Source organism: Actinomycetes bacterium (genome assembly GCA_036510875.1).
In the GTDB taxonomy this organism is placed as follows: Bacteria; Actinomycetota; Actinomycetes; order Prado026; family Prado026; genus DATCDE01.
Window position 1 is genome coordinate 1 of the sequence record DATCDE010000299.1, and the last position, 47,779, is coordinate 47,779.

General features: G+C 72.7%; 50 protein-coding genes. 28 read left to right on the forward strand and 22 right to left on the reverse strand.

Features of this window, described 5'->3' with window-relative positions; genetic code table 11:
* The coding region (locus VIM19_17175) for a twin-arginine translocation signal domain-containing protein (GenBank protein HEY5186587.1) at positions 1–732 on the reverse strand (732 nt) is incomplete at its 3' end.
* A gap of 264 nt (positions 733–996) precedes the next feature.
* Here VIM19_17175 and VIM19_17180 point away from each other — a divergent pair.
* Complete coding sequence (locus VIM19_17180; protein ID HEY5186588.1) at positions 997–1,863, forward strand: hypothetical protein; 867 nt, start codon at positions 997–999, stop codon at positions 1,861–1,863.
* 115 nt (positions 1,864–1,978) lie between these two features.
* Here the strand turns inward: VIM19_17180 and VIM19_17185 are convergent, their stop codons facing one another.
* The 3 genes from VIM19_17185 to VIM19_17195 are packed head-to-tail and all read right to left on the reverse strand — an operon-like array spanning position 1,979 to position 3,817.
* Positions 1,979–2,860: a folate-binding protein gene (locus VIM19_17185; protein HEY5186589.1), complete on the reverse strand. Its 882-nt coding sequence runs from the start codon at positions 2,858–2,860 to the stop codon at positions 1,979–1,981.
* Positions 2,861–2,865: 5 nt separating this feature from the next.
* Positions 2,866–3,327, reverse strand: a complete 462-nt coding sequence (locus VIM19_17190) for a Fur family transcriptional regulator (protein ID HEY5186590.1) — start codon at positions 3,325–3,327, stop codon at positions 2,866–2,868.
* Between the two features lie 4 nt (positions 3,328–3,331).
* Positions 3,332–3,817 (reverse strand): FABP family protein, encoded by a 486-nt coding sequence (locus VIM19_17195; GenBank protein ID HEY5186591.1) that lies wholly within the window; start codon positions 3,815–3,817, stop codon positions 3,332–3,334.
* Between the two features lie 515 nt (positions 3,818–4,332).
* Between VIM19_17195 and VIM19_17200 the strand changes: the two genes are divergently transcribed.
* The 4 genes from VIM19_17200 to VIM19_17215 are packed head-to-tail and all read left to right on the forward strand — an operon-like array spanning position 4,333 to position 5,960.
* Positions 4,333–4,860: a hypothetical protein gene (locus tag VIM19_17200; GenBank protein ID HEY5186592.1), complete on the forward strand. Its 528-nt coding sequence runs from the start codon at positions 4,333–4,335 to the stop codon at positions 4,858–4,860.
* 6 nt (positions 4,861–4,866) lie between these two features.
* Positions 4,867–5,379, forward strand: coding sequence for a hypothetical protein (locus VIM19_17205; protein HEY5186593.1), 513 nt, complete (start codon positions 4,867–4,869; stop codon positions 5,377–5,379).
* Positions 5,324–5,803: a hypothetical protein gene (locus VIM19_17210; GenBank protein ID HEY5186594.1), complete on the forward strand. Its 480-nt coding sequence runs from the start codon at positions 5,324–5,326 to the stop codon at positions 5,801–5,803. The genes VIM19_17205 and VIM19_17210 overlap by 56 nt, the downstream gene beginning before the upstream one ends.
* 13 nt (positions 5,804–5,816) lie before the next feature.
* Entirely contained in the window at positions 5,817–5,960 is a 144-nt protein-coding gene (locus VIM19_17215) for a hypothetical protein (protein ID HEY5186595.1), read from the forward strand.
* A 70-nt stretch (positions 5,961–6,030) separates the two neighbouring features.
* On the opposite strand, the gene VIM19_17220 is transcribed toward VIM19_17215, so the two are convergent.
* Genes VIM19_17220 through VIM19_17230 form a run of 3 tightly spaced genes read right to left on the reverse strand, consistent with a single transcriptional unit; the run spans position 6,031 to position 7,768 of the window.
* A complete protein-coding gene (locus VIM19_17220; GenBank protein ID HEY5186596.1) occupies positions 6,031–6,738 on the reverse strand; it encodes a DUF2993 domain-containing protein in 708 nt (235 codons plus the stop codon).
* A 6-nt stretch (positions 6,739–6,744) separates the two neighbouring features.
* A complete protein-coding gene (locus tag VIM19_17225; protein HEY5186597.1) occupies positions 6,745–7,005 on the reverse strand; it encodes a MoaD/ThiS family protein in 261 nt (86 codons plus the stop codon).
* Positions 7,006–7,012: 7 nt separating this feature from the next.
* Positions 7,013–7,768 (reverse strand): alpha/beta fold hydrolase, encoded by a 756-nt coding sequence (locus tag VIM19_17230; GenBank protein HEY5186598.1) that lies wholly within the window; start codon positions 7,766–7,768, stop codon positions 7,013–7,015.
* Between the two features lie 251 nt (positions 7,769–8,019).
* Between VIM19_17230 and VIM19_17235 the strand changes: the two genes are divergently transcribed.
* The 5 genes from VIM19_17235 to VIM19_17255 all read left to right on the forward strand — a co-directional run bounded on the left by VIM19_17235 (position 8,020) and on the right by VIM19_17255 (position 14,480).
* Complete coding sequence (locus VIM19_17235; protein HEY5186599.1) at positions 8,020–8,730, forward strand: response regulator transcription factor; 711 nt, start codon at positions 8,020–8,022, stop codon at positions 8,728–8,730.
* The gene (mshD, locus tag VIM19_17240; protein ID HEY5186600.1) at positions 8,727–9,674 is read left to right on the forward strand and encodes a mycothiol synthase; all 948 of its coding nucleotides are present in this window, start codon (positions 8,727–8,729) and stop codon (positions 9,672–9,674) included. The genes VIM19_17235 and mshD overlap by 4 nt, the downstream gene beginning before the upstream one ends.
* Positions 9,675–9,754: 80 nt before the next feature.
* Complete coding sequence (locus tag VIM19_17245; protein HEY5186601.1) at positions 9,755–11,974, forward strand: RNA degradosome polyphosphate kinase; 2,220 nt, start codon at positions 9,755–9,757, stop codon at positions 11,972–11,974.
* Positions 11,971–13,539 (forward strand): CYTH and CHAD domain-containing protein, encoded by a 1,569-nt coding sequence (locus tag VIM19_17250; GenBank protein ID HEY5186602.1) that lies wholly within the window; start codon positions 11,971–11,973, stop codon positions 13,537–13,539. The genes VIM19_17245 and VIM19_17250 overlap by 4 nt, the downstream gene beginning before the upstream one ends.
* 14 nt (positions 13,540–13,553) lie before the next feature.
* The gene (locus VIM19_17255; protein HEY5186603.1) at positions 13,554–14,480 is read left to right on the forward strand and encodes an NUDIX hydrolase; all 927 of its coding nucleotides are present in this window, start codon (positions 13,554–13,556) and stop codon (positions 14,478–14,480) included.
* A gap of 154 nt (positions 14,481–14,634) precedes the next feature.
* Here the strand turns inward: VIM19_17255 and VIM19_17260 are convergent, their stop codons facing one another.
* Positions 14,635–14,811: a hypothetical protein gene (locus VIM19_17260; protein ID HEY5186604.1), complete on the reverse strand. Its 177-nt coding sequence runs from the start codon at positions 14,809–14,811 to the stop codon at positions 14,635–14,637.
* On the opposite strand from VIM19_17260, the gene pstS reads away from it, so the two are divergent.
* The 4 genes from pstS to pstB all read left to right on the forward strand — a co-directional run bounded on the left by pstS (position 14,810) and on the right by pstB (position 18,676).
* Entirely contained in the window at positions 14,810–15,733 is a 924-nt protein-coding gene (gene pstS / locus VIM19_17265) for a phosphate ABC transporter substrate-binding protein PstS (protein HEY5186605.1), read from the forward strand. The two genes, VIM19_17260 and pstS, sit on opposite strands and share 2 nt — an antisense overlap.
* A gap of 99 nt (positions 15,734–15,832) precedes the next feature.
* Entirely contained in the window at positions 15,833–16,819 is a 987-nt protein-coding gene (gene pstC, locus VIM19_17270; protein ID HEY5186606.1) for a phosphate ABC transporter permease subunit PstC, read from the forward strand.
* A 1-nt stretch (position 16,820) separates the two neighbouring features.
* A complete protein-coding gene (gene pstA, locus VIM19_17275) occupies positions 16,821–17,879 on the forward strand; it encodes a phosphate ABC transporter permease PstA (GenBank protein HEY5186607.1) in 1,059 nt (352 codons plus the stop codon).
* Positions 17,880–17,899: 20 nt separating this feature from the next.
* A complete protein-coding gene (gene pstB / locus VIM19_17280) occupies positions 17,900–18,676 on the forward strand; it encodes a phosphate ABC transporter ATP-binding protein PstB (GenBank protein ID HEY5186608.1) in 777 nt (258 codons plus the stop codon).
* On the opposite strand, the gene VIM19_17285 is transcribed toward pstB, so the two are convergent.
* Both VIM19_17285 and VIM19_17290 read right to left on the reverse strand, forming a co-directional pair.
* The gene (locus tag VIM19_17285; GenBank protein ID HEY5186609.1) at positions 18,657–18,812 is read right to left on the reverse strand and encodes a hypothetical protein; all 156 of its coding nucleotides are present in this window, start codon (positions 18,810–18,812) and stop codon (positions 18,657–18,659) included. The two genes, pstB and VIM19_17285, sit on opposite strands and share 20 nt — an antisense overlap.
* Before the next feature lie 100 nt (positions 18,813–18,912).
* Positions 18,913–19,203 (reverse strand): Dabb family protein, encoded by a 291-nt coding sequence (locus tag VIM19_17290; protein HEY5186610.1) that lies wholly within the window; start codon positions 19,201–19,203, stop codon positions 18,913–18,915.
* Between the two features lie 81 nt (positions 19,204–19,284).
* On the opposite strand from VIM19_17290, the gene VIM19_17295 reads away from it, so the two are divergent.
* Positions 19,285–19,527, forward strand: coding sequence for a hypothetical protein (locus VIM19_17295; GenBank protein ID HEY5186611.1), 243 nt, complete (start codon positions 19,285–19,287; stop codon positions 19,525–19,527).
* A 122-nt stretch (positions 19,528–19,649) separates the two neighbouring features.
* On the opposite strand, the gene VIM19_17300 is transcribed toward VIM19_17295, so the two are convergent.
* Entirely contained in the window at positions 19,650–20,432 is a 783-nt protein-coding gene (locus VIM19_17300) for an SDR family NAD(P)-dependent oxidoreductase (GenBank protein HEY5186612.1), read from the reverse strand.
* Between the two features lie 77 nt (positions 20,433–20,509).
* Between VIM19_17300 and VIM19_17305 the strand changes: the two genes are divergently transcribed.
* On the forward strand, positions 20,510–21,406 hold the full coding sequence (locus VIM19_17305) for an ABC transporter ATP-binding protein (protein ID HEY5186613.1): 897 nt from the start codon (positions 20,510–20,512) through the stop codon (positions 21,404–21,406).
* On the forward strand, positions 21,396–22,211 hold the full coding sequence (locus tag VIM19_17310; protein HEY5186614.1) for an ABC transporter permease subunit: 816 nt from the start codon (positions 21,396–21,398) through the stop codon (positions 22,209–22,211). The genes VIM19_17305 and VIM19_17310 overlap by 11 nt, the downstream gene beginning before the upstream one ends.
* A gap of 133 nt (positions 22,212–22,344) precedes the next feature.
* Here the strand turns inward: VIM19_17310 and VIM19_17315 are convergent, their stop codons facing one another.
* The 3 genes from VIM19_17315 to VIM19_17325 all read right to left on the reverse strand — a co-directional run bounded on the left by VIM19_17315 (position 22,345) and on the right by VIM19_17325 (position 25,786).
* Entirely contained in the window at positions 22,345–22,686 is a 342-nt protein-coding gene (locus VIM19_17315; GenBank protein ID HEY5186615.1) for a TraR/DksA C4-type zinc finger protein, read from the reverse strand.
* A 219-nt stretch (positions 22,687–22,905) separates the two neighbouring features.
* Positions 22,906–24,063, reverse strand: coding sequence for an FAD-binding oxidoreductase (locus VIM19_17320; protein HEY5186616.1), 1,158 nt, complete (start codon positions 24,061–24,063; stop codon positions 22,906–22,908).
* Between the two features lie 214 nt (positions 24,064–24,277).
* Positions 24,278–25,786, reverse strand: a complete 1,509-nt coding sequence (locus VIM19_17325; protein HEY5186617.1) for an aldehyde dehydrogenase family protein — start codon at positions 25,784–25,786, stop codon at positions 24,278–24,280.
* A 97-nt stretch (positions 25,787–25,883) separates the two neighbouring features.
* Between VIM19_17325 and VIM19_17330 the strand changes: the two genes are divergently transcribed.
* From VIM19_17330 to VIM19_17345, 4 genes are all read left to right on the forward strand, one after another.
* Positions 25,884–26,459 (forward strand): TetR/AcrR family transcriptional regulator, encoded by a 576-nt coding sequence (locus VIM19_17330; protein HEY5186618.1) that lies wholly within the window; start codon positions 25,884–25,886, stop codon positions 26,457–26,459.
* On the forward strand, positions 26,456–27,721 hold the full coding sequence (locus VIM19_17335) for an MFS transporter (protein ID HEY5186619.1): 1,266 nt from the start codon (positions 26,456–26,458) through the stop codon (positions 27,719–27,721). Before VIM19_17330 ends, VIM19_17335 begins: the two co-directional genes overlap by 4 nt.
* A gap of 66 nt (positions 27,722–27,787) precedes the next feature.
* Entirely contained in the window at positions 27,788–29,419 is a 1,632-nt protein-coding gene (locus tag VIM19_17340) for a thiamine pyrophosphate-binding protein (GenBank protein ID HEY5186620.1), read from the forward strand.
* A 30-nt stretch (positions 29,420–29,449) separates the two neighbouring features.
* Complete coding sequence (locus VIM19_17345) at positions 29,450–30,430, forward strand: EamA family transporter (GenBank protein ID HEY5186621.1); 981 nt, start codon at positions 29,450–29,452, stop codon at positions 30,428–30,430.
* Positions 30,431–30,726: 296 nt separating this feature from the next.
* Here the strand turns inward: VIM19_17345 and VIM19_17350 are convergent, their stop codons facing one another.
* Together VIM19_17350 and VIM19_17355 are read right to left on the reverse strand one after the other, a co-directional pair.
* Positions 30,727–31,365, reverse strand: coding sequence for a vitamin K epoxide reductase family protein (locus tag VIM19_17350; GenBank protein ID HEY5186622.1), 639 nt, complete (start codon positions 31,363–31,365; stop codon positions 30,727–30,729).
* A 473-nt stretch (positions 31,366–31,838) separates the two neighbouring features.
* Positions 31,839–32,072 (reverse strand): hypothetical protein, encoded by a 234-nt coding sequence (locus VIM19_17355; GenBank protein HEY5186623.1) that lies wholly within the window; start codon positions 32,070–32,072, stop codon positions 31,839–31,841.
* A 63-nt stretch (positions 32,073–32,135) separates the two neighbouring features.
* On the opposite strand from VIM19_17355, the gene VIM19_17360 reads away from it, so the two are divergent.
* From VIM19_17360 to VIM19_17370, 3 genes are all read left to right on the forward strand, one after another.
* On the forward strand, positions 32,136–32,780 hold the full coding sequence (locus tag VIM19_17360; GenBank protein HEY5186624.1) for a hypothetical protein: 645 nt from the start codon (positions 32,136–32,138) through the stop codon (positions 32,778–32,780).
* A 95-nt stretch (positions 32,781–32,875) separates the two neighbouring features.
* Positions 32,876–35,530: a glucosidase gene (locus VIM19_17365; protein ID HEY5186625.1), complete on the forward strand. Its 2,655-nt coding sequence runs from the start codon at positions 32,876–32,878 to the stop codon at positions 35,528–35,530.
* Between the two features lie 52 nt (positions 35,531–35,582).
* On the forward strand, positions 35,583–36,017 hold the full coding sequence (locus VIM19_17370; GenBank protein HEY5186626.1) for an SSI family serine proteinase inhibitor: 435 nt from the start codon (positions 35,583–35,585) through the stop codon (positions 36,015–36,017).
* Here VIM19_17370 and VIM19_17375 read toward each other — a convergent pair.
* Both VIM19_17375 and VIM19_17380 read right to left on the reverse strand, forming a co-directional pair.
* On the reverse strand, positions 35,998–38,046 hold the full coding sequence (locus VIM19_17375; GenBank protein HEY5186627.1) for an HAD-IC family P-type ATPase: 2,049 nt from the start codon (positions 38,044–38,046) through the stop codon (positions 35,998–36,000). The genes VIM19_17370 and VIM19_17375 overlap by 20 nt on opposite strands.
* Positions 37,983–38,594, reverse strand: coding sequence for a cation-transporting P-type ATPase (locus VIM19_17380; protein ID HEY5186628.1), 612 nt, complete (start codon positions 38,592–38,594; stop codon positions 37,983–37,985). Before VIM19_17380 ends, VIM19_17375 begins: the two co-directional genes overlap by 64 nt.
* Positions 38,595–38,676: 82 nt before the next feature.
* Here VIM19_17380 and VIM19_17385 point away from each other — a divergent pair, with 82 nt between their 5' ends.
* Positions 38,677–40,152 (forward strand): alpha-amylase, encoded by a 1,476-nt coding sequence (locus tag VIM19_17385; GenBank protein HEY5186629.1) that lies wholly within the window; start codon positions 38,677–38,679, stop codon positions 40,150–40,152.
* A 51-nt stretch (positions 40,153–40,203) separates the two neighbouring features.
* Here the strand turns inward: VIM19_17385 and VIM19_17390 are convergent, their stop codons facing one another.
* Both VIM19_17390 and adhE read right to left on the reverse strand, forming a co-directional pair.
* Positions 40,204–40,860, reverse strand: a complete 657-nt coding sequence (locus tag VIM19_17390) for a peroxiredoxin (GenBank protein HEY5186630.1) — start codon at positions 40,858–40,860, stop codon at positions 40,204–40,206.
* Positions 40,861–40,886: 26 nt separating this feature from the next.
* Positions 40,887–43,538, reverse strand: a complete 2,652-nt coding sequence (adhE, locus tag VIM19_17395) for a bifunctional acetaldehyde-CoA/alcohol dehydrogenase (protein ID HEY5186631.1) — start codon at positions 43,536–43,538, stop codon at positions 40,887–40,889.
* A 195-nt stretch (positions 43,539–43,733) separates the two neighbouring features.
* Between adhE and VIM19_17400 the strand changes: the two genes are divergently transcribed.
* Genes VIM19_17400 through VIM19_17410 form a run of 3 tightly spaced genes read left to right on the forward strand, consistent with a single transcriptional unit; the run spans position 43,734 to position 46,506 of the window.
* Positions 43,734–44,435 (forward strand): response regulator transcription factor, encoded by a 702-nt coding sequence (locus VIM19_17400; GenBank protein HEY5186632.1) that lies wholly within the window; start codon positions 43,734–43,736, stop codon positions 44,433–44,435.
* Positions 44,436–44,437: 2 nt separating this feature from the next.
* Positions 44,438–45,940, forward strand: a complete 1,503-nt coding sequence (locus VIM19_17405) for a HAMP domain-containing sensor histidine kinase (GenBank protein HEY5186633.1) — start codon at positions 44,438–44,440, stop codon at positions 45,938–45,940.
* 47 nt (positions 45,941–45,987) lie between these two features.
* Positions 45,988–46,506: a DUF5666 domain-containing protein gene (locus VIM19_17410; GenBank protein ID HEY5186634.1), complete on the forward strand. Its 519-nt coding sequence runs from the start codon at positions 45,988–45,990 to the stop codon at positions 46,504–46,506.
* A gap of 126 nt (positions 46,507–46,632) precedes the next feature.
* On the opposite strand, the gene VIM19_17415 is transcribed toward VIM19_17410, so the two are convergent.
* Positions 46,633–47,253 carry a hypothetical protein gene (locus tag VIM19_17415; protein HEY5186635.1) on the reverse strand — a complete coding sequence of 207 codons (621 nt, stop codon included), beginning with the start codon at positions 47,251–47,253 and terminating at the stop codon, positions 46,633–46,635.
* A gap of 45 nt (positions 47,254–47,298) precedes the next feature.
* On the reverse strand, positions 47,299–47,779 hold a 481-nt coding region (locus tag VIM19_17420), incomplete at its 5' end, for a C40 family peptidase (protein HEY5186636.1).

Here is a 47,779-nt window from a genome sequence, read left to right on the forward strand (position 1 = left end):
GGGGAACCCATACGTCGCGCTGGGCGCCCCGACGCCCGACTCCGGGTGCCAGTAGTACGGGTAGGACGGGTCCGCGGGCATCACGTCGTCCATGACGCCCTCGAACTTGGTGAGGTCGCCGGAGTCCGGCGTCACGTGCGCGCCGTCCAGCAGGTCGATGTACCAGCGCAGCTCGTTGTGCTGGCAGTTGTCGGTGTTGTCGCCGGTGACGACGGTGAACTGCAGCGGGCTGCCGGTGGCCGGGCCGCGGCGCACCTTGCGCAGCTGCCGCACCATCGCGTCACTGACCTGGGCGCTGAGCAGCTCCTGCGGCCGGTAGGCGCTGGTGAGATCGGACACTACGCCGCCGTAGACGTCGAAGTACTCGAAGCGCAGGGGCGACTGGACGTCCATCACGTGGATGTCGGTCAGCTGCGCGAACGAGGCCAGCACCTTCCGGTCGCGCAGCCGCCGCTCGGCTGCCGTGCTCATCGACAGGCCGGCCAGCTCGCCGCGCACGAGGTAGGGCTCGCCCTCGGCGGAGGTCAGTGGCGTGTACCCGCCGGCCCCCTGCGGCCCTCGCACGATGGTCCGGTCGAGGGTCGTGCCGTCGCCGTCCGGCCAGCCGCCGTGCCCGTTGTTGCCGCCATGGCCACCGTCGGCGGCCGCGGTGCCGGTGGTCAGCCCGCCCACCCCCGCGGCTCCGGCCGCCCCGATCGCGCCCTTGAGGAACGTTCTCCGCGTGAACTCCATGGCGCGCCTCCCGCGTCGGCGAATGCTCGCTAGCGAAGCACTGCGGGGCGCCGCTGTCGACCCTTTCGTCGCAGCCTTCGAGGGGAGGCTCAGTGCGGGTTATGGGCCGCCCGGACGCCGACAACGCGCACCGGCGCTCCACTCGCGGGGCGGGCTGCGCCGAACGGGTGAATCCAGCCGGTATCTGGCGCCAACGCGTAACCAAACCGGCGCGCCCAGCGATGTCCACTGCGTCCGACCCCTCACTTCCCGAAGGAGATCGCCGTGCTCGAACCCGACAGCCCCTGGCGCCGCATCGTCTGCCTCCGCTACGGCGCCAAGGCCGGAGTCGCGGCCGTCGTCGGCTCACTCGCCCTAGGCGGCGTCGCCGCCGCCGCAACCGGCACGATGCCCGGCCCGCTGCAGGACGTCGCCCACTTCCTCGGCGCGTCCAGCTCGGTCTCCACCGCGTCGGAGTCCAGCGAGCCGCACGCCACCGAGTCCAGCTCGCAGACGGCGGAGCCCAAGGAGTCGGAGTCGAGCGCGACCACCGGCACCACGACTCCGCCGACGACCGGCACCACGACGCCCACCACCGACGCGACGCTCGTCCCGACCACGGGGCCCGATCCGCTCGGCCCGGCCGCGTTCGGGCTGTGCCACGCGTTCGGCGACAAGCTGTGGGGCCACGAGGCGTCCGAGTCCGCGCCGCCCGCCCCGAGTGGGACGACGACCGGGACCTCCACGGGCACCACGACTGCGACCACGACCGGCACCACCACGACCGGCACCACCACGACCAGCGGGACGACGACCACGACCGGCCGCGAGGACCAGGACGGCCGCAAGGACGACAACCCGTCGGTCGCCTACGCGAACCTCAAGGCCGCCGCCCAGTCCAAGGGGCTGACCGTGGTCGAGTTCTGCCAGGTCGTGATCGAGAACCACGGCGTCCCCAGCGTCTGGCCGACCCCGGGCTCGACGGCGACGCCGGGCACCACGGCGACCGGCACGACCACCACCACTCCCACGACTCCGGTCACCGAGCCGGAGCAGGAGCACCACAACCGCACCGGCAACGGCAACGGGAACGGCAACGGCAACGGCAACGGTCACTCGGGTGACCGGTCGCACGGCCACGGCCGCGGCTGACCACTAGCCGCTGACCGCCAGCGCCTCCGCGAGTGGACGCTGGGGGAGCGTTAGGAGGGCCTCGAGGGGCCATAACGCTCTCCTGGAGTCCACTCGCGGAGGCGTTTGGCCGTGCTCAGTCCTGGGCGGCCGGGATCCCGCCGGCCAGCAGCGCCGCGTCGTCCGGCACCGAGTGCTTCACCAGCGCCAGCGCGATCGGGCCCAGCTCGTAGTGCCGCGCCGCCGTCCCCACGAAACCGACCGACCGCGAGTCAGCGCCCTCGGAGGCGATCGCCAGTGGGTCGCCGTGCTCGGGCAGCGAGGCGTCCGAGCCGTCGAGGTGCAGCAGCACCATCCGTCGCGGCGGGCGGCCGAGGTTGTGCACCCGGGCCACGGTCTCCTGACCGCGGTAGCAGCCCTTGTCCAGGTGGACGGCGACGTCGATCCAGCCGACCTCGGCCGGGATGGTGCGGTGGTCGGTCTCGAAACCCAGCCTGGGGATTCGGGCGGCGACGCGCAGCGCCTCCGCAGCCCACAGGCCTGCCACGCCGGGGGCGGAGTCGAGCACCGACTCGAGGTCGGGGCGGGGCACCAGCCGGTCGCCGTCCGCGCCGCGCACGACCGCCCAGTCGGCAGTCACGTCCGTGATGGTGACCTGCGACCAGAAGACCATCGTGGCGAGGTACTCGAGCAGGGCGTCCTGGCTACCGGGCTCGACGTGGGCCAGCACGGTCGTGCCGTCGTCCACCAGGGTGAGGTGGTGCTCGACGTGGCCGTTCGGTGACAGGATCAGCGCCTGGGTCCAGGTGCGCGGTGGCAGCGCGGTGAGGTGCTGCGAGGTCAGCGAGTGCAGCCAGGTGAGGCGGTCGGGACCGGAGACGGCGATGACCGGGCGGTGGCTGAGGTCGACGAGCGCGGCGCCCGTCTCGAGGGCGCGCTGCTCGGCGTAGGGGTCGCCGTAGTGCCAGGGCGCGCCGGCGTCCGGGCCGGACTCGACCGGGACCGCGGCCGCGCGCACGCCGCTCACTGGTGCGGCCCCGTGCGGGTAAGCGCTGCGGCCGCGCACTGGGCGCAGTGCCCGGTGATTGCCATGTGCTCCACGTCCGTGGTGAACGCGTAGCGCTGCGCTAACCTTCCCACCAGCTCGTCGGCCAGCGCGATGTCGGCCTCCTGGACCGCGCCGCAGACGGTGCAGACCAGATGGAGGTGGGCGTGGTCGTGCGCCGCATGGTAGGCCGGCGGGCCGGATCCGAGGTGGGCGTGGCGGACCAGGCCGACGTCCTCGAGGACCTCGAGCGTCCGGTAGACCGTGGACAGGTTGACCCCGCTGGCCGACTTCTGCACCTCGGCGCAGATCGCCTCGGGGGTGGCGTGGCCGAGCCGCTCGACCGCCTCGAGGACCAGCTGGCGCTGCGGGGTCAGCCGCAGTCCGCGCTCATGCAGCCGCGACTGCAACTCGTCGTCGTGGTCGTCGTCCGCGGGCACCCGGCTACTCGACCCGCTTGAGCCGCGCGGACAGGTGGGCCTGCAGCGGCTGTCCCATCGCGGCCATGTCGTAGGCCCACATCAGCTCGCCCTCGACCAGGCCGTACAGGCGGTGGCCGGCCGTGTACTCCTTGGCGGTGGCGGTGCGGACGACCACGTCGGTGGAAATCTCGACCTTCGCGCCGCCGATGTGCCCGATCCACAGCTCGGCGAAGCCGGTGGGGTGGGCCATGGTGACCTCGAGGGTGCCGTCCGGCTGGGGGCGCCAGTAGCCGGTCTCGGCGGCGCCGGGGCGCAGCTTGTTGCCGTCGTCGTCCAGGATCCAGCTGCGCGAGAAGTAGGCGAGGAACGGCTTGCCGACGTGGCCGAAGGTGACCTCCTGCCCGAACTGGAAGCTGTCGATCGTCGGGTAGCCGCCGACGCCAGCGCCCTCCCAGCGGCCGATCAGCCAGGCCAGCGCGACGAGCTCGGGCGGCAGGTCGGGGGTGATCTGCACGCCGGTCAGCCCGTCAGTCCTGGCCCTGGAACAGCTTGTAGACGACGTACACCGCGAACCACGTGATGAGCGCGGCGACGACGATCAGCAGCCCGGTGAAGAAGCCCTCCAACATGGCAACCACTCTAGCCACCCTCCCCCTGCTGCCGATGGAGGACCTTCACTGACTGTCTACGGAGCGCTTGGTGCGGTAATCGAACCGGTTGATCACTGAACGCAATCAACCGGAAACTGCTGCAGGACAAAGCGATCCGGGGGTATGGCCACCTGCGAGAGAAGGGTTAGCGTCGCGGCGAGGCGCCCCGGTATTCACCGACGAAGAGCGCCCCTGAGGGGACACTCGTGATCCGCGCTCGCCATGGCGGGGCTGTCGCTGTCGGCGCCGCCGTCCTGCTCGCCCTCGCCAGCGCCACCAGCGCCGGTGCGGCCATCGCCCCTCCGGGTACGGGAGGCTAGGAGTTCCCGAACACCCCGAGGCGGACGCCGTCAACCGCGACATCCCCAGCTCGATGAGCGCCGCGCAGGTGCCCTCGTCGCACGTGCCCCGGCCGACCTGCCTGTCGGTCGCCGGCTCCGACGCGACGTCGACCATCACCGGGCTCACCCTGAAGGGCCAGCGGACCGCCGACGACGGCAACCAGTTCTTCGTCGAGCCCCCCGACCAGGCCCTGTGTGTCGGTAGCGGCACCGTGGTCGAGGCGGTCAACGACGTCTTCCGCATCCACACCGCAACCGGCGCCTCCGATCCGATCTCGCTGACCAGGTTCTTCACCGGTGAGTCGCAGATCATCCGGGCGACCGAGACCACGCCGGTGACGTACGGACAGTTCCTCTCAGACCCGAACTGCCACTTCGACCCGGGCACCCACCGCTTCTTCATGACCATCCTGGAGAACGACCAGAACCCCGCGACCGGCGCGTTCGGGCCCCGCACGGCGACGTACATCGCCGTCAGCAAGTCGTCGACGCCGACCACCGACGCTGCGTCCTGGCACTTCTACACGATCGACACCACGAACGACGGCACCGCGGACTAGCCCGGCGTGGGCATCCTGCCGAGCTCGCCGGCGTCCTCGCAACTGTTGCCGAACCACCCCGGCTGCCCATGCCTGGGTGACCAGCCGCTGGTCGGTGCGGACCGGTACGGCTCCTACGTAACCACCAACGAGCTCAGCCTCGACGGCCCGGAGTTCACCGGTGCGCAGATCTACACGCTGCACAAGGCCGCCCTGGAGAACGGCACCTTCACGATGCAGGCCATCTACGGCAGTCCTATCGCCCTGGCCGAGGGTCCGGCGTACTCGCTTCAGCCGGCCACCTCACCGACCTCCAGTGACTGGTCCGCCGACAACAACGCAACCGCGTACTTCCTGTCGGCGCTGGACTTCAACGCCACCCTGGACAACCGGGTCGCCGAGTGGCGGCTGACGAACACGAAGTCCCTGGCGACCTCGACGCCGAACGTGACCCTGGAGACGCCGACCGGTCATCGTCTCCGAGGTGTACGGCCAGCCGCCGGCGGTGATGCAGAAGTCCGGCTCGACTCCGCTGGCTGACCTGCTCACGGAGCGCGAGAACCTGCTCAACTCCAACGACGATCGGATGAACCAGGTCATCCTGCAGGGCGGGACGCTGTGGGGCGCGGTCAACACGGTCGTGAAGACCAGCAACGGTCCTACGCAGACGGGGATCGCCTGGTTCTCGGTCGACGCCAAGAAGGGCACGATGTCCAACCAGGGCTACGTCGCGGTGAACAACCAGAGCGTGTTCTTCCCGTCCATCGCGATGAACTCCAGCGGCACCGGCGCCATGACGTTCTCGCCGTCCGGAACGGGCTACTACCCGTCCAGCGCCTACGTGCGCATCGGATCGGGTGGCACGACCGGCCCGGTCCGGATCACGGGCGGCGGAGCCGCACCGGCCGACGGGTTCACCGGGTACCAGGCCTTACGGTGGCAGCGGCGTCGAGCGCTGGGGTGACTACTCAGCGGCCGTGCCGGACTGTCGGACCGGTGACATCTGGGTCGCCGCGGAAGACATCCCCGGCACCTTCGGATGGGGCTTCCCGGACGGCAACTACCTGGCCAACTGGGGCACGACGATCACCAAGGTGAGCGTCGGCTCGTCGTTCCACTAGAAGTCAGCGGCAGGCCGGGGGCCGGGGTGCGCACACGTGCGCGCCCCGGCCCCTTCACACCGCAAAGGGGTCAGGAGGAGAAGGTGACGTTGGTGCCGGTGAGCATGAGCTCGAGGCCCGGCTCGGACGACGACACCGACGTCAGCCGGACCCCGCCCGGCAGCCCGGACACCGGCACCGTGAACGTCAGCAGCTCCAGCAGCTGAGCCGGCAGCAGCGAGCCCAGCGAGGCCCCACCGACGTCCACCGACACGGCTGACACCTTCACCCCGCCCTCGACGACCGCCACGGTGGCCAGCCCGGACAACGGCACGGCCAGCCCGAGCACCGTCACCGTCCGGCTGACCCGGACCTGGTCCGGCGACGGCCCCGCCGACAAGTCGACACCCGGCACCGGTGCGGCCGCGGCCAGGTCCGCCCAGTGCAGCAACGCGAGCCCTACGGCTGACTCCGCGGTCACCGACGACGAGCCCTCCAGCCGCACCTGGTGCAGCGTCGCCGTCATCGACGCCACCGGCACGGTCGCGGTGGGCACGTCCACCGCCGAGATCCGCACCTCGTCGTAGACACCCTTGAACGCCTGGGTGACGAACGGGAACCCGGCGATCGTCACCGACGGGCGGGACGACGTGTGAAGCGCCGACTGCAGCGCCGCACCCGCGCGCCACCCGGCCAGCGCCGCGGCGCCCCGGTCGGCCGCCACCACCAGCACCCCGAGCACCAGCAGGACGACGACGACCGTGCGGGCCACCGACCCGCCCGTGCGCGCCGATGCCATCGACGATCAGCCGCCCGCGAACGGCGGCAGCGCCTCGACCACCGACCCGGCCGGCGTCCGGACCTCGGTCTGCGGACGAACCCCGGCCGGCGCGCCGTCGACCAGGAACGAGCAGCGCGCCAGCACCCGGGCCAGCCGCTCGTCGCCGTCGCGCCGCGCGACCGCCTCCCGAACCACGTCGGCCAGCGTCGCGCAGCCGGCGAAGGACTCCTCGGCCACCCCGGCCGCCTCCTTCGCGGCGGCCCAGTACCGCAGCGTCACGCTCACCCGACCATCATCGCCCACCGACGGCCCCCGCTGCCCAGGCCCAGATCCGCGCGGTCAGCTCCGATGAGATCGCGTTCTCGGCGTGTCCGAACCCCGGCTCGACCCACAGCTGCGCGGTCGGCCCCGCAGCCGCCGCCAGCTGCTCGGCGTGGTCGAGCGGGAAGTACCGGTCATGGGTGCCATGGACGACGAGCAGCGGCACCGGCGCGATCGACCCGGCCAGCGCCCGGGGCTCGGCCGGCAGCGGGTCCCAGCCGTCCGCGGCGATCCGGGTGCGCAGCCCGACCCGGGCCGCCAGCCGCCCGGACGGCCGCTCCACCACCCGGTGCAGCATCCGCATGGCCGGCGTCCCCCGGTAGTACCAGCGGGCCGGGCCGCTCACCGACACCACGGCGTCCACCCCACGCAGCATCGCCGCGTGCCGTACCACGACCGAGCCGCCCATCGAGAACCCGAGGGTCACCACCCGGGCGTATCCCAGCAGCCGCGCCCACCTCACCGCGGCGTCCAGGTCGAGCACCTCGAGGTCCCCCACCGTCGAGGCGCCGCCGGAGCGTCCGTGCCCGCGGAAGTCCAGCGCCACCACCCCGGCGCCCGCACCGGTCAGGACGTCGGCCACCCGGAGCAGCCCCGGCGAGGTCGACGACCCGCTGAACCCGTGCGCCAGCACCACCGCCGTCGGGGGCGCCGACGACGCGGCACCGGGCGGCGCACCCGCCGGCGGCCAGTGCAGCGCGGACACCCGGATCCCGTCGGCGGCCACCAGCGTCCGCCGCTCGGCCGGCCGCCGTCCGCCCGCCGACCGCCGCCCGTGATCGCCGTCTAAGGCAGCAAGCCGCCCGAAACCGGCCCGATCCTCCCGGAAACGGCGATCATGGGACGAGGCAGCGACCCCGGACGACGACGAATCCACATCCGCTATCCTCTCCCCTAGGGATCCGGGCACCGTCGCCAGACGTTCCACCGGGTCCTTTGCCGTTTTCTGGGAGCAGGTCCAGCGAGAGGAGCCAGCCGGTGAGCCAGCTGCTGCTGCTGACCAGCACGATGCAGCCGTCGTCCGAGGTGCTGCCCGCGCTGGGGCTGCTCATGCACCAGGTCCGGATCGCCCCGGCCGAGGCCACCGCCCTCATCGACGCGCCGGTCTGCGACCTGCTGCTCGTCGACGGCCGCCGCGACCTGCCGCACATACGCGGGCTGTGCCGGCTGCTGCGCACCACCGGCGTCGACGTCCCCGTCGTGCTCGTGGTCACCGAGGGCGGGATGGTCGCCGTCAGCGAGGACTGGGGGATCGACGACGTCCTGCTGGAGACGGCCGGCCCGGCCGAGGTGGAGGCCCGGATCCGGCTGGCCATCGGCCGGCTGGCCGCGGCCCGCGACGGCGACTCCGACGCCCCCGCCGAGATCCGCGGTGGTGACGTCGCCATCGACGAGGGCGCGTACAGCGCGAAGGTGAAGGGTCGCACGCTCGACCTCACCTTCAAGGAGTTCGAGCTGCTGAAGTTCCTGGTCCAGCACCCGGGCCGGGTGTTCAGCCGGGCCCAGCTGCTGCAGGAGGTCTGGGGCTACGACTACTACGGCGGCACCCGAACGGTCGACGTCCACGTGCGCCGGCTGCGGGCCAAGCTCGGCCCCGAGCACGAGGCCCTGATCGGCACCGTGCGCAACGTCGGCTACCGCTTCGTGCTCCCGCCGCGCCCCGAGGACCGCAGCCCCGTCCTCGCGTGAGCGACCGCATCGACCCGGCCGACGCCCGCATCGAGGTGGTCGGTCGGCTCGACACCGCGGAGATCCGTCGGGTCGCGCTGCTGGTCGAGCGGGCCACCGAGGTGGACGGCGTGCGTCCCCTGTCCGAGCACGTCTCCCTGCACCTGCGGCACGGCGGCGACGCCCCAGGCCGCAACTTGCTGCTCTACCTGCCCGGCGACCGGCTGGCCGGCTACGCCCACCTCGACGTCACCGACGCCGTCGAGGGCTCCAGCGCCGAGCTGGTCGTCGACCCCGAGCTGCGCCGGCACGGGCTGGGCCGGCTGCTCGTCCAGCACCTGCGAGCCGAGTCCCCGGACGGCCGGCTGCGGCTGTGGTCGCACGGCACCCAGGCCGGGGCCGTCGCGCTGGCCGCCCGCCTCGGCTTCACCCACACCCGCTCGCTATGGCAGATGCGCCGCTCGCTGTTCGCCCGGCTGCCCCGGCCGCAGCTGCCGCAGCACCTCTCCGTCCGGACCTTCGTGCCGGGGGCGGACGACGACGCCTGGGTCGCGCTCAACCACGCGGCGTTCGCCGGTCACCCCGAGCAGGCCGACTGGATGCTGGCGGACCTGCACCTGCGGATGGCCGAGCCGTGGTTCGACCCGGCCGGGTTCTTCCTGGCCGCGGACGCCGACGGCCGGCTGGTCGGCTTCCACTGGACCAAGGTGCACGGCGGCACCGAGCACACCCACGACGGACACGGCCATGAGCCGATCGGCGAGGTGTATGTGGTCGGCGTCCACCCCTCGCAGCGCGGCGGCGGGCTGGGCCGCGCGCTCACCCTGATCGGGTTGCGGCACCTGCGCGGGCTCGGCCTGTCCGAGGCGATGCTCTACGTGGACGCGGACAACGCCGCCGCCATCGGCCTGTACACGGCCCTCGGCTTCACCCACTGGGACACCGACGTCCTGTTCCGCGCCTGACCCCGTCGACCTGTCAGGGACAGGACGGCGTATCCGTCGTCCTGACCCTGACACGTCGAAGGGAGTGACACCATGGGCAGATGGACGAGGACCCCGGGGTGAGCGCGCTGAGCGACATGTCCGAGATCGCCGAGATCGTGCGTGACGAGGCCCGCGACGACCTGCCCGACGGTTCGTTCGACACCGCCGAGGAGATCGCCGAGGCTGCCGCCGCCGGAGCGGCGCTCGGCATCCCCGATCTGCCCGAGAACCGGTTCTACGACCGCGAGCTGTCCTGGCTGGCGTTCAACCAGCGGGTGCTCGAGCTGGCCGAGGACCCGGACCTGCCGCTGCTCGAGCGGGCCAAGTTCCTGGCCATCTTCGGCAGCAACCTGGACGAGTTCTACATGGTCCGGGTGGCCGGTCTGAAGCGGCGGATCGCCACCGGCATCGCCGTCCGGGCGGCCAGCGGGGCGCTGCCCCGCGAGGTGCTCGAGACGATCCTGGCCGAGTCCCGGGCGCTGCAGGAGCGGCACGCGGCCTGCTTCCAGAACGACGTGCTGCCGGCGCTGGCCAAGGAGGGCATCGAGCTGCTGCGCTGGAACGAGCTCACCCCGGTCGAGCGGGAGGCGGCCAGCGGGTTCTTCCAGGACCGGGTGTTCCCGGTCCTCACCCCGCTCGCCGTCGACCCGGCGCACCCGTTCCCCTACATCTCCGGGCTGTCGCTCAACCTGGCCGTCGTCGTCCGCAACCCGCAGACCGGCACCGAGCACTTCGCCCGGGTGAAGGTCCCGCCGATCCTGCCGCGCCTGTCCCGGGTCGGCGAGCAGCGGTTCGTGCCGCTGGAGGACATCATGGCCGCGCACCTGGGCCAGCTGTTCCCCGGCATGGAGGTGCTGCAGCAGCACGCCTTCCGGGTCACCCGCAACGAGGACGTCGAGGTCGAGGAGGACGACGCCGAGAACCTGCTGGTGGCCATGGAGCGCGAGCTGATGCGCCGCCGGTTCGGCCCGCCGGTGCGGCTGGAGGTCGAGCGCACCATCGACCCGCACGTGCTCGACCTGCTGGTCCGCGAGCTGAGCATCACCCCCGGCGAGGTGTTCGCGCTGCCCGGACCGCTGGACCTCACCGGGCTGTGGGCGCTCATGGGCCTGGACCGGGCCGACCTGAAGGACACGCCGTTCCTGCCCCGCACCAACCGCGAGCTGGCCGAGGCCGAGTCGGCGTCCGAGGCGGACGTGTTCACCGCCGTCCGCGACCACGACGTCCTGCTGCACCACCCGTACGACTCGTTCTCCACCAGCGTGCAGTCGTTCCTCGAGCAGGCCGCCGTCGACCCGGACGTGTTGGCCATCAAGCAGACGCTGTACCGGACCAGCGCCGACTCCCCGATCGTCGACGCGCTCATCGACGCCGCCGAGGCCGGCAAGCAGGTCCTCGTGCTGGTCGAGATCAAGGCCCGGTTCGACGAGGGCGCCAACATCAAGCGGGCCCGCAAGCTGGAGCAGGCCGGCTGCCATGTCGTCTATGGCCTGGTCGGGCTGAAGACCCACTGCAAGCTGTCCATGGTGGTGCGCCAGGAGGGCGGTGGGATCGTCCGCTACACCCACATCGGCACCGGCAACTACCACCCCAAGACGGCCCGGCTGTACGAGGACATGGGCCTGCTCACCGCCGACCCGCAGGTCGGGGACGACGTCGGCAACCTGTTCAACGTGCTGTCCGGCTACTCGATGAACACCGACTACGAGCGGCTGCTGGTCGCCCCGCACTCCATCCGGGCCGGCCTGGTCGAGCGGATCGAGCGGGAGATCGAGCACCACCGGGCCGGCCGGCCGGCCCGCATCCGGTTCAAGGTCAACTCGATCGTCGACGAGCAGATCATCGACGCGCTGTACCGCGCCTCCCGGGTCGGTGTCCCGGTCGACGTCTGGGTCCGCGGCATCTGTGCGATCCGCGGCGGCGTGCCCGGGCTGTCCGAGAACGTCCGGGTGCGCAGCATCCTGGGCCGGTTCCTCGAGCACTCTCGGGTCTACTGGTTCGAGGGCGGCGGCAACCCCGAGGTCTGGATCGGCAGCGCCGACCTCATGCACCGCAACCTGGACCGCCGGGTCGAGGCGCTCGTGAAGCTGACCGCCCCGGCGCACGTGACCGAGATCGGCGCGCTGATCGACCTCGGCTTCGACGAGGGCACCGCCTCCTGGCACCAGGGCCCCGACGGCACCTTCGTCCGGCACAACAAGACGGACGACGGCACGCCGCTGCTGGACATCCAGGCCTTCCTCATCGACCTGCACCAGCGGCGCCGGAGCCTGGTGTGACCCCAGGGCCAGCCGACCCGCAGACCGTCCGCGAGGTGGAGCACAAGCTGCGGGTGCACGGTCTGTTCGAGCTGCCCGACCTCACCGCGGCCGGCTGCGGGGTGGCCCGGGTCGAGCCGCTGCCGCGGCTGCGGCTGACCGCCGCCTACTTCGACACCGCCGACCTGCGGCTGGCCCGGCACCACGTCACGCTGCGGCGCCGGGACGGCGGCCTCGACGACGGCTGGCACCTCAAGCTGCCGGTCGACGACGCGACGCCCGCGAAGTCCGCGAGCGACCCGGCCAGCAGGGACGAGCTGCAGCTGCCGCTGTCCGCAGCCCCCGCCGACGGCCCGCCGCCGCACGAGCTGCTCGAGCTGGTCCTCGGGCTGACCCGGACCGCCACGGTGGAGCCGGTGACCACGCTGCGCAACGAGCGCCGCCCCTCCCAGCTGTTCGACGCCGACGGGCTGCTGCTCGCCGAGCTCACCGACGACTCGGTCGCCGTGGTCGACGGGGGGCACGTGACCGCCCGGTTCCGCGAGCTGGAGATCGAGCGGCGTGCGGGCAGCCCGAAGGCCCTCGCCGCCGTCGTCGCCGCCCTCGAGGCGGCCGGGGCGGTCGCGGCCGGCGACGTCAGCAAGGCCGCCCGGGCGCTGGGCCCGGCCGCCGCCGCGCCGGCGGACGTGCCCGAGCCCGGCCCGGTCCGCCCCAAGGACCCGGCCGCCGATGCGGTGACCGCCCACCTGGCCCGGCACGTGCGCGCCTTCCAGGCCCAGGACCTGCGGGTCCGGCGCGGCCTGCCGGACTCCGTCCACCAGATGCGGGTCGCCGCCCGGCGGCTGCGCAGCGGGCTGAAGGTGTTCAGCCCGCTCGTCGAGGAGCACTGGGCGGACGCCCTGCGCAGCGAGCTGGCCTGGATCGCCGGTGTCCTCGGCGGGGTCCGCGACCGCGAGGTGCTGGAGGCCCGGCTGCTGGCGCACGCCGCCGAGCTGGGAGGGCCGGACGGCGAGGCCGCCGGCGGCGCGATCCGCCGGATCCTGGACGCCGAGGTCGGTCCGGCCCGGGCGGCCGTCGACGAGGCCATGGTCGCCAAGCGGTACCTCGCCCTGCTCGACGTCCTGGTCGACGCGGTGCACTTCCCCCGGCTGACCAAGGCCGCCCAGGCCAAGTCCAGCCAGGCGCTGCCCCCGCTGGTGCACCGCACCTGGCGGCGGCTGGCGAGTGACGTGCAGCAGCTGAGGCTGGACTCCCCCGACGTCGAGTGGCACGCGGCCCGGATCGCCGCGAAGAAGGCCCGCTACGCCACCGAGGCGCTCGTCCCCGTCTTCGGGGAGCCGGCCAAGACGCTGGCCAGGCAGCTGGAGTCGGTCACCGAGCTGCTCGGGGACCACCACGACGCGGTGATCGCCGCCGACACGCTGCGCCGGTTCGCCGGCACCCGCGGGATCAGCGGGCGGGCCGGGTTCGCGCTCGGCCGGCTGCACGACGTGGAGCGGGCGCACGCCGCCGAGCTGCTGGTCCAGTTCGAGCGGACCTGGCCGGAGGTGTCGCGCAAGCGCTACCGGGCGTGGCTCGAGCCCTGAGGCCGACCGTGGCGGTGACGACCGACGAGGGCAGCGGCCCCCCGCTGATCAGGGCGGCGGGGGCGCTGCTGTGGCGCCCCGGCCCGGACGGACCGCTGATCGCCGTCGTCCACCGGGTGCGGCAACAGGACTGGAGCCTGCCCAAGGGCAAGCTCGAGCACGCCGAGCACTGGCTGACGGCCGCCGTCCGGGAGGTGCGGGAGGAGACCGGGCAGCAGGTGGCCCTGGGCCGCCCGCTGATCACACTGACCTACCCGGTGCTGGGCGTGCCCAAGGTGGTGCGCTACTGGGCGGCCAAGGGCGGTCCGCACGAGTTCGCCCCCACCCACGAGGTGGACGCCGTCGACTGGCTGACCCCGGCCGAGGCGGCGGCCCGGCTCAGCTACCCGCACGACAACGACGTGGTCGCCGCGCTGCTGGCCGCCCCTGTGGACACGGTGCCGTTCGTGCTGCTGCGGCACGCCAAGGCCACCCCGCGCCGTGCCTGGCCGGCGGCGGACGACGAGCAGCGCCCGCTCGCCCAGCGGGGCGTGGGCGAGGCGGAGCGGCTGGTGCCGCTGCTGACGGCGTACGGGATCGAGCAGGTGCACTCCTCGGACTACCGCCGCTGCGCGGACACCGTGCGCCCGTTCGCAGCGGCCTGGGAGCTGCCGGTGTGGCCCGAGCCGCTGCTGTCCGAGCGCGGCTTCGCCGCGCAGCAGGCGGACGCGGTCGAGCGGGCCAGGGCGCTGCTGCGCGAGCCGCGGTCGATCGTGCTGTGCACCCACCGCCCGGTCCTCGCCGAGCTGCTGCCCCGGCTGTTCGGCGCCCGGCCGCCCAAGCAGCTGCGCCGGACCCTGGAGCCGGGCGCCTTCGTCGTGCTGCACCGCCGCCTCGACGACCTGGGGACGGACACCGACCCGCTGGCCACCGTGGTCGCACTGGAGCGGCACCGCCCGTAGCCGGTCTTCGACCGGCAGCCAGCGAAGCGGGACCGAGACCGCTCGTTCACCGGCCGTTCATCCAGGCCCGGGTATCCGGACACCTCGTGTCCCTAGCGTCCGCGACGACGGACATCGACGAATCGAAGGAGAAGCGCGCGGTGAAGATCAACCGCTACGGCCAACTGGCCAGCGTCGCGCTGGTGGGCACTCTTGCGCTCGCCGCCTGCGGCAGCAACAGCAATGCCGGCAGCACCTCGAGCGCCTCAGGGTCAGCCTCGGGCTCCGGCAGCATCAGCTGCGCGAGCGGCAAGCTGAAGGCGTCCGGGTCCACCGCCCAGGCGAACGCCATGACCGACTGGATCAACGCCTACCAGACGGCGTGCAGTGGCGCCACGATCGAATACCAGGGCGTCGGGTCCGGCGCCGGGGTCACGGACTTCATCAACAAGCAGACCGACTTCGCCGGTTCCGACTCCTCACTCAAGGTAGACAGCGAGCAGCCGAAGGCGGACGCCCGCTGCTCCGCCGGGCCGGCCATCAACATCCCGATGGTCGGTGGCGCGATCGCGCTCACCTACAACCTCCAGGGCGTGACCAAGCTGGCCCTCACGTCGCAGACGATTGCCGGCATCTTCGCCGGCAAGATCACCAAGTGGAACGACCCGGCGATCGCGGCAGCCAACGCCGGCGTCTCGCTGCCCAGCTCGGCGATCCTCTCCTTCCACCGGTCGGACGCGTCCGGGACGACCGACAACTTCACCAAGTTCCTCAAAGCGGCCGCGCCCGCCGTGTGGACCTTCCAGGGCGGCAAGTCCTGGACCGCCCCCGGCGGCCAGGGCGCCAAGGGTAACGACGGTGTCAGCACCGGCGTGAAGAGCACCCCGAACTCGATCGGCTACGTCGAGCTGTCCTACGCGCTGAACAACAACCTGCCGGTGGCGGCGGTGGACAATGGCGCCGGCCCGGTCGACCCGACCTCTGAGACGGCGTCCAAGGCGCTCGCGAGTGCCAAGGTCACGGGAACCGGCAACAACCTGCCTCTGAAGATCAACTACAACATCAAGGACGCCTCGGCCTACCCGATCGTCCTGGTGACCTACGAGATCACCTGCGAGAAGGGCCTCGACTCGGCTCAGGCGGCGCTGGTGAAGTCCTTCCTCACCTTCACCGCCTCGGACGCCGGTCAGAGCAAGCTGTCCACGACCGGCTACGTGCCGATGAGCGGCGACCTGCTCACCAAGGTCCGGGCATCGGTCGAGGCGATCAGCTGAACCCCAGGCCGCGGCCCCGCCGTTGGTACAACGGCGGGGCCGCGGCATCCTTAGCATGACTTCACGCGCACAGCCACGGCAGGAGCAGTCCCCGTGACCATGACCCCGACCGCCACGCAGCCGCCGCCCTCGCCCGTGTCGGCGTCCCCGATCCGAGGGCGGGCGAACCGCCGCGGTGACCGGATCTTCAGTGGCCTGTCCATGGCGGCCGGGATCCTCGTGCTGGCCATCATGGCCGGCATCGGTCTGTTCCTTCTCGTGAAGGCCGTTCCCGCACTTCGCGTCAACACCGCGAACTTCCTCACCAGTTCCGTGTGGCTGCCCGACAATACCCCCTCTCGTTTCGGGATCGCGGCGCTGGCCTTCGGCACCGTGATGTCCTCGCTCATCGCGATGGTGCTCGCCGTCCCGGTGGGCTACGGCATCGCGCTGGCCCTGGCCCACTACGCGGCGAAACGCATCGCCGTGATCCTTGCCTTCATCGTGGACCTGCTCGCCGCGGTGCCCTCGATCATCTTCGGGCTGTGGGGGCTGGCCTGGCTGATGCCCCGCACCTTCGGCCTGTTCGCCTGGCTCAACGACCACCTCGGCTGGATTCCGATCTTCAGGAACGACCTCGGTGTCTACACGCGGTGCCTGGCGCTGGCCGGCATCGTACTGGCAATCATGATCCTGCCGACGGTCTCAGCGATCAGCCGCGAGGTCTTCGTCCAGGTCCCGCCAGCCCACATCGAGGCCTCGCTCGCTCTCGGCGCCACCCGGTGGGAGATGGTCCGGATGGCGGTCATCCCGTTCAGCAAACCGGGGATGATCAGCGCGGCGATGCTTGGGCTCGGACGCGCGCTCGGCGAGACGATCGCCGTGGCCCTGGTGCTGTCCGCAACGTTCAACATCAACTGGCACCTGACCGAGCCCGGAGGCAACTCCTTCGCCGCGAACATCGCGCTGAAGTTCAACGAGGCCGGCCCTACCGGACAGGGTGCTCTCATCGCCGCCGGGCTCGTGCTGTTCGTCCTCACCCTCGCCGTCAACATCGTCGCGCGGCTGTTCATCGCCCGGCGAGCGGCATTCTCGGGGGCCAACTGACATGGCCTTGAGCACCGCCGGACCCACGTCCAGCCTCCACCAGACCCTCACCGGCGGAAAGCTGCCAGGCTGGGCGCCCTGGGTCTGCGCCGCCGGCTCGGTCCTTGCCGCCGTCGCGCTGATCGCCGTCCTTCCGGTGAACGGGCGAGCCCAGACGATCATCCTTGCCGTGCTGCTGTTCGTGGGCTCACAGACGGCGTGGAGCTTCGCGGTAGAGGGCCGACGGCATGCGGTGGACCGGCTGGTCACGACGCTGATCTACTCCGCGGGCGTCATCGCCCTGGTGCCGCTCGTAGCCATCCTGGCCACCGTGATCATCAAGGGACTGAAGGTCTTCTCCGGCTACTTCCTCCTGCACTCGATGCGCAACGTCAGCCCTCTGCATCCGGGCGGGGGCGTCTACCACGCGATCATCGGCACCCTGGAAGTGGTCGGGATCGCGGCCATCATCGGCATCCCGATCGGCGCGCTGGTCGCGATCTACCTGGTCGAGTACGGCGCCGGCAAGCGGCTGGCCTACTGGGTAACGTTCTTCGTCGACGTGATGACCGGCATCCCCTCGATCGTGGCTGGCCTGTTCGTCTACACCGGGCTGATCCTCACCCTCGGCTGGCAGCGGACCGGTTTCACCGGGGCGCTGTCCTTGACCATCTTGATGATCCCGGTCATGGTGCGCTCCACCGAGGAGATGCTCAAGCTGGTGCCGAACGAGTTGCGCGAGTCCGCGTACGCGCTCGGGGTGCCGAAGTACAAAACCATCCTGCGCGTCGTCGTCCCGACCGCGCTATCGGGGATCATCACCGGCGCCATGCTGGCGGTGGCCCGGATCACCGGCGAGACCGCGCCGCTGCTGCTCACCATGTTCATCTCGGCGTCGATCAACTTCAGCCCGTTCACGGACCCGCAGGCAACCCTGCCCACGTTCATCTGGGACCAGATCGCCCGCGGCACCCCAGCCTCGCTGGATCGTGCCTGGGCGGCCGCGCTCACCCTCATCTTGATCGTGGTGTTGCTCAACCTGATGGCCCGGCTGCTCGGCCGAGTCTACCGAGTCAAGTAGTCACCCTGGAGCTGCCGCGTATGGCCAAGCGGATCGACGTCTCAGACCTCGACATCTACTACGGCGATTTCAAGGCCGTCGAGGGTGTCTCACTGTCGGTGGAGCCGCGCTCCATCACCGCCTTCATCGGGCCGTCCGGCTGCGGCAAGTCCACCGTGCTGCGCACCTTGAACCGGATGCACGAGGTGCTCCCCGGGGCGCGAGCCGAGGGCAAGGTGCTGCTGGACGGCGAGGACATCTACGCCAGTGACGTCGACCCGGTCAACGTGCGCCGAACCATCGGCATGGTGTTCCAGAAGCCGAACCCGTTCCCCACCATGTCGATCTACGACAACGTGGTGGCCGGGCTGAAGCTGCAGGGCCGGCGGAAGAAGTCCGATCTCGACGACATCGTGGAGAAGTCACTGCGCGGCGCCAACCTGTGGGAGGAGGTCAAGGACCGGCTGCCCCGGCCCGGCAGCGGGCTGTCCGGCGGGCAGCAGCAACGGCTGTGCATCGCCCGGGCGATCGCCGTGGAGCCGGCCGTCCTGCTCATGGATGAGCCCTGCTCCGCGCTCGACCCGATCTCCACCTTGGCGATCGAAGACCTCATGCAGGAGCTCAAGGCGGACTACACGATCGTGGTCGTCACCCACAACATGCAGCAGGCCGCCCGAGTGAGCGACCACACTGGCTTCTTCAACATCGCCGCCACCGGTAAGCCCGGCAAGTTGATCGAGATGGACCAGACCGAGAAGATCTTCAGCAACCCCTCCGAGAAGGCCACCGAGGACTACATCACCGGCCGCTTCGGGTAGGGGCGAGGCCCAGGACGGCGTCGATCTCGGCGGTGGACATCGGGCCGTCGTGGCTGGACGCAGCGATGACCAGCTCGCCGTACAGCTCGATCTCGGCGAGCACCTCGGCGTCGTGCAAGCGGGTGTCCGGCGTCACCCCTCAAGACTAGGCGGAGACCGGCGCACAGGGCATGACCCGTCCGGGCGGTTCGGCCACCACCCGCCCGAGGCAGCCCGGCTGGCTCAACCGGATTGGCTCAGCCGGGCTGACCCTCCGCGTCCACCACGGCCCGGTCGGTCATCCGCTCCCGAAGGAACTCGGTGATCCGCAGGTGATCCGGGTCGGCGGCGTAGGTCCGGTAGTCCTCCCGGCTCGCGTGCGTGGTCACCAGGACCAGGTCCCAGGACTTGGGCGTGCGCTCGACGTCCAGCCCCACCCACAGCCCGTCCAGCCCTTGGACCTGCCCCGGCAGGGTCTCGAGCAGCCGCTTGGACTCCGACGCGTCGGCCGGGTCGTCGAACCGGAAGAGCACGGTGTGGGTGAACATGCGAGCCATTGTGGCAGGTCATCTGAACAAAAAGTCCGGTCCCCTCGCGGAGACGGGATCCCGCCGGTTACCGTGGCAAGCGTGACCGAGTCCGGGGTGACGGAGCGTTCGACGCTCGACCCTGGCCCGCGCCTGGTCGAGGCCGACAGCGCGGTCTCGGTCGAGGTCGAGGCCCGGGCCATCCACTCGGTCCACCTGGTCGAACACCATCAGTTCAGCGTGGCGGTCTGCGACACCTGCGGCTGGCGCAGCTTCGCCCGCCGGTCGCGCCCGCTGGCCCGCGACGAGGGCCGCGACCACGAGGTGCTGCACAACCCCCGCTGAGGTCCTCCCCGAGCGGCTCGCGACTCCTTGATCACCGTGAGCGGGAGGATCGCGCCCGTTCAGGGCGGCTTCCTCCCGCAACCAGCGATCTTGGACGGCGGTGTCGCCGCCGTGCGGGGCGCTCAGGGGGCGGCGGACCGGACCCGCTCGCGCACCTTGGCCTGGTTGGCCGCTCCCAGCCGGTGGAACAGCCCGGCCAGCCGCAGTGCCGGGCCCGGCACCGCCGCGATCAGCCGCACCTGGGCGCCCCGCCAGCGCGGCACCGCCCGGTACGGCTGCGGCCGCTCCAGCAGCCGCAGCCCCGCGGCGGCCACCTCCTGCGGCGTCACCAGCCGCATCCCGCTGAACGTCATCGCGATCGCCGGGTCGTCCAGCAGGGGCTCGATCATCGGGGTGAGCATGCCGTCCGGGCACAGCACCGACAGGTGGACGCCGGCCAGCCCGTGCCCGCGCAGCTCCGCCTGCAGGCCCAGCGTGTACGCCAGCACCGCGTGCTTGGTCGCCGCGTAGACGCACTCGCCCGGCACCGGCACCCACGACGCCAGCGACCCCACGTTGACCACGTGCCCGCGGCCGGCTGGGCCGCGGTCCCGCATGACCGAGACGGCCGCCCGGGTCCCGTTGATCACCCCGAGCAGGTTGACCTCCACGACCCGCCGGACGACGCCGTCCGGCTGGGTGGCGGCGTCGCCCGCGCCGAGCACGCCCGCGTTGTTGACCCACACGTCGGGGTCGATGTCGCGGGCCAACGCCCGGCAGGCGTCCGGGTCACGCACGTCGAGGACGACGTCGGCGCCCTCCAGGTCGGCGCCCACCACCCGGTAGCCGGCATCCCGCAACGCCGTCACGAAAGCCGAACCGAGACCGCCTGCCGCGCCGGTCACCACCGCCGTCCGCTGCGTCATCCCCCGGAGCCTACGGCGGCGCCCGGAGGGACCGACGGCCCTTCCTCGAACCGCTCCGGCGGCGCGACCGTAGATATATGACTGAGGTGATCCACACCCGGGGCCTGACCAAGTTCTACGGTCACCAACGCGGGATCGAGGACCTCGACCTGCAGGTCGAGCCGGGCGAGGTGTTCGGCTTCCTCGGCCCGAACGGTGCCGGCAAGACGACGACCATTCGGCTGCTGCTCGGGCTGATCCGGCCGACCCGAGGCGGTGCCGAGGTGCTCGGGCTGGACCTGCGCCGGCAGGGCGTCGAGATCCGCACGCGAGTCGGGTACCTGCCCGGCGACCTGGCGCTGTACGACCGGATGCGCGGCCACGACCTGCTGGAGTTCCTCGGCCGGATGCGCGGCGACGTCCCGGCGTCGGCGTACCGGTCCCTGGCCGAGCGGTTCGAGCTGGACCTGCAGCCGCGTGTGCGGGAGCTGTCCAAGGGCAACCGGCAGAAGCTGGGCGTCGTCCAGGCGTTCATGCACTCCCCCGACCTGCTGATCCTGGACGAGCCGACCAGCGGGCTGGACCCGTTGGTGCAGCTGGAGTTCCAGCGGCTGGTCCGCCAGACAGTGGTGCGCGGCTCGAGCGTGTTCCTGTCCTCCCACGTGCTCACCGAGGTCGAGCAGATGGCCGACCGGGCGGCCATCGTCGACCACGGTCGGCTGCTCGTGGTCGACAGCGTGGACGCGCTGCGAACCCGCGCCGCCCGCCGGGTCGAGCTGGACTTCGTGGTCGCCCCGCCGGCCGACCTCGCGACGGCGCCGGGGGTGCAGTCGGTCGAGGTCCGCGGCCCGACGGCGGTGTGCACGGTGCGCGGGCCGATCACCGGCCTGCTGAAGATGGCGGTGGACCACGGTGTCATCGACGTCCACACCCACGACCCGGATCTCGAGGACGCCTTCCTCGGCTTCGTCTCGGGAGGCAACGATGTCCACTAGCAGCCAGACGGTCGTGCTGACCGGACGCAGCGCCAGCGAACGGTGGCGCTCGGTGAGCGCGTGGGGCCTCGGCCTCGCGGCCATGGCCGCGATTGAGCTGGCGGTGTACCCGTCGATCGCCAAGTCCGGCGCGGCCATGCAGCAGTACGTCGACCAGTGGCCGGAGGCGTTCAAGCAGGCGTTCGGTCTGCAGGACTACGCGACCGGCGCGGGGTTCCTGAACGCCGAGATGTTCAGCATGATCGTGCCGCTCGGGCTGATCGCGGTGGCGCTGGGCGCCGCGGCCGCGGCCACCGCCGGTGAGGAGGAGCGCGGGACCTTGGACCTGCTGATGTCCCTGCCGGTGCGCCGCTGGAACGTGGTGCTGGCCAAGACGCTGGGGATGGTCATCGGGGTGGTCGTCGTCGGCGTTGTGCTGGTCGTGACGATCGTGATCGGCGCGCCCATGGTCGACCTCGAGGTGACGGCCGGGCACGTGACGGCGGCCACGCTGATGTGCGGGCTGCTCGGCCTGCTCTTCGGAGCAGTGGGCCTGCTGCTCGGGGCCCTCACCGGGCACCGGGCCGTGGCGCTGGGGGCCGGGATGGGGCTGGCCCTGGCCGCGTTCCTGCTCAACGTGCTGGCGCCGATGGCGGACTGGCTGACGCCGTGGCAGAAGCTGTCGCCGTTCTACTGGGCGCTGGACAACAAGCCGCTGGCCAGCGGCGTCGACTGGGCCGGGGCCGGGCTGATGCTCGGGCTGACCGCCATGCTGGTGGCGGCGGCCGCGGTGGCCTTCGAGCGCCGGGACATCAGCACCCGCTAGCCACCCCCTCCTGGGGGTCAGGCGCGCAGGATCCGGCGGGTCGGTCAGCGCCACCCGCGCGAATCGAGTCCGGTGAGCGCCATAGGCGCGGGCGAGCACAGTAACGCTCGCGGCGACTCCGCTCGCGGCGCAGTCAGGTGGGGCGGCTGGCGCAGGCCACGCACTGGACCGCCCACGGCAGCGCCTCGAGCCGGCCCTCCGGGATCGGCGCCCCGCAGGTGTCGCAGCGGCCGTAGCTGCCCTCGTCGAGCTTGGCCCTCGCCCGGCGGATCTCGGCCAGCAGCACCACCATCCGGCCGTGCGCGGCGACCAGCGCCAGCCGCTCGACCGCGATCGACGTCCCGTCGCCGACCCGCTTGCCGAAGCCGATGCCGCCGGTGTCCTCCGGCGGCGCCGACAGAGCGGCGACCTCGGCCTCGACCTCGGCCTGCTTGGCCGCGAGGACGGCGGCCACCCCGGTCTCACCGGTGCTCATCGCCCGACCGTAGCGCCCACCTCATCACGCCGTCCCAGCCTTGCCCACCTTGATCACCTTGATCACGTCGGGCGGTCAGCTCAAGCCGCCGGGGGGCAGGCCCCGACGAAGGACACTGATCCTGGACGGCGAGCAGCCCGACACCCGTCCCCGCCGTCCCTGAAGGGCGCACTTCCGCGGCCCCACGCACCGAAGGGACCCTTCATGCAGAAGGGGGGGTCACACCACGTTGTGCTCGGGGCGCTCCTCGGCTCGGCCGAACCGCTCGACGGACAGCGCCGTCACGTCCACCACGGGCGACCTGCTCAGGTACAGGTCCCGCACCACCTCGCCCACAGCCGGTGCCTGCAGGAACCCGTGCCCGGAGAACCCAGTCGCGTACAGGAACCGCCCGACCGACTCCACCGAGCCGACCAGCGCGTTGTGGTCCGGCGTCACCTCGTACAGCCCGGCCCAGCCGGTGCGCACGCCGGCGTCCAGCACCCGCGGCGCCCGCACCGCCGCGGCCGCCGCCAGCAGCTCGAGGAACCGCGGCGACCGGTGCTCGCCGAACCCCGCCGGCTCGTCCGGGTCGCTGATCCCCATGAGCAGCCCCGGTCCCTCCCGGTGGAAGTAGAACGACGACGCGAAGTCGACGGTCATCGGCATCGGCTGCTCCACCCACCCGGGCAGCCCGGCCACCGGTCCGGTCACGGCGATCTCACGCCGGTACGGCTCCACCGGCAGTGAGACGCCGGCCATCGCCGCGACCGGCCCCGACCACGCACCCGCCGCGCACACCACCGTGTCGGTCGCCACCACCCCGCGCGAGGTGCGCACCGCAACGACCTGCGACCCGCGGACGTCGATCCCGGTCACCTCGTGCCCGGTGAGCACGCTGGCCCCTAGCCGCCGGGCCGCGGTCGCGTAGCCGAGCACCACCGACTCGGGCGCGCAGTGGCCGTCGTCCGGCGAGTACGCCGCGGCCAGCAGGTCGGAGGTCTCGATGAGCGGCGACAGCTCCTGCGCCTCGGCGGGCGTGACCAGCCGGGACGGCACCCCGAGCCGGTTCTGCAGCGCCACCGACAGCTCGAACGTCGCGACGTCCTCCCGCCGGGACAGGCAGAACAGGTAGCCCACCCGGTGCAGGTCGATGGCCTGCCCGGGCCGCCGCTCGAAGGCCGCGAACGCGTCCAGTGACCGCTGCCCCAGCCGGACGTTCACCTCGTCGGAGAACTGCGCCCGGACGCCGCCGGCCGCCTTGGACGTCGACCCGCCGGCCAGCTCGCCCTTCTCCAGCAGGACGACGTCGCGCACCCCCGCCTCGGCCAGGTGGAACGCGATCGACGTGCCGATCACGCCCCCGCCCACGATGACGACGGAGGCACGATCGGGCAGGGCGGTGGTCACGCCCCGCACGCTAGCTGGTCGGGGACGGCGCCTGGCTCAGGGTGGCGGTTGCGGTGCTGCTGCCCGACGGCGACGCGGACGGGCTGGCCGTCGGGCTGGCGGTCGGACAGGTCACCGCCGGGTCGGTGGGTGCTGCAGTCGGGGACGACGTCGCCGTCGGGGCAACGGACCGGGGCGGACTGGGAGCACCGACGGCTGCAGGTCAGCCGAGCCGGAAGCCGGGGTCCCAGGGGAGCTCGGCGACGTCCATCTGCGCCTTCTGCAAACGGCCGCTCCAGTCCCAGTTGACCGCTTGCCAACGGGTGAACTGGTCGAGCACCCACACCCCCGACTGCCTGGAGCCGTTCCCGCTGCGGCCATTGCCGCCGAACGGGAGGTGCGCCTCCGCGCCGGACGTCGAGTTGTTGATACTCACCATGCCCGCGCCGATACGCGCCCGGAAAGCCCAGGCGGGTGACATCGCCGTCATGTAGATGGAGCTGGACAGCCCGTACCCGGTGCCGTTGCACAGCTCGATCGCCTCGTCGAGAGTGTCGAACACGCCGAGCCCGACGAGCGGACCGAACGTCTCGGTGTCGTACAGCGCGTCGCCCGGACGGACCCCCTCGACCACGGTGGGGTGCGCGTAGATGCCGGCGTCCGGGTCGCCGACGAAGCCGACCCGCGGGTTGTCCGAGGTGATCCGGCCGACGCCGGTGGAGCCGTGCACAGTGTGGTGCTCGGCGACCAGCTCGAGGTTGCGCAGGTGGTTGTCCAGGTAGCGCTGGCTGATCATCGGGCCGTAGAGGACGTCGCCGGTGGGCTCGCCGAGCACCGCGGACTCGGCGGCGGCCAGGAAGCGGCGCTTGAACTCCTCGTAGACCGGGCGCTGCACCCACACGGTGCCCAGCGAGGTGCAGCGCTGCCCCGCGGTGCCGAACCCGGAGAACAGTGCGCCCTCGACGGCCAGGTCGAGGTCGGCGTCGGCCATCACCACCATGGGGTTCTTGCCGCCCAGCTCGAGGCAGGGGCTCTGCAGGTGCCGACCGGCCAGCTCGCCGATGGCCCGGCCCACTGCGGTCGACCCAGTGAAGCCGATCTTGTCGACCAGCCCGGCGTCCAACGCCCGGGACAGCCCGGTGAACGTGGCCGGGCCGTCGGCCAGCACGGCGGAGAGCACGCCCTCGGGCACGCCGCCCGCCCGGAAGATCTCGGTGAACGCGGCCGCGATCGCCGGCGTGGCCTCGGCCGGCTTCCACACCACGGCGTTGCCGGCCAGCAGCGCGGGCACGAGGTACCAGGACGGAACGGCGAGCGGGAAGTTCGGCGCCGTGATGATGACCGCGACGCCGACCGGCATCCGGTAGGTCATCAGCTGCTTGTCCGGCATCTCGCTGGGCACGGTCTGCCCGTACATCCGGCGGCCCTCGCCGAGGAAGAAGTCGCAGGTGTCGACGACCTCCTGCACCTCGCCCAGCGCCTCGCCGTAGGGCTTGCCGATCTCCCGGGTGACGAGCGCGGCCAGCGCCTCCTTGTTGGCCTCGACCAGCCGGCCGACCTGGGCGATCACCCGGCCGCGGACGGGGGCCGGGATCGCGGCCCAGTCCGGCTGGGCGGCCTTGGCGGAGCGGGCGGCGGCGACGAGGTCGTCGGCGCTGGCGAGCACGACGTCGGCGACGACCTCGTCCAGGTGGGCGGGGTTGCGGGACACGAGGCGGTCGGTTCCAGTCACCCCCCCATGCTTGCAGTTGTCAGGGTGAGGACGACGTAGAGGTCGTCCGTGCCCTGACAAGTGGCCACAGGTGGAACATCTGTGTTCCAATAGGAACATGAGTGACGGCACCCGGCGAACCATCCTGGACACCGCGGCCGCCGTCCTCGGCAGGCACAGCGGCGCCTCGCTGGCCGACATCGCCACCGCCGCCGGTGTCGGGCGCACCACCGTGCACCGCTACTTCGCCACCCGGACCGACCTGCTGCACGCCCTCGCCCTGGACGCCCTCGAGCGGGTCGAGCAGGCCGTCACCGCGGCCCGGCCGAACGCCGACGAGCCGCTGGCCGTGATCGTCGAGCGGGTCGCCACCGGGCTGCTGCCGCTGGCCGACGAGATGCACTTCCTCGGCACCGGCGCGCAGGTGTGGGACCTGCCCGACCTGGTCGAGCGCTGGTACGACGTGAGCCGGCCGCTCGAGGACACCGTCCGGCGGGCCCAGCGCAGCGGCGAGGTGCGCCCCGACCTGCCGGTGGCCTGGGTGGTCGACCTGTTCGTGGCCGCGGTGTTCGCGGCCTCCGACGGCATCGCCGACGGCCGCCTCGCCCGCCGGGACGCCGTCCCGCTGGTGGTCGGCACCCTGCTGGACGGCGTCGGCACGAGCGCCGGCACCGCCGCCCGGAGCCGGTCGTGACCGACACCCTGCCGGCCGTGTCCGGCGCCCCCGCGTCCGGCGCCGAAGCGCCGACCGCCACCCGGCACTGGGCGCCGTTCCTGGCGCTGGAGACGGCGACCTTGCTCTCGGCCGTGGGCAACGGGATCACGCTGGTCGCGCTGCCCTGGCTGGTCCTCGACGTGACCGGCCGGGCCACCGCCGCCGGCCTGGTCAGTGGGGTGGCCGCCGTCCCGCTGCTGCTGGCCGCGCTGTTCTCCGGCACCGTGGTCGACCGGCTCGGCCGCCGCCCCACGGCCATCGCGTCCGACCTGCTCTCCGGGCTCGCCGTCGCCGCGATCCCGGTCGTCGCGGTGGTCGGCCGGCTGAGCCTGGGCTGGCTGCTGCTGCTCGCGGCGCTGGCCGCGCTGTTCCCGCCGTCCGGGGCGACCGCGCGGGCCGCCGTCCTCCCGGAGGCCGGCCGCGCGGCCCGGCTGCCGCTGGAGCGGGCCAACGCCGTCCACGAGGCGGTGTTCGGGGTGGCTTTCCTGGTCGCCCCGGCCGTCGGCGGTGTGCTCATCGCGCTCATCGGCGCGCAGGCCACGCTGTGGGTCCCGGCGGTCGGGTACGCCACCGCCGCGCTGGCCATGCTGCTGCTGCGGGTCGAGGGCGCGGGCCGCGGCCAGCACGCCCACGACCACGAGCCGGCCGGCTGGTGGACCGAGACCCGGGAGGGGCTGCGGTTCGTCTGGCGCGACCCGGCGCTGCGGGCCGTCGCCATCGTGTACACCGCGGTCATCGGGGTGTGGCTGCCGATCGAGGGCGTCGTGCTGCCGGTGCTGTTCCGGGACCAGGGGGAGCCCGCGCGGCTCGGCCTGGTGCTCATGGGGATGAGCGGCGGCGCGGTCGTGGGCGCCCTGCTGTACGGCTGGCGGGGGCACCGGGTGCCGCGCCGCACCGCCGTCCTCATCGCGCTGGTCGGCACCTCCCTGCCGGTGCTTGGCATGGCGCTGCAGCCACCGATCAGCGCGATGGTGGGGCTCGCCTTCGCCAGCGGCGTGCTCTACGGGCCGGTCAACCCGATCGCCAACGTCGTCATGATGGAGCGGTCGCCGAACCGGCTGCGCGGCCGGGTCGTGGGGGTGCTCACCTCGCTGGCGTACGCGGCCGGCCCGGTCGGGCTGCTGGCCACCGGTCCGCTGGTGGACCGCCTCGGCGTCGAGACGACCTTCGTGCTGCTGGCCGTCGCGCTGCTCGCCGTGTGCGTCGCCGCGTTCACACTCGATGGCCTGCGCCACCTCTGACCTGTCCGGGTGCGGACGACGTAGAGCCCGTCCTCACCCTGACAAGTCGTAGGGGAGACTCCTGCCATGAGCTCCGTCACGACGGCCGCCGCCGTGCTCGACGTCCTCGCCCAGGCCGGCGTCACCACCGCGTTCGGGCTGCCCGGCGTGCACAACCTGGCCCTGTGGCAGGCCCAGGACGACGGCCGCCCGCGCATCGTCGGCGTCCGGCACGAGCAGACCACCGGCTACGCCGCGGACGGGCTGGCCAGGGCCACCGGCGGGCTCGGCGTCGCGCTCACCACCACCGGACCGGGCGCCGCCAACGCGGTGGCCGCCTTCGGTGAGGCCGCGGCCTCCCAGTCCCCGCTGCTGCTCATCGCCTCCGACGTGCCGCAGCGGCTGCGCCGGCCCGGCGTCGTCCGCGGGCTGCTGCACGAGAGCCGCGACCAGGCCGCGCTGTTCGAGCCGCTGGCCAAGGCCGTCTACCGGCCGACCACCCCCATCGCCGCGGTCGAGGCGGTGGCCCGCGCCACCGCCCTCGCCATGACCGCCCCACGCGGCCCGGTCTACGTCGGGATCCCCAGCGACGTGCTCTGCGAGCCGATCCCGGACGGCTGGACGCCGCCCGCGCCGCACCCGGCGGCCCCGACCGCCCCCGACCCGGCCGACGTCGACGCCGCCCTGCAGCTGCTCAACGCCGCCGACAGCGTCGTCGTGTGGGCTGGCGGCGGCGCGGTGTCCAGCGGCGCCGCCGAGGCGGTCACCGAGCTGGCCTGGCGGCTCGGCGCCCCGGTGGTCACCACCTTCGGCGCCCGCGGCCTGCTGCCCGCGGGGCACGCGCTGCTCGTCGACGCCCCGCCGCACGAGCCGGATGTCGCCGCGCTGATCGGCTCGGCCGACCTGCTCGTCGTGGTCGGCAGCGACCTCGACGGCATGGACACCCGCAACTGGTCCACCCCGTTCCCGACCCGCACCATCGCGATCAACGTCGACCCCGCGGACGCCGTCAAGAACCATCCGGCGGACGTCGTCATCGCCGCGGACGCCCGGCTGGCCTGCGACGCGCTCGCGGTCCGGCTGCCGCAGCGCACCCCCTGGGCGGACGCCGTCTTCCTCATGGGCCCGACCATCCGCCAGCGGGTCGCCGAGGACCCGCGTACCGCGGACGCCGCCGCGCTGCTCGAGTCGGTCGAAAGTGGCTGGCCGGCCGCAGGCAACGTGGTCTGCGACATGGCCGTGGCCGGCTACTGGGTCGGCGGGTACGCCGCGATGTCCCGGCCCCGCCGGTTGCAGTACCCGGTCGGCTGGGGCACCCTCGGCTACGCCCTGCCCGCCGCGGTCGGCGCCGCGCACGCCGGCGCGCCGGTGCTCGCGATCTGCGGGGACGGCGGCCTGGCGATGGCTCTCGGCGAGCTCGCCACCCTGGTCCAGGAGCGGCTGCCGGTCACCGTCCTCCTCGTGGACGACGGCGGCTACGGGATGCTCCGGTTCGACCAGCGCGCCGCCGCCCGGCAGCAGGGCGTGGACCTGGTCGGCCCGGACTGGGCGGCGCTCGGAGCCGCGTTCGGCCTGTCGGTGGTCACGGTGGGCTCGCCGGGCGAGCCGCTGCGCGCGGCGCTGGCCGAGGCGGCCGCGGCCGGCGGGCCACGGCTGGTCGTGCTGCCTGCCGCGCTGTACCCCCCGCGGACGACGTCCCCGCGCTGGGGCGACACCTGACCGCACCGGTCATCCCGGTAGCCTCCGCTGGTGGTCGAGGCGATCGTTCCGGTGCCGTCGGCGCCGTCGGTGCCCGACCCGCGGCTGCGCACCGGCTACGCGATGGCGGTCTGCGCATCGGTGCTGTTCGCCGTCAACGGCTCGGTCTCGAAGGTCATGCTGCTCGGTGGGATGCCGGCTCAGCGGCTCACCGAGCTGCGGTCGGCCGGTGCGTTCGTCGGCCTGCTCGTGCTGCTCGCGCTGACCCGGCCACGCAGCCTGAAGGTGACCGCCCGCGAGCTGCCCATGCTGGCGCTGTTCGGGGTGGCCGGCTTCGCGCTGGTGCAGTGGCTGTACTTCGTGGCCATCGTGCGGCTGCCGGTGGCCATAGCGCTGCTGCTGGAGTACACCGCCCCGCTGCTCGTCGCGCTGTGGGTCCGGTTCGTGGGCCGGGAGCCGGTCCGCCGCCGGCTGTGGGTCGGGCTGGCGCTGGCGCTGCTCGGTCTGGCACTCGTGGCCGAGGTCTGGGGCGGGGTGCAGCTGGACGGCCTGGGCGTGCTGGCCGCCCTCGGAGCCGCCGTCTCGCTGGCGGTCTACTTCGTCGTCGGGGAGCACTCGGTGTCCTCACGCGATCCTCTGTCGCTGACCTGCTACGCGTTCGGGTTCTCGACTCTGCTGTGGACGCTCGTCCAGCCCTGGTGGACCTTCCCCTGGTCCCTGCTGGGCACCGACGTGTCGATGCTCGGCAACCTGGCCGACGTCCACCTGCCGATGTGGACGCTGGCGATCTGGCTGGTAGCGCTCGGCACCATCGTGCCGTTCAGCCTGATCATCGGCTCGCTGCGGCACCTGCGCGCCACCCAGGCCGGCATCGTCGGCATGACCGAGCCGGTGGTCGCCACCCTGGTCGCGTTCGTCTGGCTGGCCGAGGCACTGGGCCCGGCCCAGCTCCTCGGCGGCGCCGTGGTGCTGTTCGGCGTCGTCCTGGCCGAGACCGCCCGCCCCGCGCCCGTCGACTTGTCCGACGGCTAGGCGCCGGCGCACGGTACGGACGACGCCAGCCCAGAGCCACGTTGGCGGCGGCCAGCCCAGCGAACCAGATCGTGTACGCCACCGTGACCAGCCACGCCGGACCACCGTGGTCCGCGCCGGTGAGGTGCCACACCACCGCCAGGACGACGTAGCTCACCGGAAGGGTCGGCAGCGAGACCGGCCAGGGTCAGGAGGAACGTCACAGCCTCCGTCGGGCGGAACCCAGCGACCCGGCCGTGCGGCCCCATCCAGCTGACCGTGAGCACGGCAACGACGGCCACCTAGGGGTCGCGCGGTCAGCCGGCCAGGCCGGCCCAGACGAGCACCGCGAGCACGATCCACCAGCCGGCCCACACGATGAGGTCGCCGTTGGAGTGCACCACGAGGTCCAGCGCCCGGCCGGCCGACCCCTCGCCCAGCGTCCGCCGCCGGTGGTTCAGCCGGGTCAGCGCGGCACTGATGACGACCACCGCCGTCACGATCCCGGTGCACCAGATGCACAGCGCACCGATGCGAAACGCCGTCTGGTACATGAACCACGAGGCGAAGCCGAGGAAGAAGACGGCCAGCCCCCACAGCGTGAGCAGGTAGGAGCGGCTGGCCCGGCTGCCGAGCACCCCAGCCAGCCCGCCGGAGGCGAGCAGCGCGAACAGGACCGCACCGACGAGGGCGTTCGGCGGCCCCAGCACCGACGACTGCCACGCGGTGAGCACGCTGCTGCAGGACACCACCGAGTTGATGTCGCAGGACAGCACGGTCGACGGCTGGTCGCTGATCGCGATCTTCTCGACGATCTGGATGCCGGTGAAGACGACGCCGGCCAGCCCGGCCACCAGGACGGCGGCCCACCAGCCGCGGCCACCGCTGGTGGGCGGGGCCTCCGGCTCGGGCGCGGCGGCGCGCCCGGACTGGGGCGTGCGGGACACAACGGCCACGACGACCACCTCCGTGTGACCAGACTCGACGACGCAGCCCGCGAACCCAACGGGGAAGAGGTCCCGAATCCCCTTCCCTTCCTCCCCACGTCCGCAGCCAGTACGGCACCAGGTGGGTACTCGCGGGGCACAAGCTGAGTGCGCCGGCTCGGGTGTGGGCGGTCGCCAACGAGCCGACCGGCCCATTCCGTCCCGCGATGTCTGCTGGCTCGAGCAGCCCCTCCGCGGCCCGACCGGCCGGCAGCCAGCGCAAGTTCCTGCCGTTGCCGTACTGGTTTGGGGTGGACGGTCCCTTCGGTGCGTGCATCCGACGTTCCAGGACCTTCATCCGGGGTCGTGGTCTGCCACGTCCGCGGCAAGCACACGGTGCCCGGCACCACGCCCACCCTGGTGGGGGGACGTCGCGACGGCTCGCTGATCTTCGACCCGGGGCGCGACGGCACGGCTGCTTCGGGCTGGTTGGAGAACTCGCGCTACACCAGCGACCGGTCGGCCCGCACCCGGAAGTGGCCGTACCCGGCGTTCGTCGAGGTGTCCCTGCAGTGCCCGGACGACCCGCCTGCTCCGACCGCGTCACCGATCGCCGTCGCGTCCATGCCGCCGTACGCCGTGCTGGACCCCCGCGCGTCAACCCCGCCGAAGACCTGGTGCTTCAGCGACACGACCCCCTGGGCGGACTGTCCCGTCTGCCCGTTCGGGACCTTCATGAAGGGCGCACTTGTGCGGCCATGCGCACAGAAGGGACCCTTCATGCAGAAAGGGGGTGGCGCGTGGACGACGGTCGGCACGACGCCTACGCGGTGACCCGGCACGCCCTGCACGGGGTCGCCGAGCTGCTGCTGGCCGGGCCCCAGCACCGGCGCAGCGGGACCATCCGGCTGCGGGTCACGCCCGGCGGCTTCGGCACCGTCGCGGAGCCCGAGCTGCGGGTCGAGGGCCTCGACCTGGTCTCGCCCCGGAGCCGGGTCGCCATGGACGGCGTCACCTACGCCGACCTCGGTGCCGCCCTGGGCCTGGCCGCCGGCGCCCCGCAGGACCTCTACTCCGACGGCTCGGGCGCGGCGCTCGCTGACGTCGTCCGGCTCGACCCCGACGCGACCCGCGCGCTGGCCACGGCCCTGGCCACCGGCGACGCCGCCCTGCACCGGCTCGATCCGACCCAGCCGCCGGTGCTGTGGCCGGAGCACTTCGACGTCGGCATCTCCCTCGACGAGGTCAACTACGGCGTCTCCTCCGGCGACGGGTACCTGCCCGAGCCGTACGCCTACGTCGGGCCGTGGCGGCCACGCACCGGCGGCTTCTGGAGCGCGCCGTTCGGTGCCGCTCGGCCGCTCGCCGAGCTCGGCCAGAACGACGCCGACGCCGTCCTGGCCTTCTTCCACGAGGGACGCCGCCGCGCCGCGGAAGCGACCTGACCGAGACCCGGGCGCCGCAGGCAGGAAGGGTGGGTTGTTGCGGCAGTGCGCGCAGAAGGGACCCTTCCCGCGGGAAGGAGTGCGAGGGTGAGCAGATGAACGCCGAGCAGCAGCGGATGACCACCGTCGGGCACCCCGAGCACGGCCTGGAGTACGCCGGCCCCTGGTACACCTGGGGCCCGTACCTGTCCGAGCGGGCGTGGGGCACCGTCCGCGAGGACTACAGCGCCGACGGCAACGCCTGGGACTTCTTCCCGCACGACCACGCCCGCTCCCGCGCCTACCGCTGGAACGAGGACGGCCTGGCCGGGCTGAGCACCCTGCACCAGGACGTCTGCCTCTCGCTCGCGCTGTGGAACGGCCGCGACCCGATCCTCAAGGAGCGGCCGTTCGGCCTGACCGGCCCCGAGGGCAACCACGGTGAGGACGTCAAGGAGTACTGGTGGTACCTCGACGCCACGCCCAGCCACTCCTACCTGCGCTGGCGCCACCACTACCCGCAGGCCCGCTACCCCTACGAGCAGCTGGTCGAGGGCAGCGCCGCGCGAACCCGCCACGACCCCGAGCTCGAGCTGCTCGACACCGGGGTGTTCGACGACGACCGCTACTGGGTGGTCGAGGTCAGCTACGCCAAGCAGACCCCCACCGACCTGGCCATGCTGGTCAGCATCACCAACGCTGGGCCGGACGCCGACACCCTGCACGTGCTGCCGACGCTGTGGTTCCGCAACACCTGGGACTGGGGCGACCAGCACCCGAAACCGAAGCTGCGCCTGGACAACGGCGACCTGCTGGCCGAGCACGAGCGGGCCGGGGTGTACCGGCTGGCTGCCTCCGCAGGCCCCGGCGGCACGGCCCCCCAGCCACTGTTCTGCGACAACGAGACCAACACCGCGCGCCTGTTCGGGCAGCCGTCGTCCACCCGCTACCCCAAGGACGGCATCAACGACCACGTCGTCTGCGGCGCACCGACCGTGAACCCGAGCCAGACCGGCACCAAGGCGGCCTGGTGGTACCAGGTCACGGTCGAGCCGGGCCAGACCGTGCAGCTGCGGCTGCGGCTGTACTCGCCCACCGCCGGTGCCGAGCCGGACGCCGGCTGGGCCGGCGCGCCGTTCGACGCCACGCTGGCCGCGCGCTCCGCCGAGGCCGAGGAGTTCTACGCCGGGCTGACTCCGTCCGGCACCTCCCCCGCCGAGGCGCTGGTGCTGCGGCAGGCGTTCGCCGGGATGATCTGGGGCAAGCAGTTCTACCGGTACGACGTCCGGCGGTGGCTGGACGGCGACCCCGGCGAGCCACCGCCCCCCGAGGGTCACCGGACCGGCCGCAACAGCCACTGGCGGCACGTGGACGCCGCCGACATCCTGTCCATGCCGGACGCGTGGGAGTACCCGTGGTTCGCTGCCTGGGACCTCGCCTTCCACACGGTGGTGCTGGCCCACGTCGACCCGGCGTTCGCCAAGTACCAGCTGCTGCTGCTGTGCCGCGAGTGGTTCATGCACCCCAACGGCGCGCTGCCGTCCTACGAGTGGTCCTTCGACGACGTCAACCCGCCCGTGCACGCCTGGGCCGCGCTGAAGGTGTTCGACATCGACGGCCGGCGGGACTTCGAGTTCCTCGAGCGGGTGTTCCAGAAGCTGCTGCTCAACTTCACCTGGTGGGTGAACCGGGTCGACCCCGACGGCAACAACGTGTTCGAGGGCGGCTTCCTGGGCCTGGACAACATCGGACCGGTGGACCGCTCACACCTGCCGCCCGGCTGCCGCCTCGACCAGACCGACGGTACCGCGTGGATGGCCTTCTACTCCCTCAGCATGCTGAACATCGCCCTGCTGCTCGCCGAGCACGATGAGGCCTACGAGGACATCGCCACCAAGTTCTTCGAGCACTTCGCGATGATCACCGACGGGATGGCGGCCAACGGGCTGTGGGACCCGGCCGACGGGTTCTTCTACGACCAGCTGATGCTGCCGGACGGCAACCGGGTGCCGCTGCGGGTCAAGTCGCTCGTCGGGGTGATCCCGGTCCTCGGCGCCCTGGCCATCGGGCTGGCCACCACCATCCCGGCGCACCGGCTGCGCAAACGGTTCGCCGACTTCGTGGCCCGGCGCGGTCTCGGTGAGGCCGACCTGGACCACTGCGGATTCGTCACCCACATCCCCAGCCAGGAGCGCCTCATGCTGTCCGTCGTCGACCCGCCGCGGCTGCGCCGGGTGCTGGCCGAGGTGCTGGACGAGCAGGGGATGCTGTCGCCGCACGGGATCCGGTCACTGTCCCGGCACCACCTGGCCGAGCCGTTCCGGGTGGACGTCGACGGCATGGACTTCGCCATCAGCTACGAGCCGGCCGAGTCGACCACCGCCATGTACGGCGGCAACTCCAACTGGCGGGGGCCGGTCTGGATGCCGGTGAACTACCTGGTCATCGAGGCGCTGGACCGCTACGGCCGCTACCTGGGGGACACCTTCACGGTGGAGTTCCCCACCGGCTCAGGGCGTCAGCTGACGCTCTCGGAGGTCACCGCGGAGCTCCGCGAGCGGCTGATCTCGATCTTCCTGCCCGGTCCGGACGGTCGCCGGCCGCTGTTCGGCGGGGTGGAGCGGTTCCAGACCGACCCGCGCTGGAACGACGCGGTGCTGTTCCCGGAGTACTTCAACGGGGACGACGGCGCCGGGCTGGGCGCCACCCACCAGACCGGCTGGACCGGCCTGGTCGCCGACCTGATCCTGCGGCAGCGCCGCACGCCGTGACCCCTGGCGCCCGATGGCGGAACGCCGGGCCGGGCGCCCGCGTCCTAGCAACGTGACCGCCGTCCGTCGCACCACACTCGTCAGCGGCCTGCTCGTGGCCGGCGTCCTGCTCGCGGCCTGCGGCAGCCAGCAGGCTGGTGACGGCACCGGCAGCGCGAGACCGAGCGCGACGACCCAGCTCACCGTCACCGCGCGGATGGCACCGACCGCGGCCGCCCAGACCTGGACCCTCACCTGCGACCCGGCCGGCGGCAGCCATCCGGACCCGACCGCGGCGTGCGCCGAGCTGGCCGCAGCGACCGACCCGTTCAGCCCCACCCCGGCGGACCGCGCCTGCACGATGATCTACGGCGGTGCGCAGACCGCGACCATCACCGGCACCTACCGCGGCCGCGCAGTCGACGCTAGCTACCAGCGCTCCAACGGCTGCGAGATCGCCCGCTGGGACGCGATCGCCACCGTCCTGGTCATCCCCGGCGGCGCCTGAACAGCGCCACCTCGGCGACGTCCGCGGCGACCATCGCGGGGATCGCCAGGGCGCCCAGCGCCCAGCCGGTCGACGACGGCCAGGACTGACCGAGCAGCCGGGCCAGCGGCCCGAACCCGAGGAAGACCACCAGCAGCACCAGCTCCACGGCGACCGCCCGCAGCAGCAGCCGGTTGGCCCGCAGGCTCTTGCCCAGCACCCAGCGGCTCTCGCTGCGGCAGGCGAACGCGTTGGCCAGCTGGTCCAGCACGACGGCCGCGAACGCGGTGCCCGACGCCACAGCCAGCAGCCCGGCGGACGGTTCCACGCCCCAGGCCCAGCCGCCCAGCCGCAGGATGACCGTGAACCCGACCATCTCGACGATCGCCTCGGCCGGCCCGAGGAAGCCGACCACCCGGCTCAGGGTGCGCCGGTCCTGCAGCACGGTGCTGCGCATCGGCCCCTCCATGGTGCGCGGGTCGGGCGGCTCGGCACCCAGCGCCAGTGCGGGCAGCAGGTCGGTGCCGAGGTCCAGCGCCAGCACCTGCAGCACGCCGAGCGCCAGTGGGAACTGCCCGCCGGACAGCGCCCACACCACGAACGGCGTCGGTTCGGCCACGTTGTCGGTGAGGTGGTAGGTCAGGAACCGCCGCACGTTGGTGACGGTGGCCCGGCCCAGCTCGACGGCGCCGACCATGGTGGCCAGGTGGTCGTCGAGCAGCACCAGGTCGGCGGCCTCCCGGGCCACGTCGGTGCCGCCGAGGCCCATGGCCACCCCGATGTCCGCCTCGCGCAGAGCCGGCCCGTCGTTGACGCCGTCCCCGGTCATCGCGACGACGTGGCCGCGGGCCTGCAGCGCCTGGGCGATCCGCAGCTTGTCCTCGGGGGAGACCCGCGCCACGACGACGCCGTCCCGGTCGAGCAGCTCGCCGAGAGCGTCGAGGCCCGTCGGCAGCTCGCGACCCTCGACGACCAGCCGGTCCCCCACCACCAGGCCGACCTCGGCGGCGATGGCCAGGGCGGTGAGCGGGTGGTCCCCGGTCACCATGGCCACCCGGATGCCGGCCGCCCGCAGGTCCGCCACCGCCTGCGCCGCACCCTCGCGCGGCGGGTCCTCCAAGGCGACCAGCCCGAGCAGGGTCAGCCCCGTCTCGACCGCCACCGCCGAGCCGTCGCCGTCCGGCCCGGCCGGCCCGCCGGGCAGCGCCCGCCGCGCGACCGCGATCACCCGCAGCCCCCGGGTGGCCATCTCGGTGGCGGCGGACAGCGCCTCGGCCGGCGGGTCGGCGCAGGCCCGCAGCACCGACTCGACCGAGCCCTTCACGGGCAGGGCAGCAGCGGTCGCCGCGGACACTTGGCGCCGCTGCGGGTCGAACGGCCAGCGCCGCAGCACCTCGACGGGCGCCGCGGTCAGCGGCCCGACGCCGGACGGGTGGCCGTCCTGCAGCCGCAGCACGAGCACGTGCGGCGCCGCCTCCATCGAGTCGCCCCGGGCCCGCCAGCCACCGTCGTCGGTCGGCTCGACGTACCCGGTCGACGCGATCAGCCCCGAGGTCGCGAGCGTCCGGACAGCGTCCCAGGCCGGCGACCCGTCCACCCCCAGCGGCTCGGGCCGGTAGCCGCTGCCGGGGATCTGGACCGCCCCCTGCGGCGTCCACACCGCGACCACGCTCATCTCGTTGCGGGTCAGGGTGCCGGTCTTGTCGGTGCACACGAACGTGGTGGCGCCGAGCGTCTCGACCGCATCGAGACGCCGCACCAGGGCGTTGCGCTCGGCCATGGACGACGCCGCCCTGGCCAGGGACAGCGTCACGGTGGGCAGCAGGCCCTCCGGGACCAGCGCGACGGTCACCCCGACGGCGAACGGGAACCCGTCCCGGGCCGGCGTTCCCAGGGCCGGCGCCAGGCCGAAGAACGGCAGCCCGACCCCGAGGGCGACGAACGCGACGACCGTCACCACCCGGTTGAGGGAGCGCGTGAGCGGGCTCACCGGCGGGGGGGCCTCCCGCACCACCTTGGCGATGTCGGCCAGCCGGGTGCTCCCGGCCACGCGACCACCTCGGCCGTGGCCTCGCCCTGCACCATGAAGGTGCCGGCGTGCACCGCGCCACCCACCGTGGGCCGCACCGGGACGCTCTCGCCGGTGAGCATGGACTCGTCGACGGCCACGTCGGCGACCTCACGCATCACCAGGTCGGCACTCACCCGGTCCCCGGCCGCGAGCAGCACGAGGTCACCGACCACCAGGCCGGTCGCGGGCACGACCACCCGCACCCCGTCGCGGACCACCGTCGCCTCCAGCGGCAGCAGGTCCCGCAGCCGGGCGGTGGCCCGGTCGGCCCGGTACTCCTGGGCGAACGAGAACAGCCCGTTGAGCACCACCACGACCGCGATCGCCACGGCCAGCTGCGGCAGCCCGGCGATCAGGGCCAGGGCCGCAGCCACCCAGAGCATCGCCGCGAAGAAGTGGGTGAACTGCTTCAGCAGCATCACCCAGGGCGACGGCTCCGGCGGGGACGGCAGTGCGTTGGGGCCGTCCCGGCGCAGCCGGTCGGCGGCCTCGGCAGCGGACAGCCCCGCGGATGCCAGGACCGTCACGCGCCACCTGCGGTCCTACTCCCGGCCACCGTTCGGCTGCGGAGGAAGGGCGCAAGGACCCGGCGCTCCCTAGAGTGGGCGCATGCACCGGCAGCCGGTGGTCTTCGAGGTCAACACCCGGGTGTGGCTGGGCGAGGTCTCCACCCGCCTCGGCGCGCCGGTGCGCCTGGACACCGTGCCGGACGTCGAGTGGGACGCCCTGCTGCCCCCGGGCGTCGACGTGGTCTGGCTCATGGGGGTGTGGGAGCGCAGCCCGTTCGGCCGGGCGGTCGCCCTGGACGACCCGTCGCTGCGCGCGTCCTGGGACGACGCGCTGCCCGGCTGGTCCGACGCCGACGTCCTCGGCTCGCCGTACTGCGTGCACCGCTACGCCGTCGACCCGGCGCTGGGCGGCGACATCGGGCTGACCACCGCGCGGATCAAGCTGCTGGCCCGCGGGATCGGCCTGTGGCTCGACCTGGTGCCCAACCACGTGGCCCCGGACCACCCCTGGGTGACCGAGCACCCGGAGGCGTTCGTCCGGGGTACCCCGGAGGACCTCGCCCGCGACCCGGTCGGCTTCCTCGCCGTCGGGGACACCGTGGTGGCTAGGGGCCGGGACCCGTACTTCCCGCCGTGGCCGGACGTCGTCCAGCTGGACGCGTTCTCGGCGGCGGCCCGGCGGCTGACCGTCGACACGCTCAAGACGATCGCCGAGCGCGCGGACGGCGTGCGCTGCGACATGGCCATGCTGCTGCTGGACGACGTGTTCGCCCGCACCTGGGGACAGCGGGACCGGTCCCCGATGGCGCAGGAGTTCTGGGCCGAGGTGATCGCCTCGGTGCGGGTCGACCACCCGCAGTTCACGCTGGTGGCCGAGGCCTACTGGGACCGCGAGCCGGATCTGCTCCGGCTGGGTTTCGACGCCTGCTACGACAAGCGGCTGTACGACCGGCTGGCCGGGCAGGACCTGGACGGCGTGCGCGCGCACCTCGGCGCCGCCGCCTCCTACCAGGAGCAGACCGTGCGGTTCCTGGAGAACCATGACGAGCCGCGGGCGGCGGCGACGTTCCCGCCGGCCGAGCGGCAGCGGGCCTGCTCGGTGGTGCTGGCCACGCTGCCCGGGACGACGCTGTGGCACGACGGCCAGCTGGACGGGCGGCGGGTGCGGCTGCCGGTGTTCCTGGCCCGGCGCCCGGCGGAGCGGCTCGACCCGGGGCTCCGGCAGTTCCACGAGGCGCTGCTCGCGGCGGCACCGTCGGTGCGGCTGGACGGCGGCGAGTGGGCGCTGTGCGCGATGGAGGGCTGGCCCGGCAACGACGGGGACCGCCGGCTGCTGGCCTGGACCTGGACCGCGGGGGCGCGGCGCTCACTCGTGGTGGTCAACCTGTCCGAGCGGACGGCGTCCGCGCACGTGCGGCTGCCGTGGCCGGACCTCGCGGGTCGGACCGTCGTGCTGTCCGACGTCCTCGACGGGCAGGTGTTCGAGCGCTCGGGTGACGACCTGGACGGGTTCGGCCTCTACGTGGAGCTGCCCGCCTGGGGCCACCACGTGCTCCTGTCGAAGCTGTCAGGGTGAGGACGAGCGATCGTTCGCCCTCACCCTGACAAGTCTCAGTTGCGGGTCGGACTACAGCGTCTTCGTGGCCAGGTACCAGTCCTTGAGCTGCAGGCTGGTGTCGACCAGCCGGGCGTCCAGCTGCTCCTGGGTCCGCGGGGCGCCGACGACGACCTCGTCGCCGGGGGTCCAGTTCGCGGGGCAGGAGACGCCGTTGGCGTCGGAGGTCTGCAGGCCGTCGACCAGGCGCAGGATCTCCGGGATCATCCGGCCGACGTTCATCGGGTAGTACACCATCGCGCGGACGACCTGCTTGTCGTCGATGACGAACACGGCGCGGACCGCCTCCGTGCTGTTGGTCCGAGGGTGGATCATCCCGTACGCCTTGGCGACCGACATGTCGAGGTCGGCGATGATCGGGAACGGGATCTTGACGCCCTGCTTCTCCTCGATGGCGTGCACCCAGGCCAGGTGGCTGAACACCGAGTCCACCGAGTTGCCGATCAGCTGCACGTTGCGCTTGGCGAACTCGTCGGCGAGCTGGGCGAAGCCGATGAACTCGGTGGTGCACACCGGGGTGAAGTCCGCCGGGTGGCTGAACAGCACGACCCACTTGCCGGCGAAGTCGCTCAGGCTGACCATGCCGTGCGTGGTCACGGCGGTGAACTGGGGGGCCGGGTCGCCGATCAGCGGCAGGGTCACGGGGGCGGTGGGGGTGTCCTCGGACACGGTGGATCTCCTCCTCGATAAGTGGGTCAGATGGCGCCGTCGGAAGACGATTCGTCGTCGGTCCAACCTGTTGGCGCAGCAGGGGATTCCCCGGCAGGCGTGTCGTAGGCCGCACGGAGCAGCGCCTCGATCTCGGCCACCATGGGCATCCTCGGGTTGGTGCGGGTACAGACATCGCCGAACGCCGCGGCCACCAGATCCGGCAGCGCCGCCTCGAACTCGGCCTCGTCCACGCCCGCTTCCTTCAGCGTACGCGGTAGCCCCACCTCCATGATCAGCCGGTCCACCGCGTCGAACAGCCGCTGGCGACGGCACTCCTCGTCCCTGCCGCCGAAGACGATGTAGCCGATCTGCGCGTACTTCTCCGGGGCGACGTAGCTGGAGTAGCCCGGGGCCGGCATGAACTTGGTGGGCAGCGACGCGTTGTACCGCAGCACGTGCGGCAGCAGGATCGCGTTCGCCCGGCCGTGCGGGATGTGGAAGCGTGCGCCCACCGCATGCGCCATCGCGTGGTTCACCCCGAGGAAGGCGTTCGAGAACGCCAGCCCGGCCAAGGTGGCCGCGTTGGCCATCCCGGTGCGGGCGGCGATGTTCGAGCCGTCCTCGACCGCCTTGGGCAGCCACTCGAAGATCATCCGGACCGCCTGCATGCAGAACGCGTCCGTGTACGGCGAGGAGAAGATGGACACCGCGCCCTCGAGCGCGTGGGTCAGGGCGTCCAGCCCGGTGTCTGCGGTGGGACCCGCCGGCAGGCTGAGCGTGAGCAGCGGGTCGACGATGGCGATGTCCGGCACCAGGCAGTAGTCGATCATCGTGGCCTTGCGGCCGTTGACGGTGAGCACCGCCCCCGGCGAGACCTCCGAGCCGGTCCCGGCGGTGGTCGGGATCGCGACCAGCCGGACGGCGTGCTCGTCGGCCGGGTACTGCGCCACCCGCTTGCGCGGATCGAGGAACGGCAAGGTGAGCTCGGTGAGGCTCAGCTCGGGGTGCTCGTAGAACAGCCGCATCGCCTTGGCGGCGTCCAGCACCGAACCGCCGCCGACCGCGACGATCAGGTCGGGGTCGAACTCGCGGATCACGTCGACGCCGGCCCGGACCGTCGCCTCGGACGGCTCCGGCTCGACCGCGGTGAACACGGTGATGAACGGCGTGCCCAGGCGCTCGCGGACCTGGTCGACGACTCCGGCCTGCTCGAGCACGTGGTCGCTGACCACGACGGCCCGCTGCACCGGGACGTCCCGCAGGTTCTCCAGCGCCCCCACGTTGAAGTACGTCGTCGAGGGGACCCGGAACCACTGGGGTGGCGTCTTGCGCCGAGACACCGTCTTGATGTTGAGCAGCTGCTCGTAGTTGACGTTCTCGGTGGTGAACGAGCCGCCCCACGTGCCGCAGCCCAGCGAGAAGGTCGGTGCCAGCGAGTTGTAGACCCCGCCGAGCGCCCCCACGGCGGTTGGCGCGTTGACCAGGATCCGGCCGGTGCGCACCGCCAGCGCGTAGCGGTCGATCACGCCCTGGTCGTTGGCGTAGATCGAGCAGGTGTGGCCCAGCCCGCCGTGCTCGATGACCAGCACCGCGCAGTCGATCGCGTGCTGCTCGCTCTCGGCTCGGACGACGCCGAGCACCGGCATGAGCTTCTCCTGCCGGAAGGTGTGCGCCTCGAGCGCGGCCAGGTCCGACGGCAGCGGCGCCAGGAGCACCTTGGTGTGCGGCGGCACGTCGAGCCCGGCCCGCCTCGCCAGCTCCGGCGCCGGTTGGCCCAGCGCCCCGAGGTTGACCTTGTCGCAGCCACCGAAGGCGAACTCGGCCAGCCGCTCGGACTCGTCCTCGCCGAGCAGGTAGGCGCCCATCCGCTGGAACTCGTCGAGCACCTCGTCGTAGACCGCGTCATCGATGATGATCGTCTGCTCGGCCGGGCAGATCACCGAGGCGTCGAAGGTCTTGGAGATCAGCACGTCGACGACCACGCCCTTGAGGTCGGCGGTGCGGTGCACGTAGCACGGCGCGTTGCCCGGCCCGACCGACAGGCACGGCTTGCCGGCCGAGTTGGCCAGCTTGACGATGCGCGGTCCGCCCGTCGTCCACAGGAAGTCGATGTCGGGGTGCTTGAACAGGTAGTGCGTCACCTCGTGCTCGGGGTCGGGGATCACCTGCAGCGCGCCGGGCGGCAGCCCCGCGGCCTCCCCCGCCGCGGCGAGCACCTCGACCACCCGGCGGGCGCACCCGGTGGCGATCGGGTGGGCCCGGAACACGATCGCGTTGCGCGTCTTGGCCGCGCAGATCGCCTTGAACAGCACGGTGGAGGTCGGGTTGGTGATCGGGGTGATCGCCATGATCACGCCCATCGGCTCGGCCACGTGGGTGATGTCCCGCACCGGGTCCTCGTCGATGATCCCGACGGTCTTCTTGCCCCGCAGGTAGTCGTAGAGGAACTCGGTGGCGACGAAGTTCTTCACCACCTTGTCCTCGAACACGCCGAACCCGGTCTCGGCGACCGCCAGCTGGGCCAGCTCGACCGCGGCGTCCAGCCCGGCGCGCACCATCGCGGTCACGATGGCGTCGACCTGCTGCTGGTCCAGGGCACGGAACTGGTCGGCGGCCCGCTTCGCCAGGGCGACCTGCTCGTCGATGCGCGCCCGGCGCTCCTCGTCGATGATCAACGGTCGGTCGGTGACAGTCATGGGGGTGACCCCTCCCGTTGGGTTCCGTTTGGTCCCACTGAACCCGCGGCGCGCCCACCGGCGGCAGGGCCGGAGGTCACTTGCCCCCTCCCGCTGCCGTTGCGAAACACGAGGGGTCCGGACTCTCAGCGTCCTCCCAGGAACTTCCCAGACACTGGTGCCCGCGGCAACCGTCCAGGATCGAAGGGGGCACCAGTGGCCGAGCCCACCCGGGTGCTCGTCGTCGACGACGAACCCAACATCACCGAGCTGGTGTCGACCGTGCTCGGCTACGAGGGCTTCGAGGTTCGCGTGGCCGGCACCGGACGGGAGGCCCTCACCGCCGTGGACGCGTTCCACCCGCACCTGGTGGTCCTCGACGTCATGCTGCCGGACCTCGACGGCTTCGAGGTGGCCCGGCGGCTGCACAACGGCAGCGGCTCGCGGGTTCCGGTGCTCTTCCTCACCGCCAGGGACGCCGTGGAGGACAAGGTCCGCGGCCTGACCCTCGGCGGCGACGACTACGTGACCAAGCCGTTCAGCCTGGCCGAGCTGGTGGCCCGGGTGCACGCCGTGCTGCGCCGGGCCGGGGTGGACGGGGACGCTGCCGCGCTGCTCACCTTCGCCGACCTGCAGATGGACGAGGACACCCGCGAGGTCCGCCGGGCCGGCCGCCCGATCGAGCTGACCCCCACCGAGTACCGGCTGCTGCGCTACCTGCTGGTCAACCCGCGACGGGTGCTCACCCGCGCGCAGATCCTCGACCACGTCTGGGACTACGGCTTCGGCGGCGACGCGGGCGTCCTGGAGACCTACGTCAGCTACCTGCGCAAGAAGCTGGACCCGCTCGGCCCGCCGCTCATCCACACCGTCCGGGGGGTCGGCTACTCGATGCGGCTGCCCAAGGGGGAACGGTAGCCGTGTCCCTGCGGTCGCGGCTGGTCGTCGGCCTGGTGGCGCTGAGCGCCATCGGGCTGTTCGTCGCCGCGGTGGCCACCTACGGCTTGGTCGGGAAGTTCCTCGTGGGCCGCACCGACCAGCAGCTGGTGGACGCCCGCGGCCCGATGCTGCGCACGCTGACCGGGGAGATCTTGGGCGCCGAGACCGGCACCGGCCGGCCGATCAACCGCACGCTGCTCCCCCAGGCGTACGGCGAGATCCGGGTCGACGGCCAGGTCATCGCCGTCCAGCAGTCCACCACGCTGGCCGGTGACCAGGCCGCCGCACCGGCGCTCGACCCGCTGCCCGCCCGGCGGCTGTCCACCGTCGGCTCGGTCGGCGGCGGCGAGCCGCGCTACCGGGTGCTGGTCGAGCCGCTGGGTGCCGGCCGCACCCTGGTGGTGGCGCTGCCGCTCACCGACATCCAGCAGACGTTGGCCCGGCTGGCCCGCATCGAGCTGTTCGTGGCGCTGGCCGTGCTCACCGCCCTGGCCGGGCTGGGCTGGTGGGTCGTCCGGCTCGGGCTGGCCCCGCTGTACCGGATGGAGGCCACCGCCGACGCGATCGCGGACGGCGACCTCACCCGGCGGGTCGACACACCCGACCCGCGGACCGAGGTCGGCCGGCTCGGCCTGGCCCTGAACACCATGCTCGGCCGGATCGAGACGGCGTTCGCGGAGAAGTCCGCCTCCGAGGAGCGGATGCGCCGGTTCCTGGCCGACGCCTCGCACGAGCTGCGGACGCCGCTCACCTCGATCCGCGGCTACTCGGAGCTGTTCCGGCGCGGCGCGGACACCCGCCCGGACGACCTGGCCCGGGCCATGAGCCGGATCGAGAGCGAGTCCGAGCGGATGGGCGTGCTGGTCGAAGAGCTGCTCACCCTGGCCCGGCTGGACGAGGGACGCATCGCGGAACGGGCACCGGTCGACCTGGCCGCGCTCGCCGCCCAGGCCGCCGGCGACCTCAGTGTCGCCGAGCCGGGGCGCCCGGTCACCGTGGCCGCCCCGGCCCCGGTCGTGGTGGACGGCGACGAGCACCAGCTGCGCCAGGTGCTCGGCAACCTGCTGGCCAACGCCCGGGTACACACCCCGGCGGGCACGCCGGTCGTGGTGCGGGTCGGGACGGACGGCGCGAGCGACACCGCCAGCGGCGCTGGTGCGGCCGGAACCGCCGTCCTCGAGGTCGCTGACCGCGGCCCCGGCATCCCGGCGGAGGACCAGCCGCGCGTCTTCGAGCGCTTCTACCGGGTCGACCCGGCCCGGACCCGGGCCAGCGGCGGCGTCGGACTCGGCCTGGCCATCGTCGAGTCGGTCTGCACCGCGCACGGGGGCACCGTCACGGCGCAGGAGAACCCCGGCGGAGGAGCGCTGTTCCGGGTCCGGCTGCCCCTGTCCAAGACGCCGGAGGACGGCCGGCCCTCCCAGCGGACTCCCAGCGCGGACCCACAGACGTCCCAGCCCCGACCGGCACCCTCGACGTCATAGGTGGGCCGTCCGGCTCGCCGCTGACCGAGCCGAACGAGGAGAACCCGATGCCCACATCCACCCGCCGCTCACTGGCCGCCTGGGCCGCCGCCGGAGTCCTGGGGACGGCGGTCGCCGCCGGCGCCGTCGTCTCCGCCGCGGGGGCGGCGTCCGCAGCCGGCACCTCGGGCACGACCACCAGCCCGACGGTGCCGACCGCGACCACCCAGCACCGACCGTGGGGCGCGCTGCGGCACGCCGGGATCCACGGCGAGTTCACCGTGAAGAACAAGTCCGGCAACTTCGTCGTCCTCGACACCCAGCGCGGCACGGTGACCGGCACCACGGGCAGCACGCTGACGGTCAGGAGCCCTGACGGCTTCACCGCGACCTACACCGTCGACTCCACCACCAAGATCCGCAAGGACCGCGCGCCGGCCAGCCTCACCGACATCAAGGTCGGGGACACCGTCGGCGTGGTCGGCGTCAAGAGCGGTGGCACGGTGACCGCGAAGGCCATCCGGGACGGCGTCCCCCAGCGCCAGGAGTCCGCGGCCCCGTCCAGCACCGCACCCGGCGCCGCCTGACCCCTTGCCTGAAGGGTCCCTTCTGGGCGCCCCACCGCAGAAACCGCGCCGTCATGGACGGCGACGTCCCCGCCGCCCCGCGATGAAGGGCGCTCGGCTGCGGCCCCAAGGCACCGGAGGGACCCTTCAGCCGGGAGGGGTGCAGTCGGCGGAGCGGTACTCGTCGGTCAGCCGCGGGTAGACGGTGCGCCAGTAGCGCTCCGCCAGCGCCCGCGCCTCGTCCGGGGTGGCCCCGAGCAGCTGAGCGGTGCGCGCATCCTGGTGGACCGCCGCGCACTCGGCCGCCGACTCCACGGTGAGCCCCGCCATGTGCATGGCCTCGTGCGTCAGCACGTGGACGGCGATCACCTGCTGCTCGCTGGGGCTGCGGTGGTCCGAGCGCAGGTACGCGCTCAGGTCGTTGCACTGGTCCCGCTTGATCAAGGTGGCGTGCCCGGGAGTGCCGTTCGCCCCCCAGCGCACGAAGCCCAGCTCGTTGCCGGCGTCCACCATGGACTGCCCGAACGACTGGCAGTGCACGGTGGTCGGGACGCCGGCCAGGGCGGTGGTCACGGCCCCCAACCGGTGCTCCAGCCGGATCCGCAGCACGCCGGGCGTGGCCAGGGCGACCGCCCCGAGGGCCAGCACCGCCACGCTCGCCACCGGGAACGGGCGGCTGCGCCCGAGCGTGTCCACCCGGGTCAGCGCCCACCGGACGCCGACCACGACCGCCAGCAGCGCGGCGATCAGGGCGCCCCAGGTCAGCACCGAGGGGTTATCGGCGCGCCACCGTTCCGGATGAAGGGGGTGGGGTCAGTAGGGGCGGACGGCGCCGACGTAGGGCATCGAGTACAGGCCGGACACCACCACCCCGACACCCGGGTTGGCCGCCTCGACGATGCGGCCACCACCGATGTACATGCCCACGTGCTGCGACGGCGAGTAGTAGAAGACCAGGTCGCCCGGCTGCAGCTGGCTGGCCGGGATCTGCCGACCGGCACCCCACTGCGCCCCGGAGAAGTGCGGCAGGTAGATGCCCACACTGCGGTAGGCGGACATCGTCAGCCCCGAGCAGTCGAACGCGGACGGGCCCGCAGCGCCGAAGACGTAGGAGTGCCCGACCTGCGACAGCGCCCAAGCGGCGGCCCGCGCGCCCAGGCTGGAGTCCCCGCTGACCGCCACCGGGGTGTAGGTCGGGGTGTAGGCCGAGGTGTAGGTCGGGGTGGACCGCGCGTACGAACGGCTCACCGTCGCGGTGTAGGCGGCCCTCGCCGCAGCCGCCGCGGCCGCCGCG

Bases quoted from the DNA above. Each gene is read 5' to 3' on its own strand.
- VIM19_17200 (HEY5186592.1), top strand. From the start codon at position 4,333: ATGAGCGCCGCGCAGGTGCCCTCGTCGCACGTGCCCCGGCCGACCTGC.
- VIM19_17220 (HEY5186596.1), bottom strand. From the start codon at position 6,738: ATGGCATCGGCGCGCACGGGCGGGTCGGTGGCCCGCACGGTCGTCGTC.
- VIM19_17245 (HEY5186601.1), top strand. From the start codon at position 9,755: ATGGACGAGGACCCCGGGGTGAGCGCGCTGAGCGACATGTCCGAGATC.
- pstS (HEY5186605.1), top strand. From the start codon at position 14,810: ATGACCGACTGGATCAACGCCTACCAGACGGCGTGCAGTGGCGCCACG.
- VIM19_17260 (HEY5186604.1), bottom strand. From the start codon at position 14,811: ATGGCGTTCGCCTGGGCGGTGGACCCGGACGCCTTCAGCTTGCCGCTC.
- pstC (HEY5186606.1), top strand. From the start codon at position 15,833: ATGACCCCGACCGCCACGCAGCCGCCGCCCTCGCCCGTGTCGGCGTCC.
- pstA (HEY5186607.1), top strand. From the start codon at position 16,821: ATGGCCTTGAGCACCGCCGGACCCACGTCCAGCCTCCACCAGACCCTC.
- pstB (HEY5186608.1), top strand. From the start codon at position 17,900: ATGGCCAAGCGGATCGACGTCTCAGACCTCGACATCTACTACGGCGAT.
- VIM19_17290 (HEY5186610.1), bottom strand. From the start codon at position 19,203: ATGTTCACCCACACCGTGCTCTTCCGGTTCGACGACCCGGCCGACGCG.
- VIM19_17300 (HEY5186612.1), bottom strand. From the start codon at position 20,432: ATGACGCAGCGGACGGCGGTGGTGACCGGCGCGGCAGGCGGTCTCGGT.
- VIM19_17305 (HEY5186613.1), top strand. From the start codon at position 20,510: ATGACTGAGGTGATCCACACCCGGGGCCTGACCAAGTTCTACGGTCAC.
- VIM19_17310 (HEY5186614.1), top strand. From the start codon at position 21,396: ATGTCCACTAGCAGCCAGACGGTCGTGCTGACCGGACGCAGCGCCAGC.
- VIM19_17315 (HEY5186615.1), bottom strand. From the start codon at position 22,686: ATGAGCACCGGTGAGACCGGGGTGGCCGCCGTCCTCGCGGCCAAGCAG.
- VIM19_17330 (HEY5186618.1), top strand. From the start codon at position 25,884: ATGAGTGACGGCACCCGGCGAACCATCCTGGACACCGCGGCCGCCGTC.
- VIM19_17340 (HEY5186620.1), top strand. From the start codon at position 27,788: ATGAGCTCCGTCACGACGGCCGCCGCCGTGCTCGACGTCCTCGCCCAG.
- VIM19_17355 (HEY5186623.1), bottom strand. From the start codon at position 32,072: ATGAAGGTCCCGAACGGGCAGACGGGACAGTCCGCCCAGGGGGTCGTG.
- VIM19_17365 (HEY5186625.1), top strand. From the start codon at position 32,876: ATGAACGCCGAGCAGCAGCGGATGACCACCGTCGGGCACCCCGAGCAC.
- VIM19_17385 (HEY5186629.1), top strand. From the start codon at position 38,677: ATGCACCGGCAGCCGGTGGTCTTCGAGGTCAACACCCGGGTGTGGCTG.
- adhE (HEY5186631.1), bottom strand. From the start codon at position 43,538: ATGACTGTCACCGACCGACCGTTGATCATCGACGAGGAGCGCCGGGCG.
- VIM19_17410 (HEY5186634.1), top strand. From the start codon at position 45,988: ATGCCCACATCCACCCGCCGCTCACTGGCCGCCTGGGCCGCCGCCGGA.